This window comes from Thalassobacillus sp. B23F22_16 (genome assembly GCF_043496955.1).
GTDB classification, from domain to species: Bacteria; Bacillota; Bacilli; order Bacillales; family Halobacillaceae; genus Thalassobacillus; species Thalassobacillus devorans_A.
Genome location: NZ_JBIEKD010000001.1, coordinates 56,759 through 112,912, shown reverse-complemented (window position 1 = coordinate 112,912; position 56,154 = coordinate 56,759). Strand labels below are relative to the sequence as shown.

The window sequence follows — 56,154 nt, the reverse complement described above, 5'->3', positions numbered from 1 at the left end:
CTTTGGAAGCAATTTGGACCGCATACGGAACAGTAACATTCGTTAGTCCCACGGTAGCTGTCCGTGGCACAGCGCCAGGGATGTTTGCTACTGCATAATGAAGTACGCCGTGTTTTTCATAGATTGGCTCATCGTGGGTTGTTGGATGGTCGACTGTCTCGAAGTTTCCACCCTGGTCAATGGCTACATCAACAATAACCGATCCCGGCTTCATGGATTGAACCATTTCCTCGGATACCAATTTTGGAGCTTTTCTTCCTGGAATCAATACGGAGCCGATAACCAGGTCAGATTCTTTAACTGCTTCTGCGATATTAAGCGGATTGGACATAACCGTATTGATACTGGAGCCGAAAATATCATCCAGTTCACGCAGACGGGCAGGGTTCAGGTCGATGATGGTAACTTCCGCTCCATATCCAAGAGCTATTTTAGCTGCATTGGTACCTACTACACCGCCACCAATGACGGTGACTTTACCGCGTTTTACTCCCGGAATGCCGCCAAGGAGGATTCCTTTTCCGCCTTGGGACTTTTCTAAATACTGCGCTCCAAGCTGGGAAGCCATCCGACCGGCAACTTCACTCATCGGGGTAAGCAGTGGCAACGTGCGATCAACCGTAATCGTTTCATAAGCGATAGCAGTGACTTCGTTTTCGATTAATGCCTCTGCTAATTCGGCTTCCGCGGCCAGATGCAGGTAGGTGAACAGGATAAGTCCTTTACGGAAATATTGGTATTCTTCCTTTAGTGGTTCTTTTACTTTCATAATCATATCCGCTTTTGCCCATACATCAGAAGCATGGTCGATGATTTCCGCACCAGCCTCTACATATTCTTCATCCTTGAAGTTGCTTCCCAAACCGGCTCCTTTTTCAATATAGACGGTTTGTCCGGCATTTATCAGGTGAACGACTCCTGCTGGGGTCATAGCTACACGGTTTTCATTGTTCTTTATTTCCTTAGGTACACCAATGATCACGATTCATCTCTCCTTCGTTAATTTCTTTTCCTGTTCATCGTAACTTTCTATTAAAGCGGTTTCATCGGGCAAATGGCTAAATAAAAAAAACATGCTTTGTGTATTTGCACAAAGCATGTCAATCCAGCTTATCTGTAATTAAGTCCAGAAACAGGCTCACCTTTTGGTTTGGGTCTTTGAGATCGATTCCGCCGACTTCCCGGATCCGCTTCAGCCGGTAGTTCATGGTGTTCGGATGAATAAACATCTCCTTCGCCGCCTGGTACACGTTGTTGTCATTTTTCAGGTACGTTTCTAACGTATGCAGGAGAAAGGTGTGGTTGGCTTCATCATATCGGCGGAGATTTTCAATTTGACTGTTCTGATAGTGGTTCTTTTTCTGGAACTCATTTAACCGCTCAATAAATTGGTAGACTCCTAAATCTTCATATAAAAATACATCCGCGAGTTCTTCCGGAAACTTGTTCTTTAACCGCAATACTTCCGTCGCCTGATGATAGGAATGGACGATCTTTTGCGAGGATGGATAGGTCATTCCAGCTGAACCATGAACATTCTGTAACTGTAATTGGCCGGTCATCTTCATGATGAATTGCTGAATAAATTCGAGTAAAGTTTGTTTGGGAGACTCGTCTTCTTTTAATCGGACCAGCATAATAAAATCATCATCATCGAACAGTCGTGTAATTACAGAGACTTTCACCTGTGTTTCTGCTAAATAATAGGCGTGTTTCTCCATTTGTTCGGTTACCACATCGGAAAAATTTAGGATTACAATCGCTTTATTACCTTCCAGGTTCATATTGTACTGCTTCGCTTTTTGATGAATTTCATCACTGTCCCGCAAGTCACCTCGAAGCAACTGCCAGAAAAAATCTTTATATCCTTCCTCTGACTTCCTCCGCCGCTTTCTGCGTTGAAGAAGGAACTTTTTTACATAGAGTGATGCTTCCTTGAATAATTGGATTTCTTCATCTGAAAAAGTAGAGTCTGAGACATGTGCCCAAATGAACCCCAGTATTTCATTATTTTTCCGAATCGAGATCGCAACCCGATTGCCAAGCCCCGTTTCTTTCATCTCGGGAATGACAACAGGGTCATCACTGTCCAGCAGCCTAGGCATAATCCCGTTTTTCCATAACCCGTTAATCACTTTATCGGGAACTTTGCGGTTAATAATGGTGGCAACACGTACCTCGTCGAGACTACTTTTGCGTTTGGATTATGATCCAATACATAATGACCGATTGCGTGCATCAAGTGAGTCTTTCCGAGACCTACTCCTCCATAAATAAACAATGGGTTATAGGCTTTGGCCGGTGCTTCCGCCACTGCCAACGACGCCGCGTGTGCAAAACGATTGCCAGATCCGATTACAAAGGTATCGAACGTATATTTAGAATTTCGATATTACTGGAATGCCGGCTGTAAGAGACAAGGCTGTGGTTGGAATCTTCTATGGTAATAGGGCAATTAAAAATATCGGCAATACGATCGGCAAGTTCTTCGATGGATACATGACTTTCATTTAGTCGGTCTTTCAGTATATCTGGATGTAGAGTCATTTGCCCGCTCCTTTAATTTCGTTTGGGTAAATACACAAATCACTGCTTTTTTATTTTAGTATATTTACAAATAAAATTCATCTGCCAGATGTTATATTGTTACCCAAGAGTGGACAGGAGGACATCATATGAAACAAGCACTAATAATTGGAAGCGCTTTTATCGGCGTGATTGTCGGGGCTGGCTTTGCCTCTGGACAAGAAGTACTGCAATATTTTACCAGCTTCGGTATCATGGGAATTATCGGGGCAATTCTTGCCACCGCTTTATTCGCCTATGCAGGGATGGCGCTCGTATGGATTGGAAGTCGAGTGAAAACCACTTCCCATAAGGAAGTCATTTACCAAATAAGTGGTAAAGTATTAGGAACCATCATTGATTATGTACTTATTTTCACTTTGTTTGGTGTCGGGGTAGTCATGATTGCCGGTGCAGGTTCCAATCTTAATCAACAGTTTGGATTACCGGTAGTTGCAGGAACCATCCTTATGACCCTGCTTGTATTGATGGCTGGAATGTTAAAGGTTGACCGTGTTGTCAATATCATCGGAGGAATTACGCCATTCCTCATTTTGTTTGTCTTGCTTATTTCCGTTTTCAGTTTTATGACCGCAGACGGATCATTTGCTGAGTTGGACAGTCAGGCTAACGAGTTAACGACGACATTGCCGAACTGGTTCATCTCTGCTATCAACTATGTATCGTTCAACATCGCCGTAGGGGCATCGATGGCGCTGGTCATGGGCGGAGCAGAGACCAACCGTAAAACAGCGGCGCTGGGAGGCCTGTTCGGTGGTCTTGGTATTGGTATTCTCATTATATTAAGTAACCTGGCTATTTTTACGAAAGTGGAGTACGCTGGACAAGCAGACATGCCGATGCTTGCCATCGTCAATGATGTATCACCGGTACTAGGGGTAATCATGTCGATCGTCGTTTTTGCCATGATTTTCAATACAGCACTCAGTATGTTCTATTCGTTCGCTGCCAGATTTTCTACCGTTGAAACCAAACAGTTCAAGGTGTTTTTCACCGGTACGATGGTCGTTGGTTTTATTGTCAGCTTCTTCGGGTTTACCAAACTGGTTGCCTACTTCTATCCGCTGATCGGCTATCTAGGGTTGACGCTGATTGCCGTGCTAATTGTTACACCGTTTCGGATGAAGAAGGCCTTTAAGGAAGAAGAAAAAAGCCAGCCCCAGTCCGTTGAGCAGAAACAACGAGCAACGAGTTAACCCAGTAATTTTTTCGTTTGGGCGTTATATTACGTCGTTAGGTCAGAATAGTCCTGCGTTAGGGAAGTATATGTCGGAGTTAGGGCAGTATAACCTGGCGTTAGGGCGGTATATACTTCCGTTAAGGCAGTATGGAAACGTTAGATAAAAAATCCCTGAGAGCAGTGGTTCGATCAACCGGCTCTCAGGGATTTCTTATGGTTTTTTGGAAGAGAATTCTTTATAAACATCCTCATGGGCGGTCCTGCCCAATGGTTCATTCCTTCGGCTGGTTAATCGGAGCCTTTTTCGCTTGTTTGTTTTTGATCATGCTGGATGGTAAGTGTCAGCATGATAATACTAAAGATAGACGAAATCACGGTACTCCCGATAATCAGCCAAATGATCGTATTCAATTTATTTTCCAATCGTCACAACTCCCTTGATGTATTGTTATTATTTTTTGCTGATTCCTGAATTTTATTTATCGGAATACGCTATTACTCTCGCTGGTACACACGTAGTATAATTGGTGATGAAAACGGAATTCATAACAATGGAGGGAAAAATATGGACAACCACAGTCGATTGATTTTTTATGGAGCGATCAGTGTCGATGGTTTTCTTGCCCGTGAAAATCATGCCTTGGACTGGCTGATTGGAACAGAAGGCGAGCATGACACCGGGTATGAGGAATTCTACGATTCGATTGATACCATTTTGATGGGAAGGAAAACGTACGACCAAATTCAAGTGATGACGGATGAATTTCCATATCAGGACAAAAAATGTTATGTGTTTTCCCGATCGACTTTCGGCTCCAATCAACATGTGGAGTTTATCGATGAAGATATTGCTGCGTTCACGAAGGCATTGAAAAAAGAAGGGGGCAGGCGAATCTGAATTGTTGGCGGAGGCGAGGTGCTTTATCCGTTGTTACAGGAGCGGATGGTGGATGAGTTTATCATCCAGGTTGCCCCGACGATAATTGGCCGGGGGATTCCGCTATTCATCCCTGGGGAAACCGAAAATCAATTGAAGCTGCTTGATGTGAAACAGTATAAACAGTTTGCTGAACTACATTATGAATTGGCGTAATCTTTCTATCGATGGAATGGCTTTTTTAATTTTTTAAAATGTTGAGTTGACAAAGCTCCTGTTTGCCGAAGATTGGTTTCCCTATATTTACTTGGAAAAGTGATGACTTCCATAGCATCTGGAAGTCCCCTTTTTCGAGCTAGTATGGCAGAGTTCCTTCCTATCTTTCCCCCAAAAATATCCCCCACAATGAAGAGAAACAATAGGTTTGTCTTCGTCCGTGCGACAAAGTTAATTTTCATTGTCATTGAATGCGCCTACATTACTCATCTATGATGAAGTTAGAACGAAATTATGATTATCTTATTGAAAGGAAGAGTATAATGGCGCAATCAAATATTAAAGTTGCGGTACAGAAGTTTGGTAACTTCCTCAGTTCGATGGTTTTGCCGAACATTGGAGCTTTCATTGCGTGGGGATTGATCACGGCATTATTCATTCCAACCGGTTTTTTCCCAAATGAAAAGCTTGCTGAATTAGTAGGCCCGATGGTTACCTACCTGTTGCCGCTGTTAATTGGTTATACAGGAGGTAAGTTAGTTCATGACCAACGTGGTGGTGTAGTAGGTGCGATTGCAACGATGGGTGTGATCGTCGGTGCTCCTGATACACCTATGTTTATGGGTGCCATGGTCATGGGACCGCTTGGAGCATTCGCCATAAAGAAATTCGACCAGGCGATTGATGGAAAAATCAGATCTGGATTTGAGATGCTTGTTAACAACTTCTCTGCTGGTATCATAGGTGGTATTCTTGCGATTCTTGCCTACTTAGGGGTCGGACCGGCTGTTGAAGGTTTTACCGATATCCTTGTGGTTGGTGTCGACTGGTTAATTGGTGCTGGATTACTTCCACTGACCAGCATTCTGATTGAACCTGCAAAAATTCTTTTCTTAAATAATGCAATCAATCATGGGGTCCTATCACCAATCGGTCTGGACCAGGCGCAAGAAACCGGTAAGTCGATCCTATTCCTTCTAGAGGCGAACCCGGGACCAGGCCTTGGTGTATTGCTGGCTTTCATGCTATTTGGAAGAGAAACAGCAAAACAGTCAGCTCCAGGTGCAGCGCTGATTCACTTTCTTGGTGGTATTCACGAGATCTATTTCCCTTATGTACTAATGAGACCTATGCTAATTCTGTCGGTTATTCTTGGTGGCATGAGCGGCGTTTTCACTCTGGTACTTTTAGGCGGAGGTCTTGGTGCACCTGCCTCTCCAGGTAGTATCCTGGCGATTTCAGCTGTTACCCCTCCTCAGGCAATGGTTTATGTAGCAAACTTTGCAGCAGTTATTGTAGCTACAGCTGTTTCCTTTATCGTTTCTGCTGTCGTCCTTAAAACAGGCAAGCAACGGGAAGAGGATATCAATGAAGCGACTCAGAAGATGGAACAAATGAAAGGTAAGAAAAGCTCGGTTGCCGGAAATGTGACCGAAAAAGAAACAACCGTTTCTAACGGAGAGTTCCCACAGGAAGTCAACAAGATTATTTTTGCCTGTGATGCTGGCATGGGATCAAGTGCCATGGGTGCGTCCCTGCTGAAAAAGAAAGTGAAAGAAGCCGATCTTGATGTATCGGTCACTAATACAGCAATCAGTAATATCCCGCAGGATACAGATATCGTCATCACGCAGGAAGAATTAACCCCTCGCGCGAAGGAGAAGATGCCGAATGCTTATCATATTTCTGTAGATAACTTCTTATCAAGCCCTGAGTATGATAAGTTGATCGCGAGTCTGCAAAATAAAATTACAGAAGAGCAGGCAGGACTTGTGGAGGAATCTGAAGAAAATGCGGGAGACGCAACGCCTGACACAAGTGAAAGTGATGATTTATTACTGGAAGAGAACATCTTCATCGGTAAGGAATTTTCTACAAAAGAAGAAGTAATCCGTTTTGCCGGAGAGGCGTTAGTCAAAGCCGGTTATGTTAAAGAAAGTTATGTCGATGCGATGGTGGAAAGAGAAGAAATCACATCCACTTATATGGGCAATAACGTGGCAATTCCTCATGGGACAGAAGAAGCGAAGAAAGCCGTACTCCAATCTGGATTTACGGTTATCCAAGTGCCAAATGGGGTTGATTTCAACGGAGAACAAGCCAAAATGATCTTCGGTATCGCTGGAAAAGATGGCACACATTTAGAAATCCTTTCAGGCATTGCAGTGATTTGTTCCGAACAGGAAAATGTCGACCAGATGGTCCAGGCAACGACTGCAAAAGAGATTAAGGAAATCATTAACAGTAAATAATTGTGGTAAGAAAGGCGGGGTGATTCCTGCCTTTCTGCTGTTGCTTTTCATGCTTTTTTCTCTTGGAAGAGGGACATCAAAAATGAAATGAGTGAGATGCATGTTTATTACCTCAAGGGAAAAATCAATCATTGATTTAATTGTTAGAACGTCGGGGAAGCATACAGTTCACTCTCTTTCTTCGTTCCTGAATGTGAGCGTGAGAACGATTCAAAGAGACCTTAAATCAATTGAAAAGGTCTTACAGCAATTTGACCTGGAATTGAATCGTACTGCGGATGATGGTCTTTTTATCGGTGGTAAAAACGAACAGATTTTCAGGCTCATACAGACATTGACCGGTGTCGATCCTACCGATGAAACACCCGAAGAAAGAAAGCTGAGTTTGCTTATTACTTTGCTGCATGAAGGTCCTTTAATAAAAAAGCAAGTGCTCGCCAACGAGCTTGGTGTAAGTGGTGCGACATTATCCACCTATCTGGATGAACTTTCGGACTGGTTAAAAAAATTTTCGATTATACTTACAAGAAAAAGAGGCGTGGGAGTAAAGCTGATCGCAGAGGAATCGAATAAACGCCATGCACTTGCCAGCTATTTCTTAGTCTATTTTTACGAAGAGTTAATTGAAAATTTGTATTTACTGGAACAAGAAGAGGAGGAGAAGAAGGAAAAAATACTGGGATATTTTTCTCCGGTATATTTAAGAGTGATAGACAAGCTGGTTAACCAAAAAATCAATAAGGGGCAAACAAGATTAGCTGACAGTGATTATATCGGTCTTATTGTTCATATTTGCTTGACAATCCAGCGAACCCAGAATGATTTTTTGCTGCCAGAAGAATATCAGGCAGCAAGTGAGGATACAGACGAATTTCAATTAATTCAAACGATAGGCAGGGAACTTAAAGAAGAACTTTCGATTCCGATCACCACTAGCGATGTTCATTTTTTAACGATTATTTTAAGAGGTTCAAAAGTGCAGGCTGCTGAGGTCGTATATTATGACAGTGTACTGCTTGGAAAGTTGATTAAAGATGTCATCAAGGATGTTTCTTCGATGCTCCATGTGGATTTATCCGACGACTTTTCTTTATTTCAAGGATTATTGGCACACATGGAGCCGTCGATATTTCGCTTGAAACAACAACTGGAATTATTTAACCCATTGACCGAAGAAATAAAAAGGAAATATCCAGTCTTATTCATGGCGGTTAAAAAAGCCCTGGAAAAGGAATTTAAGGATATTGATTTTCCCGATGACGAAATTGCCTTTATCGTCCTGCATTTTGGTTCAGCGTTGCTGATGCAGGAAGAAAAAGTGAAAATTAAAGCAGTAATCGTCTGCCCTACAGGGATCGGTGCTTCTAAGATGCTGGCAAGCCGTATTCAAAAAGAACTGGCAGAGATTACAGATGTTGAGATTTTATCGATTAAAGATTTTCAAACAGCAAATCTCGATGAACATGAGCTTGTAATTTCGACTGTCAGACTCCCTTTTACGAATCTAGACTATATTCTTGTTAGTCCGTTGTTAAGTGAGAAGGACATTGGATTTATTCAGAGTTACCTGGAAAATAATCTGGAAAAGCTGACAAGCAAAAATCAGTATTTAAACTCTGATGCCCAGCAGGATATCCCGCCTAAAACAGAAACAAATCAGCAGGATGTAAAGAGTCTCTTGCAGGATATAAAAGACGTTCAGTCCAGTATGGATGCCATCCTGAACAACCTGAGTGTCTACCGGATGCAGACAGATGGTGATCATTGGGAGGTTTTAGGTGAAATGGTGGAACAGGCGGAACAGGAAGGACTTCTCACCGATGCCCCCAATGTCATGAGCCAGCTTGCAGAAAGAGAGAGGAAAGGCGGACTTGGTATCCCAAATACGAATATGGGTCTTTTTCATTGTCGTGATGAAGGTATCCATGAGCTTATCTTCCGAGTATCTCACTTAGAGCAGCCTTGTGAGATCAAGGGGATGGATGGCCAGCCGATGCATATGAAGAACCTCCTTTTAATGCTGGCTCCTGAAAACTTGAGTAACCGGGAACAGGAAATCTTAAGTCTCATCAGTACCAGCTTGATAGAAAGTGAAGTGGCCATGATGATTTTCTCCTCTTCTAATGAAGCGATGATTCGAAAAAAGCTGGAAGATTTATTTCTGGTCTATCTGAAAAATAATTTGATAAAGGAATGATGAAGGTGAAGCAAACGGTCCATTTTGGAGCAGGAAATATTGGCAGAGGTTTTATTGGCGCGCTTTTTTCCCAGTCTGGTTACCATGTAACCTTTGTAGATATCGCCGACGAAATCATCAATAAATTAAATGAAGAACGAAGCTATCAGGTTAAATTAGCGACCGAACAGCAAGAGACCGTAGCTGTCGAAAACGTTTCTGGATTAAATAATAGCAGTCAGGAAGACGAAGTGGTAGAAGCGATTAAAAATGCAACCTACCTGACGACTGCGATAGGCCCGAACATTTTGCCGAGGATAGCGACGTTGATTGCCAACGGGATTTCTGAGCGAATAGACACAACTGATGAAAAGCTCTATATAATTGCATGTGAAAACCAAATCGGAGCAACAGCATTGTTAAAAGATTATGTATTCGATCATCTGGACGATAAAACGAAAGGAAAGATCGAAGGAAGAGTCTACTTCTTTAATTCAGCTGTTGACCGTATTGTGCCGATGCAGGATCAGGATTCATTAGATGTTCTTGTTGAACCATATTATGAGTGGGTAGTGGAAACAAAAGAATCTATTCCCCCGGTAAAAGGAATGAAGATTGTAGAAGATCTTGCTCCTTTCATCGAACGAAAACTATTTACGGTCAACACAGGACATGCGGTCATTGCTTATCTTGGTTATCTTGCAGGAAAAGAGACAATCGACGAGACTCTCTCAGATGAAGAAGTTGCCAGTCAAGTCAGGGAAACCCTTAAAGAGACCGGAGCCTACCTGATCAATGAATATGGTCTCGATGAAAATGATCATTTAACCTACATCAACAAGAATATTGAACGCTTCAAAAACCCTTATCTCAATGATAATGTGACAAGAGTAGCGCGCGCTCCAATGAGGAAGCTGGGGCCGGAAGATCGCTTAATTCGTCCGGCCACACAGGCACAAAAAGCAGGTTTGTCCTTTACCAACCTGGCTAAAGCCATCGCAGCAGCGTTGCTGTTTGACCATCCCGAGGATGAAGAAGCCATGAATATCCAGCAAATGATCAAAGAGCACGGGGTTGCTTATGTTCTGAAAGAAGTAAGTAAACTGGAAGAAGACAGTGAGATCACCAAAGAAGTAGTCCGTCACTATGAAACATTAAAAAAATAAAACACCAGTTTGGAGCCTGATTTACAAAACATCAGGCTCTTTTTCTTGTTCAAATTTTTAATTTGATTGGTGTGAAAGATAAGTATTTAAATAAAGTTTGCATTTGTGAATTTTCTGATTATGATATGATTAATTTAGTTACATTTTGGAAGGTGTGATGTCTGATGGCATATAAATTAAATGATTCTAACTACGCAGCTTGTATTTTGAAAAACTTATTCATGCAGAGGAGATGTCACATTGCAAACACAAGAACGGAAGGTTCAGTCCGAAACGGAGCGGCTGATATTACGACCATTACAGAATGACGATTACGAAGCGTGGCTGGATGGATTTCGAAACAGGCTTCCTTCCCAGTATAAATATGATGGCGATGGTATCGATGTGAACGCTTGGACACAAAAAAAGTTCGAGGATGTCGTTGCCAGATTTAAATGGTTAGCGGAAAAGGATGAGACATATGTGTTCGGGGTTTTTCGAAAGTCCAATCAAAAGTATATCGGCAGTGTGGAGTTTTCGACGATTATGAGGGATGAATTTCAGTGGGGGATGCTGGGTTACCGGATTCATAACCAATTCTGGAAGCAAGGTTACGGGAAAGAAGCGGTCCAGGAAGGGCTGACTATTGCCTTTCATCATCTGGAGTTTAATCGTATCGAAGCTCATATTAATGTAGATAATGCCCCCTCGATCCGGCTGGCAGAGAGTGCGGGACTGACTTATGAATGCACAAGGAAGCGGTTTATTTATGAAGATAATGAATGGACCGATAATCTGGTGTATTACATAAATGCCAGATAAGCAGTCATCAGGTGCAATTCAGTGAGAACGAATTGCGCCTATTATTTTGTATTGATCTGTGATTGAAGCTAGGGGCGGCTGTGCATGGTGGAATATATTGGGAGGCAGTCTTAATAACCATTACAGGATAGAAAAGCAGGGTTAGTGGACCTTAACAGATGTCTAATGACTATTAGAAGGCAGATAAGTTTGTGGGACGGTCTTTAGAGGCTGGGTAAGGACCGTTAACTTTGATAAATCTGGAAGGGACATTCTTAATCGGCATTAAATTTTTTCTGTGCGTATAATTTTGTTCCGTTTATTCGTTATACATAGTGAGAAACAAACAGAGGAGGATTGGATGAGTTTACAGGAAGAGTTATCTTTAAATGAAAAGTCTCGTGAATTAAAGGCTGAGTTCAACCAGATTATCGAGGGATATGGGGAAGGCCTCTGGGCGTATTGCCGCTATTTGACAGGATCACCATGGGATGGCGAGGACCTTTATCAGGAAACCATGATTAAGGCATACGGAAGTTTTTATCAAAGGTGGCATCCCACGAATCCGAAATCCTATTTATACCGTGTTGCTACCACGACCTGGATCGATCATTGCCGGAGAGAAAAACGGAAGGTGGGCGCGCTTGAGGAAGAGCATCTTCCGGACGAAGAGCAGCCATCCGATAACCTGGAAGTAGAGGAAGCCTTGCAGCATCTCGTCGATTTGTTTAAACCGAGGCAGACGGCAGTGTTTTTGCTGAGTGAAGTATTTTCTTTTACAGCCAAGGAGGTTGCTGGTATGGTGCGCACGACCCCAGGGGCAGTTTATGCTGTGGTTCGTCGTATGCGTGAAAAGTTACAAAAGACACCGATTGAATTGTCCAAACGAGCTAGTGCCAATGGGACAGCTACCCATCCCGTCATTCAAAAGTATTTAAAAGCTCTTAACGAAGGGAATGTTGAGGGAGTCTTAGCCCTCTATAGTGATAGTGTTCATAATGAGGCTGCGCTTGGATTCCAGGAGTTTTCCACGGACGAGAATCGAACCGGTTCCATGAAGTTTGGTTTGCCAGGATTCAGGGCAGAAGAACGAATGCTTTGGGACCGTCCTGTGATTGTAGTGTTTTATGACGGGGAAAACGGACCTGAGATTCACGATATTCAGTATCAGGAAGTAGAGAATAATCAAATTGTATTTCATAGAAGCTTTTATTTCCGAAAAGAGTTTTTGATTGCAGCAGGAGAAGAACTGGGGATACCTGTGCAGCGCGTTAAGCCAGTCGTAAATTGGGAAAACGATTAGGATTACGCATAATGAGGCTGGCTTTAGAACCCCATGTTGCCACTCCGGCATAGCGTATGCGTGAGCAGGCGAAACCGGCCACCACAGTAACATCAGTCAGGATTTTTATTAGCGAGTTTTCTGGAATTGACAGTATGAGTCCTGCATCGCTGTGATAACGGTGCAGGAAATAGCTTATCTGGTTATTTCCAATAATTGAGTGAATTTTATGAAAAAATGAATGAACGCACGTTTCATACAAGGAGATTGACGAATGATATTGGAAAACGAAAATGGTTTGCTGCTTAAGCGAATCGACCACTTAGGTGAACGGGACTGGAGAAGTGATCCGTGTTATAAAATGATATTTTCTCCGTTTGGCAGGGGCGAGTACCAGACGCCTCATGGTGACATCACAATCGATAAGCATGCATTCTTTATCTTTAACCCAATGTATGCTCATAAACAGCTTTTAGCTACAAAGGAAAAATTCCTTATCGAGGTGCAGCCTTCTTTGCTACAAGCTGCTTCCGAACAATTGGGAATAGGAGAAAGAGAACCTGAATTTTCGTTGATTTCTTATCGTCATCCACTGATTTGGAAGTGGATGGCTTTTGTAAGAGACTTTCTTTCTTTAAATGAAGATTCAGATCCATCGACCAATCAGTTTTTCCTTGATAACAGTTTGACTCAACTTTCTATCATGATAATTCAATATGGCACAGGTTCTCATCAAGAGGAGTTTCCTAGCTTTAAAAGTCAGGTCAATATAACTATAGTGATCGATGCTTTAAAAGAGAGCTATAGCGAAGAATGGACGCTGGATGAAATGGCTGCAGTTGCCAGGATGAACAAGTACCAGCTTGCTCATCTTTTCAAAGAAGAAGTCGGTCTGTCTCCATATTCCTGGTTACAACTATACCGCCTGTTTCGTAGTCAACATGCTCTTCTACATACAAACCATTCGATTCTATCCATCGCGCTTCAGCATGGATTTAATAGTGTATCTTCTTATAATCGCTTATTTAAAAAAGTTTATCGGAAGACTCCTTCTGAATTTCGACATTTTCACGGTTCGAAATAGTAGTGCTCCTGCACTTACCAGGAGAATAATCAAGCCACTGCCAAGCATGAGTTTTTGTATGGATATAAAAGTTACTAAAAGACCGTAAAGCCCTAAAGAGATGGTGTTAGAAAAGTATAATAGAACGGCATTGGTGCTGAATGCCCTTCCTAACTTCAGGAACAAGGGTCTGAAGCAGATAGACTCGAGCTAAGCCAGCGATCGGGAGCCCGATTCCTACTATTGCACTTCCAATAAAAAAGTGTGCTATGTCATAGATTGCTCCATAATAGAAAATTCCTGCTCCCCATATGCTTGCTCCGATCAGGTAGTGGCGGAGCGTCATTTTTTTTATGAAATAGGGCAGGGCAATATTCGTTAAAATAACAACTCCACCAAAAACTCCTTGCAAGATGCTATAGAGCTCTTCGCTTTTCGCGCTCAGTTCTGCTAACGCGAGCAATAATCCTACTTCCCAGACCCACGTATTGAAGAAAACAGTAATAAACGTAAAGATAAATAAATGTTTGATGGTGGAATGCGCTTTTGCCCAGGAGGCAAATTCCAGGATTGCTTTATATAAAGTTTTCATTGATTTCTTTTCGGAAGGAGCGGTGGTATCTTTCCATTTAAGCTGAGCTATAAAAAGTGCGCTAAACCCGTAAGTCAGAGCGTCTATCGTAAACAAATGGACTGTTCCAAAGGAATTCAATAACCATACGGTTAATAGGGGACTTAGGACAGTCACCCCTCTTGTCAATGTGTCATTCAAACTGTTAGCACTGGTTCTTTCCTCATTCTTCGTGATTGAAGGCAGGACAGCGCGATGGGTCGGGATGAAGAAACAGCCGATACTTTGGATAAGAAAGCTGATGACTAATAAATACACATAAGTTAATGCATCGAAGTAATACAAAACTACAATCGACAGGACTAAAGGGATGCGAGCTAAATCTAAATAGATTAGTGATTTTTTCTTGGGCAGCCAGTCAGCTATCACACCGCCAATCAATCCAAATAGAAGATACGGCAGGGTTTCTGCCATCGCCATAATGGTAGTATATAAGTTAGATCCTGTTATATCGTAAGCTAAAAACAAAAATGCCATCCCGGATAGGATGTCACCCAGCCGGGAAATCCCACCCGCTAACAGATAATATCGTATATTTTTGTTGAACCATATCTTCTGGTACATCTAATCACCTCTTGAATTGATTATAAGCGGGGAGGAGGTGATGGTCTTTTCCATTATTGGCAAAAAACAGACCAATTTTTGCATAAATAGGAAGATGAATGGCCCCTGGGCACGCTGCATGTAATATTCAACGATTGGAAAATAGCTCTAATTGACCGTTAGAGAATAGGAATGCGAAGCTCATGGTCTTAATAACGAGGATAAAGACTATTAGAAGGCAGGAGTTTTTGTGGGACGGTCTTAAGAGGCTTTATCAAGACCGCGAGCGATCGAAATTTTGAAGTGGGCGGTCTTGATAAGAGGGAAAAAGAGTTTCAAGTGCCCTCGAGTGAAAGAAACAGGAGGCTGGAAATGAAAATATTTCGATTTGATAAAAAAGTAGGTAAGCAGGTAGACGCTTATCATAGCAAGCATTTTACCATTACCCCTATATCAAGGATATTGGAAGCACAAGTCGAGGTGATGCAAATAGCCTATATGCACCTCGCAAAGGATGGAGTCATCGGTGGACATGAGGCGACAGTTTCCCAAATGTTGCTGGTGGTAGAAGGTGAGGGGTGGGTGAAAGGGGAAGACCGGAATCCTGTTCTTATAAAAAAGGGGCAGCTTGCTATGTGGGAACCAGGCGAGTGGCATGAAACATACACGGAAGATGGATTGGCTGCCATCAATATTGAGTCTGATCAATTGGAACCATTCAAGGCACTACCTTTATTGTCAGAATGAAGCTTCTACTAAACCAATTGGAGGGGGTATTTTTGAATAAAAAAATACATATTATCGGCTCTGTCGGGAGTGGAAAAACCACTTTAGCAAAAGAACTATCTTCCATGCTAGCTATCCCACACTACGAATTAGATAACGTCGTTTGGTTGAGGGATAAGACTGGTGACAAAAAAAGGACGGAAGAAGAAAGAGACAGTTATCTGGAAAGTATCATTCAATCGGAAAGTTGGATTATGGAAGGCGTTCATCTTGAAGAATGGGTGAGTAATTGTTTTCATGGCGCAGAGGTGATTATTTTTTTAGATACCAACTATTCCATAAGAACTTACCGAATCATTAAGAGATTCCTTAAACAAAAATTTCGTTTAGAGAGATCCAATTACAAACCAACCTTAAAAATATTATATAAAATGTTTAAATGGAACCGATATTTTGAACAGGTAGGGAAGGATAAATTTTTTAACACCTATGCCATACATAAGAACAAGGTAGCAGTTATGAAAGATAGAAGATCTATTGAGAAATATTTCAATTTACGAGCGCAGTGAAAGGAGTTAGATTATGAGAGGTATAAAAGATCCCCGGCCCAGCCAGCTGCAAGTTATTCCTATTACCACAAAATTTGAAGAAGAAGCCAAACTACTTGTACTAGATGGATTATTAGAACATTTTGGGTTCATTGATCATTCACTGAATCCCGATCTCGACGCTATTATGACGCATTATAATAAAGAGGGAAGTGTCTTTTTAATTGCTATCGTAAACCAGGAGCTGGTCGCAACCGGGGCTATTACGAGAGAAAGTGGTCAGTTGGGAAGAGTGGAACGTATGTCGGTAAAAAGAAACTATAGAAGGCAGGGCGTAGGGAGATTGATGTTACAGTCTATTGAATGGTATGCCAAGGCAATTGGTTATACCAGGCTTGTCTTAGAAACCAATAAAGACTGGGAAAGCGCATTATCATTTTATTCTAGTAATGGTTATAAAATCTATCAGAATGACAGCAGACGCTCCCACTTTGAAAAGAATATCTTTTAGAAAGAGGGTTACGATGAAAACTACTGATTACTCTAAAGTAGCCGATGTTTATGATAAGAATCCATACAGGTTTGAGGAAGTAAGGATGGATGTCGATCTGGATAAATACATAAAGAATAACCCTAAGCTATCTTATAAAATCCTGGACTTGGCGTGTGGCACGGGGATTTACCTCGAGCGCCAGGTTGACTTTTTCAAAGCAACCAATATTCATTGGCACGGCCTGGATGCTTCGCAGGAAATGCTCCATAAGGCAAAAGAAAAAGTGGAAAAGGCAGCATTTGATCATGGACGGGCGGAGAACATGCCTTATGAAGACGAAACCTTTGATATCATTATTAATAATTACGCCTTTCATCATTTTGCAGAAAAAGAAAAAGCTCTGGATGAGGTCCAGCGGGTATTAAAAAAAGGCGGAGTTTTTAAAATGGATAATATAGATAGTTATGGGATGAAAAATTGGTGGGTTTATCATTACTTCCCAGCTGCATTAGGAGAAGATTACAAAAGATTTTGGGGGCGCGACCTCATATTTAGTGAGTTGTCTGAAAGAGGTTTTGCTGTTCGGATTGATTGTAACTATCAAATGGAAAATATAGAAATAGCTGACTATTTAGGTCACGTTGAAAACCGTGATATATCTGTGCTCACACTAATCGATGACAGCGAATATGAGCAGGGGTTGTACAGGATGAAGCAAGATTTAGCAAGCAACCCTGAAAAGCAGATAACTAATGACTTTTCCGAGTTGTTTTGTATAGCACGCAAAAATTAAAGCCTTTCCCCGTTCTAAAAATGGAGAAAAAGGTCAGCAGAAGCTCCTTCATTTAAGACCAATTTGATTGGCACCTGTTCCGCTGGATGGATGAAATATAAAGACATTTTCTTTTACAAATCAGCCTGGTATTTCAAGAGGATTAGCTAAAGAGGAAGACTTTAAAAGGGAATTAATAGCTTTTGGCTTTGATGATGTTTATATCTGCCCACACGATCATAGGGAAGGCTGCTTCTGTAGAAAACCCAATACGGGGATGTTAATGGAAGCTCAGAAGAATTACGATTTAAGTCTTTCGAACACTATAGTGATCGGAGATCGTTGGAGTGATATGGTCGCTGCAGAAAAAGCTGGCTGTATGAAAATTTTAGTCAGGACAGGCGCTGGAGACTCATCCCTTAATAACCATGCCGATAAACTAAGGAATATAACATTAGATTACATAGCAAATGATCTTCAGGATGCAATCGGTTGGTTATATGAGAATAATTTGATAAGCAGTAAATCAGAGCTTTAATGAAAAGAGGGATGTATGATGGGGATTGATTTCCATAATGAGAAAAGTCGTTTTACTTACACAACTCGTACGGCAGACAGCGCATGGAAAGAGAAAATAGCAGAATTTGTATCTGTCGAGCAGATTACGAATGCTTTAGATATCGGTTGCGGAGGAGGAATTTACTCTAAAGCATTATCGGATATGGGGATAGATTCTGTAACTGGGGTGGATTTTTCGGAAGAAATACTTGAAGGGGCAAGGGAAAACTGTAAGGATTATAAAAACCTATCGCTCAGGTATGGGAATGCTTATGATACTGGTTTGAATAGCCACTGTTTCGACTTAGTACTTGAAAGGGCAATAATACATCACCTCGAGGATTTACATCATTGCTTTAAGGAAGCATATCGTGTATTAAAAAACGGCGGGTTTTATATTATCCAGGACCGTACTCCTGATGATTGTTTGTTAGAAGGCAGTGTTAATCATATAAGGGGATATTTATTTGAATTATTTCCAAAATTAATCGACAAAGAGGTTCGTCGCAGGTATACCAGCCAAACCGTATGGGAGACTTTGAAGAAAGTTGGTTTTCGAGAAATTGAGGAAGTTAAGTTATGGGAAACAAGAAGAGAGTATTCTAACAAAGAACAATTACTAGAAGATTTAAGCGAGAGAACCGGAAGAAGTATCTTACATGAATTAAATGATAATGAATTGAAAAAATTAATTACTCATGTCGATGAATCACTTTCCAACGATAATACCGTAATTGAGAAGGATAGATGGACGATTTGGAAAGCTGTTAAATAACCGGACATATTTGGAGGGATGTTTGTAGGTGAGTAATACTAAAGTGATATCCATAGACAGGTTAATGGTAGAGTATATTTAAACTATAAGGAGAAAAGGAAGTGTATCCATATGATTAAAGGTTTGTATGAAGCGCATTTGCCAGTGAGTAATATGGAAAAGTCCATTGAATTTTATCGTAAGTTAGGGTTGGATTTAGCTCACCGTGGAGATGCGGTGACATTCTTTTGGATTGAAAAGGGGAAGAGTTGGCTAGGGCTTTGGGAATCCGATAAGGTTGAAACGCCTTACCATCCTTCCCTCCGCCATATAGCCTTCCAAGTGGAATTGGATGATTTGATGAAGGCGAAAGATTGGCTGGAAGAAAGAGGAGCCAAGGTAAAGAATGCCTTCGGTTTTGAGCCGGAACAGCAGCCATTGGTGCTCCCGAATAATCCGCAAACGCACGCTGCTTTATATTTTCATGACCCGGATGGCAATTCGTTAGAGTTTATTACGCCGCTCAAAATAGATGAGGAGATAGACTTTGAAATGATGGAGCTGAAGGAATACAGGAAAAGTCAGAGTAAGTAGATTAGGAGGTTGCATATGTCGATACAGGGGCTCAATCACTTTTTGTTTTCTGTTTCTGATTTAGAAAAATCGATAGCGTTTTATGAAAATGTCTTTGATGCCAAGCTATTGGTAAAAGGCCGAAGTACTGCCTACTTTGATGTCCATGGGATGTGGTTTGCACTCAATGAAGAAACAGGCATCCCTCGCAATGAAATAAAGCAGTCCTACACCCATATTGCCTTTTCAATTGATGAAAGTGATGTGGACAAAATGTATCAGAAGCTAAATGATCTGGATGTTTCTATTTTGTCGGGCAGACCCAGGGATAAAAGGGACAAGCAATCGATTTATTTTGAAGACCCTGATGGTCATAAGTTTGAATTACATACGGGTACGTTACAGGATCGATTGGATTATTATAAACAAGAAAAAGCCTATATGGAGTTTTATGATTAAAACTCCATATAGGCTTTACTGGCCGCCACTGTTGGAGGCAGAGGCGGCTGTTGTGGCTGTTATCCCTGCCAGGGTCGCAGCCTGCTGGGCTTGCAAAATAGTTTCCAAAGTGGTAAATAATCCGGTTTGGATGGTGTTGGCTTCTCGCAGTTTATGGCTTACTAGAATGTTGACCGCTACCTTGACATTCATTTCCTTTTGCCAGCGGAAGGATGCTTCCTGGTCCAGGGCGTCTTTGAATGCCAGGACGTCGTTTAAAGCGTTTATTTCATCTCCGAGGAATGCGAGCAAGCCGGCTTCCGGATAAAGTAACTTTTTAAAACGGATTTCCGACCTTTTTAATGCTTCAGAAGCGCGGATCGTGCGTTCTACAAGTTCGTCTGGCGTATGCTCCTCATCCAGGGCAAGCATATGGCTTAGGAATTGAAGGTGATTCCCCTTCCAAAACCCATTCTCATCGAGTGCCCGGTAGATATACTCGACCTGGTCGATGAGTTTTTCCATTTCTTCTTCCCGTTGAGTCAACAATGCGGCCAGCGGATAATCATCGTTGGAGGTGAGAAATGGATGTTCTTTTTTCATTAACCGATGAATCGAAACCGCCCGTTCCACTTTTTCCACCAAGTCAGCACCCTCCGTGTGATCCTGCATGAACGCAGCAGCAGCCAAGTAGGTATACTGGGAACGGTTAAAACCGCTTCGAATCATAGCGTCATAAACCTCCATCATGTCAGAAAAGGCGCGGAATGGATCATCGAACCGTGTATCCAGCATGGCGGCCACAGAATAGCGAAGCGGGGAGTTCAAATAGGAAAACATGTTGGCTTCTTTTTTAATAGTTTCCGAAAGATTTACATAACGATCGATAGCAAATTCGCGATCACTGGTCACATAGACGGACGCTACCATCATCACAATCTTTTTATCCGTCCATTTCATCTTTTTTCTCAATTGGTTATAAATATCCAGGTATGTAGCTTTCAATGGAGTAAGTTCTTGCGCTAACGTCATACGTGGTCCCCCTTCTAGTGGTTAGGTTTCTATTAATTTATACGGATGAATGTTAAAAACGTTTCTATTTTATATGATAATATTGGTAGAAAAGCAGGTATAGACTAGCATTGGGGGAGACAATGATGGATGAACGTGATTGGCAACTATTAAAAGTCTTATATGAAAAGAAGAATATTACCAGAACAGCTCAGCAATTATATATCTCCCAACCTTCGTTAACGAAACGGATCCAGCAAATTGAAAAGGAATACGATCGGGCCATTATCAGTAGAGGTGCAAAAGGAGTCCAGTTTACACCGCAGGGGGAATTCCTAGTCACATGTGCCGATGAAATGCTAGGTCGTCTTCGGAAGATAAAAGAGACGGTCCAAAACATGGATGAGGAGGCTAGCGGGACGCTCCGATTAGCGGTTTCCAATTATATAACGAGACATAAGCTGCCGGGGCTGTTAAAACGGTTTCGTGAACAGTTCCCGAAGGTGAATTTTAAAGTTTCCACCGGGTGGAGCCGGGAAGCTTTTGAACAGGTGTATCATCGTAATGCTCATATTGGAATTGTGAGGGGGGATTATCAGTGGGGAGATGCTAAGCAGCTTCTTTTTGAAGAAAATGTCTGTATCGTTTCTAAAGAAGAGATCGACCCTCAAGATCTACCGTACCTGCCCAGAATTCAATATGACACGGACCACACGTTAAAGTCATTGATTGATAATTGGTGGACTCGAACATTTTCTGAAGGTCCGTTGATCGGGATGGAAGTGGACAAAGCAGATACATGCAAAGAAATGGTAGTAAATGGTTTAGGATACGGCATCCTGCCCAGTGTGCTCGTTGAGGAGGATCCTGGTCTTTTTTCTATCCCTTTGCAGGATGATGAAGGAAAACCGATTGTGAGGAAAACCTGGCTGCTCTATCATGAGGAGTCTTTAGAACTGACAGTAGTGAAAGAGTTTATAGAGGTTGTTCGACAATTGGATTTTAAAAACGATATTTGATGAAGCATGGGCTTGCTGCCTGTGCTTTTTATGTATTCCTTTTTTATATGGCTCTCGATAGCTTTTTTGTATTTTATAAGCGTCCTCAGCCTTTCTATAATGAAACGGAAGAGGGGGCGTGGATGGTGATGGGGTTATCGAAATTGCTGGAAACCAGGATGAAGTTGTATGAAGGAAACGATTTTGATGTGGAGCTTATGAGTCCTGAGGACATGACAGGGTTTAGTTGTATGAACAGAATGAAACGGGCAGTCATTCATATGCACACAGAATGTATGTTGATAAGTGAACCTGTGACAGGCAAATATTTTTGTTTGCCAACTATAGGGGTCAAGGAGTTCCATGACCAATCCGCCGGTAAGTTAGACGTGGGCTTCACAGTAACCTATGAGAATGGCTATCAGATCTTCGTTCAGATTTTTTAGCCGTTTAACGCGTGGGAGGGTGTGAGTCATCGAAATATTCATTCAGATTTTAATAAAAGTTATCTTCCCAGTGTTTATGCTAATTGGACTAGGGGCATTTCTTCATCGGAAATTTTCGTTTGATATGGGTACGCTGTCTAAGTTGAATCATTTTTTGCTTATGCCAGCCGTATGTTTTGCGAATTTATACGAGAGTAATATAGCGGGAGACACGCTCTTTTTTATTGTAACCTTTCTTGCCTTGCAATCTCTTTTTTTAATGGGGATCAGTGCCGGGGTATCGAGAATCTTTAATTTTGAGAAAGGGTTATCCGCCACTTTTAAAAACAGTGTCGTATTAGTGAATTCCGGCAACTTCGGGTTACCTGTGAGTCAATTGGTGTTTCAACACAATCCGTTAGGGTTATCTGTTCAGATTGTCGTCCTGGTTTTTCAAAACCTTCTTACGTATACCTATGGCCTATTCAATTCGGTATCCGTTGGGAGAAAGGGGTCCCAGGCGATTCTGGTATTCCTGAAGACACCCGTGTTTTATGCCTTTTTATCCGGTGTGTTTTTTCAGGCAACGTCAATAAATATTCCGGAATTCATTTGGACTCCAATTGAAAACACGTCCAATGCTTTTTTAGCGATTGCGCTTATTACGTTGGGAGCGCAGAGTGCCTTTATAAAAATCTCACGTCTATCAATACCATTGGTACTGACGCTTGTTGGCAGGTTAGTTATGGCCCCTGGTATTGCCCTGGTTACGATTTTACTATTAGGCTTAGAAGGTACGGTCGCCCAGGCGTTATTTATTGCCAGTTCATTTCCTGTCTCACGGAACAGTTCGCTATTTGCCCTGGAGTATGGGAACCATCCCGATTACGCTGCTCAGGCTGTTTTATTAACTACGTTGTGCAGCATCATCACAGTTACTGCCGTGGTATCGTTATCAAACGTAATATTTTTATAGGATAATACAGGTGCCTGAGTCCCTTTAGTATAGCGGAGCTCAGGCACCTGTTTTTAATGGTCTCTTTAAATAGTGATAAAAAAATCGTACAATAAAAAGGTTAGTCGCGCAGGAGGGGAGGCGAACATACATGGATGTAACTGAGAAAAAAATAATTAATCCAGCCTCCGGGGCCATCGTTATGGCTTTGGGTATTTTTTTACATGGGGTCATGAGTCATTTTTTGAGCCAATCAGCAGAACGATGGTTCGCTTTAACTTTTTTGTTCCTGGCTATCGTTATCTACTCCAAATTAGTTCAGCAGTTTTTTCAAAAAGACTTTCTTACTCCTTTTTTAAATAATCCGGTGAATTCTTTTGTGATAGGTTCCTGGATTGCCGGTTTTTCGGTATTGGGAATTGTGCTGGAAAACTATACGCCATTGCTTCATTCATTGGCGGTGGGCGTGGCCGTGATCAACTCATGCTTGTGGGTGTTTTTTATTTATGTAAGCATGAAGAATTTCAAGCGATTGTGGCAGCGGCCAACATTCCATGCGACTCATGGTGTCGTCCTGTTGTCTGCTGTGGCAGCACAATCACTCGTCGTTTTATGGGAAAAAATGTTTCCTGGCCTGCCTGATTTGGTAAGTTTATCTGCGTTTGGGCTGGGTGTCTTTTTTTATGCCAACGGACTTATGTTAATTTTGAAGCGCTATTTGTCAACAGATTGGTCGCTCATTGAAGACTGGACGAATACGAACTGTATCATTCATGGTGGCCTTTCGATTACAGGCCTTGCTATGATTACAACGAATTTGCTGGATGGTTTATTGCTTTATTATTATTGGTTAGTGGTACTGATCGTCTTTTGCTTGGTGGAGGGTGTGGAAGTTTTACGTGCCATCAAACGAATCCAGCAAAAAGGCTGGAGAGAAGGGATCTTTACCTACCATATCAGTCAGTGGTCCCGTAATTTCACATTTGGGATGTTTTTTGCTTTTACGATGGCGATGCGTGGTAACAGCTATGATGGAAATCTACTAAATGAATTCCATCACTTCTTCTTGCCTGTATTGGCATTGATAGTCCTGCTTGCTCTTTTGATTGAAATCACGCTCTGGGCCCGTGAGGTGTTAGTAGATAATAGATTTACTTCATGAAGTGTTCAACAGTTAGGTTAGTTAAAAGCTGGAAGGGGTGTAACAATGGATAGAGTTAGTCTGTTTGGAGGAATAGGTTTAATATCCGTCAGTGCGACATTATTTACCATGGAACGATTTATAACTGCTTTCTTATATGCCAGTAAGAGTGTTCCTGTAAAACTGAACGGCTCTGGTTCTTATCCTAGTGAACCTGCAATGCCAGGACTTTTTGATAATATATTAGTTGGATGGCTATTTATCTTGGGACTGGTTTTTATCTTATTTTCACTGCGGGGATACCTTTATAAGGACGATAAGGACCGTAAGCGCCGCTGAAAATAGCCGGGACGGTCTATAGAGAGAGGATAAGGACCATAAGAATCGATGAAACTGGAATAGACAGTCCTAATAAGTGTTTTAAAGACCGCAAGAAGGAGGATGACCACGTGGGACGTTCATAAAGCCAGCTAAAGCACCCCCAGGTCCTCCAGATAATGGGAATATTTAAAGGGTTAGGGAATGGGTATAGTTTGTTACATAGGTATTTTAACTGGGGGATTGGTTATGAAAATATATACCATTGGACATTCGGACCGTTACGAAGAGCAATTCCTGGAAATGCTTGAGGCTGCTGATATCGATTTCGTAGCAGATATCCGGGCATTCCCTGCCAGCAGGAAGTTTCCTCACTTCAACCAGGAAAAGCTGGATCAGTGGCTGAAGGAAGCGGGTCTGAACTATCAGCATTTCCCGCTTCTCGGTGGTAGGAGGAGCCGGTCCGGGGAAATTGGCGAGAATCTGAATGCGGGGTGGGAAAACCGCTCGTTCCATAATTATGCCGATTACACATTGACGGAGGATTTTCAAAAAGGCCTCGAAGCACTTATGACCGAGGCGAAAGATGCCAACGTAGTCTACATGTGCTCCGAGCGGCACCCGGCGAGATGCCATCGTCTGCTGATCAGCAACTGGTTGCAGGCGAATGGCTGGGAAGTTTATCATATCATTAATGGTTCGAAAGGGCACCCGGAGCTTGTTGGTCATGAGCTGGGAAAATGGGGTGCAATGCCCATAGTGGAATCCGACGGGACTATCGTTTATCCATTGTTAGATGAGTAGTTGGGGGGATTCGATTGTTACCTTTTTTCAAAAATTTTTATAAAGGAAGATGCAGCAATGAGGACAGAAAAAGAGAAGATGCTGGCGGGGGAAGTGTATGATCCAGCTGACCCGGTACTGGCAAAAGATCGGGAAGAAGCAAGGCGCAAGGTGAGGTTATACAATCAAACCCTGGAAACGGAAGGGGAAAAACGGGCGAAGATGTTGAAGGATTTGCTTGGTTCTTCCGGGGAGAATGCGTTTATGGAACCGACGATTCGGTTTGATTACGGCTATAACACCCATGTTGGTGATAATTTTTTTGCTAATTTTGACTGTACGATTCTTGATGTTTGTGAAGTGCGGTTCGGCGATAATTGTATGCTGGCGCCGGGCGTTCAGATCTATACAGCTACTCATCCGCTCGATGCGACGGAGCGTAATTCCGGGAAAGAATATGCGAAGCCGATTACGTTTGGAGACAATGTCTGGATTGGCGGCAGCGCGATCATTAATCCGGGGGTAACGGTCGGGGACAATGCCGTGATCGCTTCTGGTGCCGTGGTGACAAAAGATGTTCCCGCTAATGTGGTGGTCGGCGGCAATCCGGCCAAGGTAATTAAACAGATTTAATCAGAGCCTGAACATCCAGGCTCTTTTTTATTGTAGCGTGATTGTGCTTAGGGCGGTATGTTATCGAGTTAAGGAGGTATAGGTGCCAGTTTGGGCAGTATGTTACTGCGTTAGGGAGGTATCTACCTGAGTTAAGTAAGTATATATCAGCGTTAAGTAAGAATAACCCTCTATTAAAAAAGTGCCTGCTCCCAAAAGGAAAGCAGGCATGTTTTAGGTCAAGAAGTATTCCTGTTGTAAGCGGGCGTGCGGTATTTTTTCATTAAATGTCTTCTGCCGAGCACATTGATGGTGATTACCCCTAACAAGGCGACGGCACCACCGATCAGCGACAACACAGATGGAAGTTCATTCAGCCAGACCCATCCGAAAAAGACAGCGACCGCGGGCTCGAGATACATCATGCTTGTCACCGAGCTGGCATTGCCGAGCGACAGGGCGGTCGACCAGGTGACGTATGCGACGCCCGCCGGGAAAATACCGACATAAATGGCAGCGAGGTTCGCTTCCATGCTTGCCTGCTGGACAGTATCAAACAGACCAGGACTGAAGATGAAAAAGGGAATGGTACCGGACCAGGTGACGTAAGCGGTCAGCTCAATCGGTTTGTAGCGGCGGAAGAACGGTTTTTGGAAAACGAAAAAAATCGACGTGGCAACGGTCGCCATCACTAACAGCAGGGCTCCGGAAGATAAGGTGAAGCTCGATCCAGAAGAGCCGACCGTGATCAGCAGGATGCCGACAAATCCGATGCCGAGGCCGATCCAGCCGAAGGTGCCGAGTTTTTCTTTTAACGCGATGACGGCGATGATCGCTGTAAAAATCGGCGCGGCTCCAATCAGCATGCCGGCGGTTCCGGACGAGACGGTGATTTCACCAAATGTAACACCGGTGTGATAGATACTTATGCCGACAAATCCAAGGGCCAAAAGCGGGAGAACATCTTTTTTAACCGGCAGCTTAAACTTCACGCCTGGCCACAGGGCGTAAATCGCGAACAGGGCGGATGCGATCAGGTAACGGAACAGCACCAGGTGTCCCGCGGTATAGCCGCCGTGGAGGCTCGCGCGGATCGCGGCAAATGTCGAACCCCAGATCAGTACCGTAATAAATGCCAGTGTAAATGCCTGTTTGTTCATTCACAGCAACCTCCTTTTCAAGCACCGAATGATTCCTTTTTTGCTTCCTTGTTCGGGGAAGCAGAGATCTTGTTTGTAAAATAACTGTGCAGCGCCATGCCAGTGATGATGATGAAAAGTCCCGCCAGGGCGATGCCACTAGGGAGCGGGGCTGACAGCAGCCAGGCTTCTCCGAGCAGAACAAATAATACCTGTGTGGACTGGGTCGCTTCGACGGCAGCAAGCTTTCCTTGATTTTTTCTCGCCCGGTCCGTTGCAATGAAAAATAATGTCGTTGCGATAACACCGGAGCTGATCGCGACAATGAACGTCTGCAGCAGCTGGTCATTGGACGGGGCGCCAGCAGTGACCCAACCGGCAGCCGCGATGAGCAGCCAGAACGGAAGGCTTGCGAGGGTCATGCCGAGCACCCGTTGAAAGGTATCGAGCCTTCCGCCGCACACCTCCATCATTTTACGGTTTCCGAGCGGGTACGCAAACGCTGCGACCACGACCGGCAGCACGCCGATCAGCATTTCATAAATCGTCAGCTCGCCTGCTTTTTGCACCTGAATCAAGGCCACCCCGAATAGAATCAACAGGGAAAAACTCAGGGCTCTCACTTCCAGCTTGTTCCGTACTTTTACAGAGCCTTCGGGGGTTTCGACTGTTTTGTGAAAAAGCGGGCCAAGCAGCGCTCCAGCAACAATTGTCATTTGCCAGGTACCGGCAACAAGCCAGCCGGGACCATAGGCAGCCGCGTAGGTTAGCGGAGCATAAAATAAAACAAATCCGACAAAACTCCAGGTGATCCAGGGAAAAGGATTACGTCTTATTTCGGCAATCACTTGCCGGCCATTCTTCCTAACGAGTACAATAAGAATTAAAAACGGTACCATAAAAAGAAAACGCAGCGATGAACTCCATAACCAGCTGCCGCCCGATAACTCCATGGAGCGGTTCAAGATGAAGGTCACCGCAAAGAAGACAGACGCCAAAATCCCAATAAGAATTTCTTTCATATCATCCCCGCTTTTTCAATTTGTAAAGTATACTATATATCCTATAAACTATATTATACATATATTCCTAGTGCCTGCCTAGGAAATTCAGGAAGGAGAAATCCATTGGACGAGTACCAGAAAGAAGTGGAAAAGTTAGCAAAACAAGTAGGTTCCACCCTAAGAAACATCCGAAAAGAAAAAGGCATCAGCCTCCAGCAGCTTAGTGAACAGACGGGGGTTAGTGCGCTGACGCTAGGGAACATCGAACGAGGCGAAGCCAACCCGTCGCTTGCTGTGATTTGGAAGATAGCGAATGGCTTAAGGATTCCGATCTCGATGCTTTTGAATGAACAGCAGGAAGTGAAAATATCCCGGAACCATGAAGGGAATCGGGTTCTCAGTGACGACGAAGCCATCCGGCTTGAGCCGATGTTTGATACGTCGGGCTATGGCTCGATGGAAATTCACCGCGCCTTTTTGAAAGGGAATGAGACGTACGCCCCCGGCGCCCATCAGCCAGGCGTGGTCGAGTATGTGACCGTGATGGAAGGGGAAGTGCAGGTGAAAGTCGAAGATGAGGTCTACCACCTGTATGAGTATGACTCGATTAAGTTCAAAGGCGACAGGGAGCACGCCTACATCAATCCGACCGACCAGGTCGCAGTCCTGCATTTCGTCATGACCTATGCTGATGGCCGGCGGTGAGTTATTTGATGGGGAGAAGCGGACAGTATGGAGTCGGAAAAGGGCAAAGTTGTCCTCGAAGTAGTGAGAAGTGGACAGGATGGAGTCGGAAAAGGATAAAGTTGTCCGCAAATGGGTGTGAAGTGGACAGGATGGAGCCGGAGAAGGATAAAGTTGTCCGCAAAGAGTAGAGAAGCGGACAGGATAGGGCGGAAAAAGGGCAAAGCTGTCCGCAAAGATACCCCGTCCTGTCTCAATAAACTTCTACCCCAACGGAAGAATCTTCTTCCTTAACGATTGCGAGGAGTGTGATGAAGTGATTAATGTCAAAGAAATACCAGTGGAAGATACATATGAGCTCAGGCGTAAGTGTACTGCCCAGTCTGCAGATGCGCCTCAGTATCCGGGGGATGATGAGGAATTCACCTTTCATTTAGGAGCGTTTGAAAACAGGGAGCTGACCGGAATTTCCTCTTTTTATATGGAAGCGACGGACGCTGTGTCCTCTCCGAAACAGATTCGCCTCCGGGGCATGGCGTTCGATGATCCGGATCAGGACCTTCGGGTTGCTACGACGTTACTGCATAAGGCGAACCGGATTCTTTATCATGGCAATGTCGAATACCTTTGGTGCGAGGAGCCGAAGGAAGCGCAGGCTTTTTATGAACGAATCGGATTTATTTCAGCAGAAGAAACGACGCATGGGATTATTTTTTATAAAAAAATAGTAAAACCTTAATAGTCAGAAGCAGGTTTAGGCCTGCTTCTTTGTCTATTGTTTATGACTCTGGTTGTTCACCTTCTGTTCATTTTTGTATTTTATCATGATAGGTCGGAAGGAAAGTCTCCTATAATAGTAGGGAAAGGGTGAACGTATATGACATCGATTGTGGTGGTGGATGATGATCAGGCGATATTGAATCTCGTGGACATCCAGCTGAAGGATGCCGGCTACCGCGTCTGGAAGGCGGCGAATGGAAACGAGGCGCTGGAAATTTTGGAATCTCAGGCGATTGACCTTGCGGTGGTGGATGTCATGATGCCGCACATGGATGGCTATACATTGACGGAAATGGTGAAGTCGGATTTTGAGATCCCGGTGATCCTTTTAACGGCGAAAGGGGAAATCGAGGATAAAGAGAAAGGCTTTCGCTCCGGGTCGGATGATTATGTCGTGAAGCCTTTCCATCCGAAGGAACTGCTGTTCCGTGTTCAGGCGGTGCTGCGGCGCTATGATAAACCGGCAGATACAGTGATAAAAATCGCCGGACTCACAATTAATCGTAAAAATTATGAAGTACAGGCAGGAACCCGGACGATTCTGATGCCGCGAAAAGAATTCGAGCTCCTGTCACTGCTTGCTTCCCGGCCAAACCAGGTGATGACGCGGGATTTTCTGATCGAGCAGATTTGGGGGATTGATTTTGAAGGGGATGAACGGACCGTCAACGTCCATATCAAAAGAATCCGGGAGCGGCTCGCCAAATTGACGGAGGAAATTACGATTCGTACGGTGCGCGGGGTCGGCTACCGGTTAGAGGTCGAGGGGTCATGAAGACGCTCTATTCCAGGTTTCTGATCGTGACGCTTTTAATCATCACAGGCAGCACGATTATAGGATTTTTATTTTCGAATTCCTATTATCATCAAAAAGTGAAGCCGGAGAATGACGAGAAGAATATGGAGATTATCACCGGTATAGCAAGCTTTGCAGAAAATCAGGACGACCTCGACAGTTATCTGGTGCAAATGGGTTCAGCCGGCTACCAGCTCTATCTTGTGGATTCTTCCGGGCGGGGCAAGTTTTACGGGGGAGAATTCAGGGACAAGCAGTTGCCAGAATCCATCGTCGAACAGGTGCTTGCCGGCAACGAATATCACGGCATGAGAAACTTCCCCCGGGAAACGTTCGTGTCGGGATTTTTCGCCGATGAATTAAGAAACACGGTCGGGACTTCATTCGATTATAACGGAGAGAGGTATGCGCTGTTCATGCGTCCCGATATTGAGCTGTTGTTCAGCGAGGTTCATATTCTGCTTGGCTGGATTGTCGTGATTATGCTGGTACTCACGATTGTCGCTGTCCTGATTGCCGCCCGAATGCTTGTTAATCCGATTCGAAAGCTTTCGAATGCTACCCATAAAGTTGTCGATGAAAATTTTGATGTTCAGCTTGATATCCAGCGTACCGACGAAATCGGGCAATTGGCGGATCGGTTCAATCACATGACCAGGAGGCTCGGGGAGCTCGATGCGATGCGCAAATCGTTCATTTCTAACGTTTCTCATGACATCCAATCGCCATTGTTGAATATCCAGGGTTATGCCCGCCTGTTGGAAAACGATTCGTTGACAAGTGAGGAAAAGCAGGACTACATCAACGTCATCAAGGATGAAACGGAACGGATGTCGATGCTCTCTAAACAGCTGCTCGTTCTAACTTCCCTTGATCAAAAAGGAAAGCTGGAGAAAAAAGAAGCGGTAGATGTGACCGCGCAATTGAAGGAAACGATTCACAAATATCGCTGGCTGTTTGAGGAGAAAGATTTGTTTGTGACGTATGATTTGGAGGAAGCGGTCCTTTCGGGAGATGAAGCGATGCTTTATGCTGTCTGGGAAAACCTCCTGACCAACGCCATCAAGTATAACCGCCCCGACGGTTCGATTGAAATCTCGCTCAAAAACAAAGCGGACGAAGTGGCAATCGAGTTCCGCGACACGGGGATTGGCATGACGCCGGAAGAACAGGAGCTTATTTTTGAGCGGTTTTACCGGGCTGATGAAGCAAGAACGACGGAGGGAACAGGACTCGGTCTATCGATTGTCAATCAAGTGATCGATATGCATGGTGGGACCATTACGGTCGAGAGCGAACAAGATGCTGGAACCAGCTTCTTCGTTGTTTTGCCGAAAAAATAATCGGTCTGTTAACCTTCTGTTCACTTTTCTCCTTTATCTTTAATGATGGAAGTGATGATAAAGGAGGAAAAACAATGGAAGCATATAGTAGATTATTAATAAGGGTGTCTGCCGTTTTCGCTTTGCTCGGTGCGCTTATCGGCGCGCACATGGCAGGCGCGGGGTCTTACGCGCTCAGGCCGATTCATGCACATATTCTTGTGGTGGGATGGCTGTCCTTATTTGCCTGGGGTGTTTATTATAAACTATTTACGATAACCTCTGAAAAGCTTGCCACCGCGCAGGTATGGACTGGCATTATCGGGGCGACTGGACTGACAACTGGAATGTGGGTGCATTTTCTTGACCTGCTCAGCATGCCGAAAGCCGTTTCCCTCGGTTTATATATTGGCGGTGGTTCGGTTCTGATCATCAGCTTTGTCCTGTTTTTGATCTCGACATTTTTTATCGCGTCGACGGACGCTGAGGCAGGTGGTGTTTCGTGAGTAAATTATTTCGTTATACGAACAGTAAAAAAGGAATGATCATCAGTTTATCGGTATGGCTCGTTGTCATGCTAGGGTTGAGTTTTCTGGCACCTGGGGCAAGGGATTCGGCCGTCAACACAGCAGGGGAAGGATTGCCGGACGATGCCCCGTCAGTAGTAGCTGATGAAAAAATAAAAGCGCATTTTGAAGATAATGACAGTCTGCCTGCTATCCTCGTCTTCCATGATCGAGAGGGGCTGGGGGAACAAGGGATAACGGAAGTGGCAGATGGGCTGAAGGCGATCGAAGATCTTCCGTCTGAACAGAGGGAAGCCATAAAAGAAGTACTGCCATTGGAGCAGCTGCCTCCCCAGGCACAGCAGTCGTTCTTATCGGAAGATGAAACTACGCTGGTCGTGCCGGCTGAGCTGAAAAAAGGTTTGGAGATGGAAGAAGTCAACGAATCCGTAGTGGCAATGGAAGCGTCGATCCAAGATGCCCTGGGTGAAGGAATCGAGGTCTCCATTACAGGACCGGCGGGGATTTCTTCCGATGCACTGGAATTGTTCTCAAGCGGGGATATGGTGCTGTTGTTCGCGACAGTCGCCCTTATTCTTGTTTTACTGATTGTGATTTACCGTTCGCCGCTCCTCGCTTTGATTCCGCTGATTGCTGCGGCGATCGTTTATGAAGTCGTCAACCGGGCGATTGGAATCGGCGGGGCGAACGGTTGGTTTACGGTAGAGACACAGGCATTATCGATCATGATGATATTGTTGTTTGCCGCTATCACCGATTACTCGCTGTTTGTTTTCTCAAGATTTCGTGAGGAGCTTCAGCGGGTGGAAAGTAAATATGAAGCGATGCAGCGGGCGATGAGTCGTGTCGGAGAGCCGATTTTCTTCAGCGGGGCAACCGTGCTTGTTGCCGTAATCACGCTCATCGTGGCTATTTATGAACCGTACCGCAACTTTGCACCAGTATTTTCCGTCGCGCTGGCCATTATTCTGCTGGCCGGACTGACACTTGTCCCTGCATTGTTCACGTTCTTCGGGAGAAGGGCGTTCTGGCCGTCGATTCCCCGTACAGGTACGGAAAACGTCGCCAAAACGAACAAGGTCTGGAGCAAAATCAGCCATGCGGTGACGAAAAAGCCTCTGGTCAGTGGGGTAGCGGTGCTTGTGCTGCTCGGGCTGTTTTCTGTGAATGCGTTTCAGGTCAACTATTCCTATAACCTGCTGCAGTCGTTCCCGGAGGATATGACCTCCCGGGAAGGTTTTGACTTAATCGAAGAAAAATATAACCCGGGCGAAGTGGCGCCGACGACCGTACTGGTTACTGCTGACTCAGCACTCGATCAGGAAACGGTCGAATCTGTGGCACAGCAGCTGGAGGAGCAGGAACATGTAGCAGATGTTTCTGTAAACGGTCGTGATTTTCTGTCAGACGACGAAACTGCTGCCAAGCTGAGTCTTGTTTTCGCAGGAAATCCTTATCAGCATGAAGCATTCGATGCGATGGAAAAACTGCGGGAAAACAAAGCGAACCTACTCGACGCTAGTGGATTGGACTCAGGTGAACACGAGCTTTACTTTTCTGGGGAAACAGCGACCAATCTGGATATCCGGGAACTGAACAACCGCGATACGCTGCTCGTGATGACACTGGTCACAGTACTGATTACGATTATGCTCGGATTCCAGTCACGCTCTATCATTGCGCCAATTTACATGATGGCTACGATTCTATTGTCGTTCAGCGCTGCACTAGGGATATCCGATTATATCTTTAAAAATGTATTCGGGTATGAGCAGATGAGTTACCGGATTCCGCTGTACGCGTTTGTCTTCCTCGTTGCCCTTGGGGTGGATTACAATATTATGCTTGTATCCAGAATCCAGGAAGCGTACCGGAACCTTTCGCTTAAGGACGCTGTCCAGCAGGGAATTTCCCGCACAGGCGGCGTCATATCTTCAGCTGGTCTCATTCTTGCCGCAACCTTTGCGGTTTTGACGACCCAGCCGATTATGGAATTGTTTATGTTTGGATTTGTCGTTGCTGTCGGTGTGTTGATCGATACGTTTCTAGTCCGGACGATTTTGACGCCGGCGATCATTTTGCTGCTTGGAAAATGGAGTTTTTATCCGTTTGGTAAAAACAAAGAAACCGCTACGCGTGTAGAGGGAAAAGGGTAAACTATTGGCCCTGATTACTCAGAAGTAATCGGGGCCAATGATTCTTCTCTAATCAATATAAGTTGACCTTTCATTGAAACGTTTTGTGTTACAATGGTGAAGTCACTAAAAATTTTTGGTTTTATTTAATCTGCTGGTAAGGATTAAACGCTTTTTTATATTTTTTTAAAAAAAGTTTTATGTAAGCGGTTTAAGCTGGTGAGAATTCGGTTATATGAGGATAATGGAGTGTTTTATGTAAGAGAACCAGAAAGAGAAGGTTTCATCCTGCAACAGGATGAAAAAAGTTATGAGATCTGCAAGTGTAGAAGGAGATGCTTCTCCACACTCAGGTCAGAATTACACGTGGAGAGGAAGAAACGGATGAAACGATTCAACCTCCTAGAAGAGCACATTGAGCAGGTGAGATTGGAAATGTACCGTGCCTATCAGGACAACCCGCACGGAAAAGAAGTCCTGGAGCTGTCGCAAAGGCTGGACAGGCTTTTGAATGAATTGGACAGACGGAGATCACCTGTAAAGAAAGAAAGAAATGAGAAACCGAAAGCGAAGCTGGCTTTTAAATAAGCTGCGCTTTGTATTCACTTCGTATATTTGTTCGCATACCCGCTTGCCACGATGGCATCGGGTTTTATTTTTGCTTCCATGCCGAGCGATTCGATCCGTGCCATCATTTCCTCTACATAGATTCGTGTGCGGTTCCGTTCACCGGCACCGATATCGATATGGCCTTCGATGGTAAAACTGGCTCCTTTATAAATATGGGGCAGCACCACGTCAATCAATTGGGACTTTTTTTCTTCGGTAAACAGGTTGGCAATTTCCTCGGTCAGCGAGGTCTCATAGGAAATCCGTTCGCCCAGGACGTGCATTTGCCGTGGTACGATTTCTTTTCTGAAGCAGGCCCATACACCGGCTCCCAGGCGCTGAATGACGATGCCGGTAATGAAGACGGTCGCATGCGGATGTACCTGGGAGTCTGTGCCGAGCATCAGCTTGTAGTTGCCCATCGTCTGCTTTTTCATAAAGCGGTATATATAATCAAACACCTCATTGAAATCCATCTGGCTTCTGGTGGTATTTTGAAACCGTAAGGGTCTGGTCATTTGTTTTCCTCCTGAAAATGTTTAAATGTGGTAAAAAGAATGGTTCTTATAGCATATGTAAAAAGTTGAGATTAATTGAATAAGAGTGGGAACTGTTTGGGGGGAAGGCTGTCTGATCGCTTTTTCTTATCTTCCTGTAGGCTACCTGCCGTTACCGACCTGCCTCCTGTCCATACGATAGGAATGAAGACAGTTTAAGTAAGGAGGCAGAAGGTATGTTGGATAATTTTGAGAAAAAGACCGGGGTAAAGATGGATGATGTGATGCGGCTTGTGCAATCCCTGCGGGGAGCGGATCTTTCTGATGAAAGAACCGTCCGTCAGGTTATCAAAAAAGTATCACGACTTGCGAATAAACCGGTCTCCCGTAGTACAGAAGACAAGATTGTAAAAGCGATTCTAAGTGGAAATGTTCCGAAAGATATGTCCACTATTGAAAAGATGCTGAATAATAAAAAAAGATAACAGAATTTCACTGATAGACACAACCGAACGTATACTAGGTTGTGTTTATTTTTTACTTATTCTAAAGAATCGGGAAGGGGGAGGTGAAGTGGCGGTCAAAAATACTCGACCCTGGCTGGATGATTTTGTGGAAGCCTGTAAAAAGGAAACAATACACTTACAACAACCTTATCAACAGCAACAGGATTATATATGCAAACCTGTCACAGAGGCAGGGGTTTCTGCTGAGGAGTTGCAATCTATTTTACTGAAAAACGGATTGTTTGAACCGCGGGAGTGGCGGCATGTCGCAAAAGCTGCACGTCATTTGGAACGGAAGGGAACGTGGGGGGTGGCGGCTCGTGAATACCGGCGATTGAAAAGGAAGTGGCAGGGGCCGGAGACAGCCATTTATATTTTTCCTGTCGCCCAGTGCCACCTTCCTGCCCGCAGGCGTGCGATTGTGAAAAGCGGGTTAAGCTTCCGCCGGTGTCTATTCTTATTTCTGGCACCAGATGTCCCTGATATAGAAATCAAGGCTTTACTCGCTCATGAATATAACCATATCTGCCGGCTGGCGCGAATGGGGTTCCGAACAGATGAATTGCCTTTAAAGGAAGCACTCGTGATGGAAGGGCTGGCGGAATACGCAGTGAAATCGCTGTATGGGGAAGAGCAGATGTCACAATGGGTGAAGCATCACAGGGGTGAGGATGTACGTCAGGTTTGGAAAAGAGAGTTTGTTCCTGCTCTGGAGCTGTCAGGACAAGAAAACCATCAGCCGTATCTTTACGGGGAGCGCCGTGGACGCTTGCCCGAATGGATCGGCTACCAGATCGGATATGAAATAATAGATTCCTATCAGCGTAACCACGGAGAAGACATGATGCAGGAACTGTTGAAGAAGCCGGCGAACCAGTTGATTGCCGACTCTGATTTTCCTCTAGAATATAGGAAGAAAAAATAACGCTCCCAATTGGAGCGTTATTTCTTAATACCAGGTCAGCTGTTTTCTTCGGCTTCCTGTTTTTCCTCGGCGGCTTCTTTCTTTTCTTCGGCCGCTTCTTTTTTCTCTTCCTCTGCTTCCTTTTTCTCTTCTTCGGCTTCTTTCACCTGCTTGTAACGCTGTCGCTGGCGGTAACCATAGGTGGAAGACAGGACGACGTCTTCATTTTCAAGTGCCGAGCCAAGCGCACCGATGATGGTAGCGATACTGGTCGCGGTCCAGGCGATATAGAAGTAGTTGATATAACTGACAGGCCCGGTGGTAACTTGCGACTCCAGCATTCCCATTGGGATGATGAGCAGGACGGCAAGCGAAAACAATAGGAACAAAATGACGTAATACATGCAGACGGAGACGAAAAGAGTCAGCACGGTCGCTGAATTATACAATTTCCGAATATAGTCTTTGTATCTGGTATTTTTCTTTTCCCATAAGCTGTGTACAAGAATAATCCATAAGGTCATGGCACCTATCGACACAAAGGTCAGCAGGAACATCCGCCAAATTCCATATTCGCTGCTGAGCATCCATAACGTCGGAAACACGATGGCGTAAGATCCGGTCGCAAATGCTATCATGATCAATTTCAAGAATGCCGGGAACATCGCCCACGGGCGGTTCGCTCGGACCATTCCGGTCAGTACGCGTAAAGCACCACTGAAACGTGATTTTACAGTAAACCGGACATCGATGTTGGATTCGTCATCATCCGGGGTCTCCCGTTGAAGCGGGGACACCCACTCGAACGGACGCTTTCCTACTAATCGTGTCGAGCTCTTATTTTTTAGTTCTTTATATTCTTTCCTGTTTTTTGCCTGGATCTTCTCTTCTGCCTGTCTCCGGTCTTGTTCGGAACTCCCGTAATACATTTCATTGACCAGCTGCAGAACCGATTCGCGTATTCTTTTGAACATGGGAGTCGAGCCAAGCCCGGGAAGGCTAATTAGCGCCACACTTTCCTCTACATATGCTTCTGCGACAATCGGCCGTTTGTTTTTGAAAAACGGGAGGTCGGTAAGTGCGACCGCGAAGTCCCAGCCTTCCTCCGACTTTCGTTCAAGTGCTGCGCCCAGGACTTCCCGGGAGTCTTCCGTAACCCCGGTAAGGGAGTCTGTGACACACTCTACATCCCACTGATCTTCCTCATTGACATAATAACTGAGCAAATCGGGCAACGAACTCTCTAATGCATCTACTAGTTTTTCCGTATAACCCGGTGCTGTAATTAGTCCTAATTTTTTTGTTGATTTGCTCATAGCTAACACCTCTGTTAAATACGATTATTATCCTAATAATGTATAACCTAATTTCATCAATTTAAACAGGGTAAAATACTTTTCTAAAAGGAAATTACTAGGAAACTGTAACTTTTCTGCGAGTGATTCGTAGAAAACTAGCAGGAGGCAGAAAGAAGCCAAGGAGTTTTAGAAGAAAGGGAGTGTTAAAAGTGAAAAAATATGCGGTATTTATCATCAGTTTCTTTCTATTATATAGCTTATTTTCATTCCTGACCGGTTGGATGATGACTGCTGCTTACACGGCTGATTTTTCCGTGAATAATGGGACAGGGAAAGAGACAGATTATGGCCGTCAGACGTTTGTGCCGTTGGTGATGAGTATGCTGGCCGGGACGGCAGCCTATGGCTTTGCAGAAGTTAGGAGTGGGAAGAAGGGTTAGGAAGCTGTGAGGCAGGTACCTCTTCATTATACCAGTCTTTTTTCTGTAATATCAGTCTAGCTTTTTTTCACGATACTGGTAACCTGAATGGTAGACGTTCAGGGGAGGTTGGGTCATGATTGATTACCGGATAACGAGCAAAGAAGGCTATGCAGAAAAGATAGGAGAACTGGTCTCGATGCTGGAACACACGAGGGCAGTAACCTTGGAAGAAATCAAAGGATTGAGCGAGCGGGAACTGGATTTTTTGCCGGACGATCGTTCGAATACGATAGGTTCCCTGCTTCTACATATCGCTTCCATCGAATACGTCCATCAGGTGATTTCTTTTGAAAAAAGGGATATAACCGAAGCGGAGCTTAAAAAGTGGCAGGCGGCATTAGAGCTTGGTCAGACGGGTAGAAACACGATCAGAAAGCATGGGCTTGAGTTTTATCTGGAGGAATTGTCCCAAGTGAGGGAGAACACGTTAGCCAATCTGAAAAACTATCAGGACCAGTGGCTGTTCGAGGAAAAACAGTGGGGGAATGGAATCCCTCATAATAATTATTATCTCTGGTATCATGTGATGGAAGATGAAATCAATCACCGCGGACAGATACGAGTGATCAAGCGCATGCTTGCAGAAAAATAAACAGGTGCCTTCCCTTTATAGTGGGGGAGGCACCTTTCCTTTAACCTTCTTCTGCTGCCAGTGCATCTGCTTTTGTTTCATGGACCGTCCCAAATGGGTGCTCCGGCGGTGCATAGATGACATACAACTTCAATGGTGTCTGGCCGATGTTGGTAATATTATGCCATTTTCCGGCTGGTACCATGATGGCGTAATCATCCTCGACATATGCTTCAAAATCTAAGTTATCTTGACTATCGCCCATTTGTACCCGGCCTTCCCCCTGTTCCAGGCGTAAGAATTGATCTTCATTCGGGTGGACTTCAAGGCCGATATCATCCCCCACATCGATGCTCATGAGGGTGACTTGAAAATGTTCCCCGGTCCATATTGCTGTCCGGAACGTATCATTGTTGACGGTTGCTTCTTCGATGTCGACCACATAGGGCTCCCCGCCAAAGTCTGTTGTTTCTTGACGAATCTCTCCATTTGCTCCAAGCTTCCCCGCTTGTTCCACGTGCCTGATTTCGTCCTGGCATGCGCGTAGGAACGCATGGCCTGTTGAAGATTGAGGCGACCTGTAATAATAAGCTCTCATCGCTTCGTAATTCTCTGCTTCTATCTCGGAAGCTTTTCGTACGCCGTCCTGATACGAATGGAACGTGATTTTTTCCGTTTCATAGTCTGGCAGTTGCCCGCTAAGGCGGGTATACAGTTCAGTGAAGTACTGTAAATGCGTGCGCTCTTCGTTTAATGCCTGTAAAATAACCGCTTGTTCCTGCTGATCTGCTGCTTTTTCAGATAAGCGATGGTATAGGTTGATGGTTTTCGCTTTTCTTTTGATTGCATCAAGGAGCGCGGTCGTCTCGTTACTATCGCTTCTGGTCCATTGGTGTGTCTGAAAGCTGCCATAATAAGGGTTGCCATAGAGATAAGAACCATTGTCCATTGCTCTCATTCCTTTCCAGGGATTCACAACCATATCCTATGCAATGAGTGGGCGAGAAGGGAATAAATTTGGAAAAGGCAGGAATTATGGCCCAGAAGAAGAATTAGTATAAAACTGGTAAGCCATATCCTGTTCAATTCGGAGTTGCCGGTTACTCGCATGTGAAAGGAGAGAGGATGATGAAGTTAATTGATTTAAGTATACCTTTGAGTCCTGCGGTAAAGGAGCCGCTTCCTCCATCGATTACCTATCATTCCCATGAAGAAGGAGCAGCACAAGGCGCACAGATTCTTGGCATAGAGAAAGAAGCTTTTCGCAACGGTAAAGCATGGGCGACTGAAACCGTGAGCGCCAACACCCATGCCGGGACCCACGTTGATGCCCCGTGGCATTATGGCGAAACATCAGAAGGAAAGCCAGCAAGGACGATAGATGAAATGCCGCTGGAATGGTTTTATGGAGATGCCGTCCTGTTTGACTTCAGCAGCCATCCACCAGGCTATGAAATTTCATCAAAGGACTTGAAACAGCAACTGAAGGAAATGGATTACACCTTAAAGCCTTATGATATCGTGCTTGTGAGAAGCGATGCCGATAAAAAAATCTATGATGAGTCGTATGCCTTCCTCCATGCAGGTGTTTCAGCGGAAGCTACCCGCTGGCTGCTTGATCAGGGGATCAAAGTCGTAGGAACCGATGGCTGGGGCTGGGATATCCCATTGAATATCCAGGCGAAGCAGCACATGGCTGAACCGGATAAAGGGGTGATGTGGGAAGCGCATTATGTCGGGATTGAAAAAGAATACTGTCAGATAGAGAAGCTCGCCAATCTCGACCAAATCCCGGTACGACACGGGTTCCAGGTTTCCTGTTTTCCAGTGAATATTGAAAAAGCAAGCGGTGCCTGGACAAGACCGGTTGCCTATATAGAATAAATGCCTGAAGAGTAAAGATTGATATAAGTAGAGCAGTGTATATGTTTACGGAAAAGAAAGAGTGTTTATTAGGGTTTTAATGATATATTATAAATTAATTAATTTAGAAATTTTCCCCCTATTTTTGATGGAGCCATTAAAATTCGGGTTAAATTACTTCTTTCCGGGGTAGGAATAAGAAGAATTTAAATCTCTGAAGAATAGAATGGTGATCAACATGGGGTTTTTTTATTATATAAAGAAATATTTTAAAATGTCGAGACGGCAGCGCAAAAGTGAATTGAAGTCAACGCTTTGGTTTATGCCGTTTTGGTATATCGTCGGAGCGGCTGGTTTATCTGTATTTACCTTTTATCTGGATTATGTGGTGGATGTCAGTTTATATTTACCGGCGGCCATCGGTTTCAGCGGGCAGACCCTGCAGGTGCTGTTGAGTGCACTCGTCGGAGGGGTGCTGACGTTAAGTGCGTTTACGATTAACTCCCTGCTTGTCGCTCTGACGACATTCAGCGGGCAGTTTTCTTCCAAAATGCTGGTGAACTTTGTCAGTGACCGGGCAACGCAGCATGTGCTCGGAATTTTTAACGGCAGTTTTATTTATGTACTCTTAAACTTCTTATACGTGACCCATGAAGAAGAGGAGTTTATTGTGGCGACGCCGGTCTTATCGATTCTGACTGCGATTACGGCTGCCGTGACATTCATTTACTTTATCAATCATACAACCACGTGGATGCAGGTCCATAATATCAGCTCTAATATGAATACCAAGTCTAAATCGGTGCAGGCTTCTGTCGAAAAAGAATTAACGGCTTACCGCCTGGATAAGGAAGTGGATACGGAATCCCTTCCCCCTGAGGCAGAGGGGAAGGTGATCACAACGAGCGAATCCGGATACCTTCAAGTCGCTGACTTCACAAGACTGATGAAGCAGGCGAAAAGTGACGACATCCTCCTGCGGTTCCATGTCAGGATTGGAGAATTTGTAGTAGAAGGGACTCCGCTGCTTACTTACTGGGAAAACGGAAAAACCATTCAGACTGACCCTTACCTCAAGTCGATGGAGATCGGGGTCAAACAAACGGAAATCCAGGACCTGGAGTATGGGCTGATTAAGCTTGCCGAAGTAGCTATCAAGGCGTTCGGCCATAATGACCCGCTTACGGTTACAAATACGATTCACCAGATTGCCGATTTGTTGAAAAGCATCGGCCAGTCGTCAAATTTTTCTCCTTACCTTTTCGATGAGGAAGAGGAGCTTCGCATCATCTTGAATCAAAAGGATTTTCGCTATTACCTTCATAAGGGATTTGCTTCGATTCGCGAGTATGCGAACCAGAACTCGACCGTGATCACCGAGCTGATTACGATGGTATCCCTGCTGAGTAAAACGATGGATAAGGAAGTACACCAAGATCTATGGGAATTTGCACGCCAGACTATTTTAGGATTTGATAACTATAGCCTGTATGAAAATGACTGCCTGTATATTTTAGAGCAATTAGCTGAGCTTGCAAAACACACAGGAAATCAGAAGGATTATCTGTTCCTTTTAGAATATATGCTGCAGCGTGTCAGTTCGAAGAGTGCCGCCGAGGTGCCTTCTTCTCTATAAGCTAGAACGATTCCGGGGCGAACTCCTATATGGAGTTCGCCTCCTGTTATATTTTGGGGGAATGATATAATGGGAGAAAACGAAAGGGTGGAGGTATCATGGCCAAACATAAGATCTATACGATGAGCTTCTCGAGTGTCTATCCCCATTATGTTACGAAGGCGGAGAGAAAAGGACGGACGAAAGAAGAAGTCGATGAAATCACCCGCTGGCTGACAGGCTATAGCCAGGAAGCGTTAGAAGCGCAGCTGGAAAAGCAAACAAACTTTGAGGACTTTTTTGCGGAAGCTCCCCACATGAATCCTTCCCGGAACTTGATCAAAGGTGTGGTTTGCGGTGTCCGGGTGGAAGAGATCGAAGAACCAACGATGCAGGAAATTCGCTATTTGGATAAGCTGATCGATGAGTTGGCAAAAGGAAAAGCGATGGAGAAGATTCTGCGGAAATCATAATGGAGTTTTCATTAATAAAAAAAGAACTTCCGAAAATTTGGAAGTTCTTTTTCTGCTAATACATATTTAATTGGAAGCTTCCACATGTACAGGTGTTTTTTCCAGACGCTTCGCGACAAAGCGTTTCATCCGTTCCATCGCTTCGTCGAGCTGCTTTAATGATGTAGCATAAGAACAGCGGATGTAACCTTCACCGTTGGCTCCAAATACATCACCGGGAACGACGGCGACTTGTTCTTCCTGAAGCAGCTCTTCCGCAAATTCCGCCGAGGTCAGGCCGGTTGCCTGAATGGACGGGAAGGCGTAGAACGCTCCGCCTGGATTCGGGCACTCGAGCCCGATTTCATTCAGGCTGCTTACGATGAAGTTACGGCGCTGTTTATAGCTATCGACCATGTCCTGCAGGCTCTGGCGTCCATTTTTCAACGCCTCTAAGGCAGCGTGCTGCGCCATCGTAGGAGCACACATCATCGTGTACTGATGGATTTTCACCATGGCAGAAATGAGTTCTGCTGGCCCGGTTGCATATCCGAGCCGCCAGCCGGTCATGGCGAATGCTTTGGAAAAACCGCTGATCAAAATCGTCCGCTCTTTCATCCGGGCGATGGATGGAAAGCTCGTGTAGTTCTCGTCATAGGTGAGCTCAGCATAGATTTCATCGGATAAAACGATGAGGTCGTGCTTTTCAATCACTTCTGCCAGAGGCTCCAATTCTTCTTTTGTTAAAAAGGTCCCGGTCGGATTGTTCGGATTGCACAGCATGATCGCTTTCGTCTTCGGTGTAATCGCTTCTTCAATCTGTTCCGGCTTCAGCTTGAATGCATCTTCTGCTTTCGTCTGAATCGTGACAGGTGTACCGCCGGCTAATGAGATGGCTGGTACATAGGCGACGAAACTCGGTTCAACAACAATGACCTCGTCTCCCGGATTGACGATCGTACGGAGCGCAAGGTCGATTGCCTGGCTCGCCCCTACGGTTACAATCACCTGATTGTCGGGTTGATAATCGAGCGCATAGTTATTCTGCAAATAACCACTGATTTGTTCGCGCAGCTCAATCATGCCCGCGTTTTCAGTATAAGATGTGTAGCCCTGCTCCAGAGCATGGAAGCTTTGCTCGATAAACGTCCATGGCGTGACAAAATCGGGCTCGCCGACACCAAGGGAGATGACGTCATCCATCTGGGCTGCTAAATCAAAAAATTTCCGGATGCCGGATGGTTTCAGGTCTGCTACTTGTTTGGAAAGATACTGATTCATGGTGATACCACAATTCTTTTATCGTCATCATCTTCATCTTCGAGGATGATGCCGTCATGCTTATATTTTTTCAAAACAAAATGGGTGGTGGTCGAAAGCACGGATTCGAGTGTGGACAGTTTTTCTGAAATGAAATGCCCGATCTCCATCATCGTACTTCCCCGCACCGAAACCGAGAGGTCATAAGCTCCCGACATCAGGTAGACGGCTTTCACCTCTGGAAAACGGTAAATGCGTTCCGCTACTTTATCAAAACCTACCCCACGGGCGGGTGTCACTTTGACATCGACCATCGCTGTCACTTCTTCTTCATTGGCTACTTTTGCCCAGTCAATGAGCGTCGAATAGCCGAGAATGGCTTTCTTTTCTTCCAGGTGTGCGATCATTTCTTCGATTTCTGCTGGCTTCTTGCCCATCAGTTTTGCCAGTTTATTTACGCTTAAGTTGGCGTTCTTTTCGATTAACTTCAATAATTCTACTTCATGTTCCATCATTGGGACCCTCACTTTTCAAAGATACATATGCTTCATTCTATCAAAATTTTCTGTTAACTCAAATGTTTCTTTAATGATTAAGGAGAGGGGGTGCCTGATTGATGACCAGGACCCCCGGTTCAAGTTGTCTCATAAACGCTCTTGATGTCTCTCTTATTTTTGATTTTGTCTAATATAATTCCGGATTTGTCTCATAAAATTTCAAAACTGTCTATTTTACGTGCACGCTTGTCGCAAATCCGGCAGGTGGTGTCTCGTATACAGGCAGATTGTCTCTCTTATGCTCACGCACCCAGCCTATAACTATTGGTAGTTGACGATAGCCGGGCCTGGGTCGAGTTTGACGACATCTTCCGGATTCATGACTGGCTCATCTTTGTTGTAAAATATCTTGAAGCCGCCATACTGGGACGTATCGTCACGGACGAATTTCCGATAGAGTGTCTGCTTGTCCACGGAATTGCCCCAGCCATCAAAGTTCAGCGCGACTTGTACGTTGTCGGTCGGCTGGACGGCATCTTTATTGGTCAGTACGCCATCAGTGAACTGGTGGAGGAGGACGAATTTATCCGGCAGGTTATTTTCCTCGACGATTTTGGATAAATACTCCACGGCTTCCTGGACTTCTTCACCGTCGACCTGGCCGAGGTCTTCACCCGGAACTTCTCCCTCACCGACACGGAATTCGGTATCGATGGCAAGGTGGACATGCGGCTCTTTCAAATATTTTTCAATCAGTTTCACCTGGTTCATGACAGAGTCGGTGCCGAGCTGGATGTCGAGCAGAAGCAGGGCGTTGTTTTCTTTGGCGAGCTCTGAATATTTCTCAATTTCCTCTTCCGGCGTCATCCGGTAGTACTTACCATCCGGACCGGGTTCCCGCTGGGCTGCCGTTGTAATCAGTTCGATCGTCGGGATGGCCGGACGCTCTGGATCAGCATTGGAATAGGCCTGCGTTTGTTCTTTCAATTTCTTCATAAACGCCTCTGGTTCCATTTCTCCGAGGATGCCCATGTTTTCCGAGTTGGGATGTCCGTAAAAAGCGACGAGCCGGTTGTTTTTCAACGGGCCGTCTGTATTATCCTCGGCATCTTTTACTAGCATATCACCGGCTGGAACGGCCCGTTTCGGATTATCGACGCCGTTTCGCTGGGATTTGGGCATGTTTTTCAGTTCGTCTTCTGATAGTTTTTCTTTCAAGGGTTTGGCGTCTTCAGAAGGTTCCAGCGCTTCATAAGGCTGGGAAGGTTCTTGTTCTTTCTTCTCCTCCTCGGACTTGTCTGGCTTTTCCTCTTTTTCTGTTTCTTTCGTGTTATTTTCCTCTTCTTCTGCATCCTGGGAGGTTGAATCCGTGCAGGCGGCGAGAAGCAGGATTGTGGTGAAAATCGTTAGTAAGAAAACTAATCGGTTCAAGGTGTTCACATCCTTATTTTCATGGTGATAATGAGAAAAGCAGCCTGTATTTTAACATATTGTAACGGCTTCAGGCAGGATTTAATGTATTTGAAATCAAATTATTAAGACGAGGCAACTTTCCTTTCGTTACAATGAGGGTATACCCTAATTTTTCCGAATAAAGCCTAAATATGAGAAGGAGATAAAAATGAATTCAAATAAAACGTTAACTTTTGAAAAGTCAGAGATAGAGGCGTTGACAGCGCGGGATCCCGCTATGGGAAAACTGGTTGCGCTCATCGGGGACATTTCCATGACGAAACGAGAGGACCATTTTCAAAGTCTTGTCCGGTCATGCATTGGCCAGCAGCTTTCGGTAAAAGCGGCACAGACCATTTATGCCAGATTCCAGGAGCTGGTCGGCGAAATTACACCGGAAGCAATCCTGCAATTTTCCGATGAAGAGCTGAGAAGCGTTGGTCTTTCGAAGCAAAAAATTGCTTACTTACGGGATCTTAGTGAAAAAGTGCAGACGAAAGAAGTCGATCTGGACCAGCTTGAATCGATGGATAACGATCAAATAAGAAAAGTGCTGACCAGTGTCAAAGGAATTGGGCCTTGGACGGCTGAGATGTTTTTGATTTTTTCGCTGGGGCGGACGAATGTGTTGCCAGTGGGGGACCTCGGGATTCAGCGCGCATGCCAGTGGTTGTATGGAAGAGAACGGGATTCCAATGGTAAAAAGCTCATTCAGAGTCATGCAGAAAAATGGCATCCCCATTATACAGCCGCTTCACTCTATCTTTGGGAAGCGATCAATCGAGGTTTGGTAGCCGAGTACAGGAATCTCGACGAGGCGTGGATCCAGCTGAATAACGTTAAAAAGCCATGAACCTAGGTTAATCAGGTTCATGGCTTTTTTTGTCTTTAAGAAACATTACTCTTCTACGACAAATTCAAAGTTGCCTTCGAATTTAACGTCTTTCCCAAGCAGGACGCCGCCTGTTTCGATTGCTGCATTCCAAGTCATGCCGTAAGCTTCCCGGTTCACTTTACCGGTTACGTCGAAGCCTGCAATCGTGCTGCCGTCCATTGGGCTTTTGGAAACGCCATTGTATTCGACAGTAAAGGTTTCTTCGCGGGTTACATCTTTGATGGTGAAGTCACCAGTAACTTCAAATTCATCATCGGATACCTTTTTGATGGACTTGCTTTCGAACACCATGTTCGGGTATTTTTCTGCTTCAAAAAAGTCACCGGAACGAAGGTGGCCATCGCGGTCTTCGTTTCCTGTATCAATGGAAGTGACAGGAATGGTTACGGTCACGTTTGCCTGGTCCAGGTTATCGAGATCCCCGTTGAAATCGACGTTGAAGTCCGTGAATTCTCCTTTTGCCTTGGATACCATCATATGTTTGATTTGAAAATTCAAGCTGCTGTGCACGTTGTCTAATTTTAATGTAGCCATTAATAATTCCTCCTGAATCGATAATTTTTATCTCGAATTAAAGATACTATAATTTTATCTCAAAGTCAAGATGTTTTTATTTAAAATAATTAATATCGAGGTTTATCAGGAGTTCATTCGAATTAGAAAAATTTATGTAAAAGTAACACAAGCTGGTAATTTCTTGTTATTATAGTTTTATAGTTCGAAAGTTTTAGGTAATACGAATCTGAAAGGTTTGCAGGAATAGGTCTTTATGAAGGCTGCTTTAGGAGAGGAGGAGAAAGGGATGAAAACGAAGCCGGTGTATTTTGATGGCAGCAAGCTTGATCTGTCCTGGAATAAAAGCGGGACGGCAAGAAAAGAGACATTCCGGGTAACGGATGAAATGAGGAAGAAGATAAGCGGTAATCCATATCGGAGTAACAACATCATAATTACATAATAAAAAGGCGCCGTTCCCTGGCGTCTTTCTGGTTTGAATAGGCAGAAAAACCGGACTTCGCCACCAATAGCTGGCGAAGTCCGGTTTTTCAGTTAGATGTCTGTCGACGCTTTGCTGGCTGGCAAGGTGCCTGGGTTCAGGCAGGAGGCAAGCAGCAGCCAAACTCAATTTTAATAGTAGAAAGTTGCTCCTACGATGATTAGCAGGATGAACAAAACGACGATCAATACGAATGTGTCACCATAACCGCGTCCGTAACCCATATTTCACACTCCTAACTTTAGATTCTTGAGGTATTTCACTAATACTATATGTAGCGGGACCATGATGTGGATAGGCGCAAGCCTATATTAGAAGAAATGGATGTTTTCATTAGTTAGGTTTGCTATTACATAGTTTTTACACATTTGCTCAGGAAGACAGTTAGACAGCCTGCAAAACAAGGGCTGAACGTTGTAATCACTCTGACATAACGGGGATATTTTCCATCCACGGGTTTACAGTCGGCTCAAACATGATACAATGACGGAAACTCTTATTTGGAAAAGGGGAATGGAAATTGAGTAAAAAATGGATTATGGGGCTGCTTTTTGCAGCATTATTAGCATTGGCTGCATGCGGCAACGATGAAGAAGCAAAAAAAGAGGGACAAGATAAAGACCAAAAGCAGGAACAAAAAGCTGAACAAGGTAAAGAAGGTGGAGAAGGCGAGCAGGCGAAAATGCCGGAGCCGGATCTCAAAGATACACCTGAGGTCGTAGCAGAAGTCAATGGAGAAGAAATTAAGAAGGAAGAATTCGAGAGCGCTTATAAACAGCAGTTCCAACAAGCTGCTCTACAGGCACAAATGTCTGGCCAGGAACTGAATCAGGATCAACTGAAAAAGCAAATGGTTGAGAGCCTTGTCGGTCAGGAATTGCTGATCCAGGAAGCGAACAACCGAGGCTATGAAGCGACACAGGAAGAAAAGGACAAAATCCTGGAAGATTTAGCTGAGCAGAATCAGCTTGGATCGAAAGATGAATTCATGGCTGCCCTTGAAGAACAAGGCATGAGTAAAGAGGAAATCGATTCTCAATTGGAACTACAAGTTAAAATGGATCAGTTGATTGCTGAAGAAGCAGGCGATCTTGAGCCATCCGAGGAAGAACTGAAACAAGCCTATGAACAAATGAAAGCCCAGCAGGAACAAATGGGCGGTGAAGGCCAAGGTGAAGTACCACCATATGAAGAAGTGAAGCCTCAGCTTGAAGAACAAGTCAAGATGCAAAAAGAAGGCGAAGAAGCTCAGAAGCTGATGAAGAGCCTTCGTGAAGACGCCGACGTGAAAGTTCATATTTAAGGAACAAATAAGCCAGGTCCCATCAGGACCTGGCTTTTGTTATGATTATCAGCGGTTCTTTTGAAAAAAGTCAAGAAACGCATGGTACAGTTCAATTCCCTGAAAAGAGAACAAGGATACTGCCGTTAGTGAAAACGCTGCGATCATGATCATTCGAAACCATATCATTTGCATTCTCCTCCTTTGATAAAAATAGTAGCTGTTCTTTATCAAAGGCGTACAATCACATAATTCGACTGATAAAAGATGGTAACGAGGAAAACCTTTGGAATGTATGCTATTGCCAATTGGCTAGCACACCAGGTCACGAGCAGCAGACTGATGGTGATCATGATCGTTCCTTGTAATAAGCTAAACTTCTTGTCCCCCGGATCGCTGCCTCCAGAGGTAGATTGATCTATGATTGGATTATCCGCTACATAGTTCTCAGGTGAGGACTGTGTGTCATTCATACTTGCCGTAGTCGAACTGATAACAAGGAAAAGCAGTAAGAAAACAAATAATTGCTTCATCGCCCCACCCTCTCGTTATCGTAGTAATCCAATTTTACACTATGGTAATGTTGTTTTATATAGTAATAAAGCCCGAAATAATAACGAATGGAGCCTATAGTTATTGCTTTTCAGCGCCTCCGTGTTAGGATAAAACCATCCTGAAAAAGAAGGTGAAGCTTATGAAGAAGATAACGTTAGGAAACAGTGACTTACAGGTAGGAGAAATTTCGCTTGGCTGCATGCGGATGAGTGAGCTCAGCACAAAGGATGCAGCCCATGTCATTGAAAATGCGATGGAAGCAGGCGTTGATCTGTTCGACCATGCTGATATTTATGGGAAAGGGAAGTCGGAAGAAGTGTTCGCCGATGCCATTGGCATGAACGATGATGTGCGCGAGCGGATGAAAATCCAGACGAAATGCGGAATCCGCAACGGCTTTTTTGATTTTTCCAAAGAACATATTCTCGAGTCAGTAGAAGCCAGCCTTCGCCGCCTGAAGACAGACTATGTCGACAGTCTGCTGCTGCACCGTCCGGATACTTTGATGGAACCGGAGGAAGTGGCAGAAGCATTCGCCACATTGAAGGAAAGCGGTAAAGTCCGTTATTTTGGTGTCAGCAACCAGAATCCGATGCAAATGGAATTGCTGCGAAAATACCTGAACGACGATTTGATTGTGAACCAGATGCAGCTGAGCCTTGTACATACACCGATGATCGATTCTGGCTTTAACGTGAACATGCAAAATGATCCTGCCGTCGTGCGCGACAGCAGTGTACTGGAGTATTGCCGTTTGAATGACATTACCATCCAGGCGTGGTCCCCATTTCAGCATGGCATGATCGAAGGGCCGTTCATTGGCAACGATGCGTTCCCAGAAGTGAACGCTAAACTACAGGAACTCGCCGGGAAAAAAGGCGTTACTGATTCTGCGATCGCAATTGCCTGGATTCTACGTCATCCCGCTAACATTCAACCGGTCGTTGGCTCGATGAATCCGAAGCGGCTGAACGCTATCGCAAAAGCTACAGACATCGAATTGACAAGACAGGAATGGTACGAACTGTACCGCGCAGCAGGCAATGACCTGCCTTAAAGCATAGAGAATGGACGCAGTCATGCGATTGCGTTCATTTTTTTAAATTTTCTTCATCGTGTTACAATGACACCAATGATTCAGGAGGTGGAACCTTATGTTGAGTGATCCGTTTGTTATATCCGTTTTAGCGATGGCAGCTATCGTATCGATCCTCTTTGTCATTTTTATTCTTATCCTTCTTAAAAAAAACAAGCGAAAATGAACGTCCGTGAAATCAGGATTCATGCAGCCAGTCGTAGTACAGGTTGGATGGATCTTCCATGATTTCTTTTCGTCCTACTTGTGTGAAGCTATTTTTCATTCCACCGTAAAAATAACCGAGAAAGGTTTTTTTGATCGCCCCTTGTTTCTGAAGGAAAATCGCCTGCTTGAAGGTTTTGGTGATAACTTCTATGTAATGGTCGACCGGATAATTCAGCTTCATCTGCCGGTAGGCACGCGCGACGCTTCCCCACGCAGCATAAATATCCGTGATTTGTAAGTAAGGTTTGGTCAGCTCAATAAAAGCTTTTGGTATAAAAGCAGGGAGGTAGTCTGTATCCATCATGGGTTTGGATGCAGCTTTTTTTATGTCTTCCTTTTGAACGGGTGCCGGTTTGGGGGTGCTCACTTCCGGTTGTTCGACTTCCTGGTCTTTTTCCCAAGGGCATGCAGGTGTTGCTTCAGGAAGGATGACTAGAAAATTCACGCCGCGTTTACCATTGGGGCGGACAGCCGGAACCCGCTTCATGAGTCCTTTGGCTACGAATAAGTTAATGGCGCGAATGACCGTGCTCCGGCTGCGGCTTGTTTTATCAATGATTGTGTCAATTTTGGCAAACGAAACACCTGGAAACTTCACCGAATGACGCCAGATGAATTTCAACACTTGGAGGGCACCAGGGGATAGCGTGGCTTTATGATGGTATAGAAAAGCACGGACGCGGAGGTCCATCGCAATTTTGTTGGGAAACGATTGTAGTTGACGGATTTCTTGCAGCATGTTCATCATCCTATCACAGTCTTTTACTTATATAATCGTAATTTCGATAAAAATGGTGTGATGAAATTTGAAATTATTTTCTGGGATGTTCGTTTTTCTCATGCTTTTCTATTATTAAATTTACGTTTTTGCTTCGTTTCCAGTGGGAATGAGGGCGACTGGGTCCTTGTGGTGCCTGATGTTCAGCCCTGGGGGTACGGTGTCATATACCGTGGCATTCCTGGGGTGTCATCCGCGGGTGAAAAAAATAAAAAAAATGCGTTATTCTCACGCACAGTATTCTTAAAGGATTTATCAAGCAATTGCTATCGCTTGCGTTGATTAGTTGGATGACAATGGTTGGTGATTCATGTTTACTAGGAATATAGCTGGGTATATAATTAATGAGCCTACAGAGAAAAAAGGTGATAAAAGTGAAACATCAAGAGTTAGACTTTATGCTTGATTCGCTTCTCGATACCAAAGAGGAGTTCGAGATCAAGGAGTATCCAAAGTACCGTTTTGGGAAAAAGATTGTAGATGATAACGGGGACTACATGATTATCTATTACCATCCAGAGATAGAAAAAGTAGTATATACGTTTAAAGGTGTGGAAGATATCTACTTCACCTTGTATATGCCAAAGCAGAATACTAAAGTAACCTAGCGCCTTTCTTCTGAAAGTGAAACATTCAGGAGGAAGGCTTTTTTGTTATCTAAATAGGCATTACGGTTACGATTTGCTGGATACGGACAAATACAGTGGAATCGCCTGCTTTTAAAGCGATATGATCGGGCTGGACTTCGATTAAATCTCCTCTGATCGTATCTTTCGTTGTTTCAACAATCAGCGTGGCGCCAACGATCGACTGAAGGCGATTTACAACAAAAGGATCGATCAAGGTCTTATATCGGTGATTGGTTTCCTGGTTCCTGTCTCCTGCGTGTACATCATGATGCATGTATCATTCCTCCATTCTTCTACTGCATTCAATTTATGCAAGGTCACTGAAAAGGTGCTGTCAATCAAAAAAACCTTCCTTTCGGGAAGGAAGGGTTAGTCATTACCTTAGGTCAGCGGCTCATACCTGCTTTGGTATTGAGGGTGATAGAGATAATAAATAGGATAACCTTTCATATAAAAATACTGTATGAGAGGACCGGCACCGAACGTTCCTATAATGGTACCGATTCCCACTGGGCCACCAATCAACAATGCGGATGTCGAGGTGGTGACTGCGATGGCTGTCTGGCTTGCTAGCAGGCTGATGTTGAACTTGTCAGCGATGACTAAGAATAATTGATCCACTGGTGCTCGCGGCAGTTGGGGTAAAATGTAAATCGCTACCCCTAAAGCAGTGAAACTGACACCGGCTATAACGGTGAGAAGCTGAATGAAAAATGGTGCGGAAGCTAAGGTCATATGTTTGAACACAACTTCCAGCCAGAAGTCCAATACCAGGCTTTCTAAAATAAGTGGCAGTAAAGCACGAAATTCCGGCTTTTGCTTCATTAACCACCCATTGAGGAAAATGAAAGCGAGCTGAAACATTCCGTACCAAATGCCGACGGTAAAACCGAAACGATCCGATAATCCTACAAATAGTGCCGTCCAGAATCCTGCGCCTAAAGCGGCTTTAATGATAAGGGCTACACCAAAAAAATTTACAACTATTCCAAGCATGTACACAGCGGTACGATAAAGCATTACGATAACCCTCGTCTTTCTACACAATCAATTTTATTGGGCCATTCTATTAGGCGATTTTTTTCGTGTCAATAGGGTGCTGAAATTTTCCTGTTATCTATCTTTTTTCCACAATAAGTCCCGTGAAGTGAAAGACATAATAGGACAAGGTTCAGGTGAATAGCATGGTATATAGAGACTACCTGAGAGGGTGAGGGATCGTGCGAATTCATGTGGTTGCTTCAGGAGATACGTTATGGGCTGTGGCCCGGCGTTATGGAACGGATATGAACCAGATTATTTTGGCGAATCAGATAGAAAATCCTGATGTACTCGTGGTGGGTCAGGCGCTTGTCATCCCCGAACCGGGACGGGAGTATGTAGTCCAGCCGGGAGATACGTTGTGGGCGATCGCGCAACGCTTTGGAGTACCGGTGCAAGAGCTGGCACAGGTCAACCAAATCACGAATCCGGCATTGATATTTGTGGGAGATATGCTGGTACTGCCGTACTTTCCATATCGTGTTCGATCTGGGGACACGTTATGGCAGATTGCCAGACGGTTTGGGACGACTGTGGACCGGATCGTACAGGTGAATCCGATCAGTAATCCGGCGATGCTGTCAGTCGGCCAGGTTTTGTATATTCCCCGTGAGCCGCGGCCTGTTACGGAAATCAATGCTTATATTACGAATACCGGGGAGGAAGGGCGCAGCGAGGTGCTGGCGCTCGGGAGGAATTTTACTTACTTATCGCCATTCACGTATTCCATCAGAGAAGATGGTTCTATTACGGATATGCGGGAGACCCCCGTTCTGGAAGCAGCGCAAGCGACAGCAGTTGCGCCCTTGTTAGTGCTGACCAATTTCAGGGATCGGTCGTTCGATTCTGATGTGGCGGCGACTATTTTGCGAAGTCCTGAGTTGCAGGAAACACTGATTACAAACCTCATGGAAACGATGGAAGCAAAAGGGTATTCGGGGCTGAATGTTGATTTCGAGTATGTCTATCCGGAGGACCGGGAAAATTATAATGATTTTCTCAGGCGTGCTGTAGCCAGGATGCGACCGGCAGGCTATACAGTCTCGACGGCATTGGCACCGAAAGAATCGGCCGATCAGGCGGGGCTTTTGTATGAAGCCCATGACTATGCCGCACACGGGGAGATTCTTGATTTTGTAGTGATTATGACGTATGAGTGGGGTTGGGCCGGAGGTGAGCCGTGGGCGATCGCGCCGATCAATAAAGTCCGTGATGTGCTTGACTATGCGGTTAGAGAGATACCTCCCGAGAAAATATTGATGGGCATCCCGTTGTATGGGCGGGACTGGAAAATTCCATGGCAGCAAGGCACGTACGGTCAGTCCAAAAGAAGCCGTGCAGCTTGCCGCCCGGTATGGGGTCGATATTCAGTATGATGACGAGTACCAATCACCGTTTTTCCGTTACGTCGACGCGAGCGGCCAGGAGCATGAGGTGTGGTTCGAGGATGCCCGGAGCATGCAGGCGAAATACGACACCATCAAGGAATATGGCCTGCGCGGCGGCAGTTATTGGGTGCTCGGAAGCCCGTTCCCGCAAAACTGGCCGGTACTGCGTAATAATTTTACGATTGAAAAATATTAAACCAGAAGCGTGCTTAGCCGGCACGCTTTTTTCTATGAATAGATACAAGAATCTTCTATAAATGTTAAAATGGAGGAAATTGTCTGAAAATAGTATTTCATGGAAAGGAGAATAGGGGTGAACAGAAAAAGGGTCTCCTATGCCGTTCTCCTTTTGATCACAGGGCTGCTGCTAAGTTTTTCATTGGAGTTACCGGTATTAGGATATAAAAAATTGGATTACAACCAAGATACCGACACCACACAAATCACGGAATATTACTGGTATGGCGGGATAAAAAGCCGGGAACCATTTGATGAGAATCCGGATGAGGAGCTGGCCATTTTTCAAAAACAGACCCGGCTGCAAAACATTCAAATTAGTACCGTTATATTCTTCCTGATGTCTATAGCTGGGAAATGGGCACGGGAAAGGCGGATCGTGGTGATCGGTTCCCTGGCATTGGCGGTCATTTTCAGTGTAGTTGATATACTGATCGTTACGAATTTTATTTAAAATTGAAAAAGGGGGAACCCAGATGGGCCTGACGAATATTCTGCTTGGTGTCGGTGTAACATTCTTCGTATTATTCATTATCGCTATATCTTCTGCTTTAAAAAGATAAGGGAGGAACGGAATCGGATGCTCCCTCCCTAAAAAGTCATTGCTCCAAATATCTTCTGTCTTTCAAAAACAACTTCCAGAATAGATAGAAAGCCGGAACTAAGATGGCCATTCCGATGACGGTTGCAATCAAAAGGGCATAAAACATCGAAGGATTGGTGAACGCTTCCTCGATGGTCAGGTGCGGATAGACCATGTACGGCAGGTGTGAAGAACCGTACGCATAGATGGCAAAAC

63 protein-coding genes and 3 pseudogenes (2 of these 66 only partly in view) are annotated in these 56,154 nt (G+C 44.4%); 44 read left to right on the top strand and 22 right to left on the bottom strand.

The window, feature by feature from the left end:
- The 4 genes and pseudogenes from ald to ACGTNI_RS00620 all read right to left on the bottom strand — a co-directional run.
- On the bottom strand, positions 1-982 hold the 5' portion of the coding sequence (gene ald, locus ACGTNI_RS00635; protein ID WP_394459138.1) for an alanine dehydrogenase. Its footprint begins 152 nt before the window's first position; only the first 982 of its 1,134 coding nucleotides appear in the window; it begins with the start codon at positions 980-982; its stop codon lies off the left edge, out of view.
- 118 nt (positions 983-1,100) lie between these two features.
- The gene (locus ACGTNI_RS00630) at positions 1,101-2,105 is read right to left on the bottom strand and encodes a PucR family transcriptional regulator (protein ID WP_394459136.1); all 1,005 of its coding nucleotides are present in this window, start codon (positions 2,103-2,105) and stop codon (positions 1,101-1,103) included.
- Between the two features lie 80 nt (positions 2,106-2,185).
- Positions 2,186-2,386 (bottom strand): annotated as a pseudogene (locus tag ACGTNI_RS00625) (DnaA ATPase domain-containing protein); the annotation flags it as partial.
- Complete coding sequence (locus ACGTNI_RS00620) at positions 2,356-2,547, bottom strand: hypothetical protein (RefSeq protein WP_394459134.1); 192 nt, start codon at positions 2,545-2,547, stop codon at positions 2,356-2,358. The pseudogene ACGTNI_RS00625 and the gene ACGTNI_RS00620, both read right to left, overlap by 31 nt.
- A 128-nt stretch (positions 2,548-2,675) precedes the next feature.
- Between ACGTNI_RS00620 and ACGTNI_RS00615 the strand changes: the two genes are divergently transcribed.
- Positions 2,676-3,782, top strand: coding sequence for a YkvI family membrane protein (locus tag ACGTNI_RS00615; protein WP_394459132.1), 1,107 nt, complete (start codon positions 2,676-2,678; stop codon positions 3,780-3,782).
- Positions 3,783-4,054: 272 nt separating this feature from the next.
- Here ACGTNI_RS00615 and ACGTNI_RS00610 read toward each other — a convergent pair whose 3' ends face one another.
- Complete coding sequence (locus ACGTNI_RS00610; protein ID WP_394459130.1) at positions 4,055-4,189, bottom strand: hypothetical protein; 135 nt, start codon at positions 4,187-4,189, stop codon at positions 4,055-4,057.
- 142 nt (positions 4,190-4,331) lie between these two features.
- On the opposite strand from ACGTNI_RS00610, the pseudogene ACGTNI_RS00605 reads away from it, so the two are divergent.
- From ACGTNI_RS00605 to ACGTNI_RS00575, 7 genes and pseudogenes are all read left to right on the top strand, one after another.
- A pseudogene (locus ACGTNI_RS00605) lies at positions 4,332-4,859 on the top strand (dihydrofolate reductase family protein).
- Positions 4,860-5,182: 323 nt separating this feature from the next.
- Positions 5,183-7,111, top strand: a complete 1,929-nt coding sequence (locus tag ACGTNI_RS00600) for a PTS mannitol transporter subunit IICBA (RefSeq protein ID WP_394459128.1) — start codon at positions 5,183-5,185, stop codon at positions 7,109-7,111.
- A 100-nt stretch (positions 7,112-7,211) separates the two neighbouring features.
- Complete coding sequence (locus ACGTNI_RS00595) at positions 7,212-9,308, top strand: BglG family transcription antiterminator (protein WP_394459126.1); 2,097 nt, start codon at positions 7,212-7,214, stop codon at positions 9,306-9,308.
- Positions 9,309-9,313: 5 nt separating this feature from the next.
- The gene (locus ACGTNI_RS00590) at positions 9,314-10,453 is read left to right on the top strand and encodes a mannitol-1-phosphate 5-dehydrogenase (RefSeq protein WP_507232735.1); all 1,140 of its coding nucleotides are present in this window, start codon (positions 9,314-9,316) and stop codon (positions 10,451-10,453) included.
- A 240-nt stretch (positions 10,454-10,693) separates the two neighbouring features.
- Positions 10,694-11,254: a GNAT family N-acetyltransferase gene (locus tag ACGTNI_RS00585; RefSeq protein WP_394459122.1), complete on the top strand. Its 561-nt coding sequence runs from the start codon at positions 10,694-10,696 to the stop codon at positions 11,252-11,254.
- Between the two features lie 340 nt (positions 11,255-11,594).
- Positions 11,595-12,536, top strand: coding sequence for an RNA polymerase sigma factor (locus tag ACGTNI_RS00580; RefSeq protein ID WP_394459120.1), 942 nt, complete (start codon positions 11,595-11,597; stop codon positions 12,534-12,536).
- Positions 12,537-12,789: 253 nt separating this feature from the next.
- Positions 12,790-13,599, top strand: a complete 810-nt coding sequence (locus ACGTNI_RS00575; RefSeq protein WP_394459118.1) for a helix-turn-helix transcriptional regulator — start codon at positions 12,790-12,792, stop codon at positions 13,597-13,599.
- Positions 13,600-13,705: 106 nt separating this feature from the next.
- On the opposite strand, the gene ACGTNI_RS00570 is transcribed toward ACGTNI_RS00575, so the two are convergent.
- Positions 13,706-14,773 carry an MFS transporter gene (locus ACGTNI_RS00570; RefSeq protein WP_394459116.1) on the bottom strand — a complete coding sequence of 356 codons (1,068 nt, stop codon included), beginning with the start codon at positions 14,771-14,773 and terminating at the stop codon, positions 13,706-13,708.
- A gap of 351 nt (positions 14,774-15,124) precedes the next feature.
- Between ACGTNI_RS00570 and ACGTNI_RS00565 the strand changes: the two genes are divergently transcribed.
- From ACGTNI_RS00565 to fosM, 8 genes are all read left to right on the top strand, one after another.
- Positions 15,125-15,499, top strand: coding sequence for a cupin domain-containing protein (locus ACGTNI_RS00565; protein ID WP_394459114.1), 375 nt, complete (start codon positions 15,125-15,127; stop codon positions 15,497-15,499).
- Positions 15,500-15,531: 32 nt separating this feature from the next.
- Entirely contained in the window at positions 15,532-16,047 is a 516-nt protein-coding gene (locus ACGTNI_RS00560; RefSeq protein WP_394459112.1) for an AAA family ATPase, read from the top strand.
- 13 nt (positions 16,048-16,060) lie between these two features.
- Entirely contained in the window at positions 16,061-16,537 is a 477-nt protein-coding gene (locus tag ACGTNI_RS00555) for a GNAT family N-acetyltransferase (RefSeq protein ID WP_394459110.1), read from the top strand.
- 13 nt (positions 16,538-16,550) lie between these two features.
- Positions 16,551-17,312, top strand: coding sequence for a class I SAM-dependent methyltransferase (locus ACGTNI_RS00550; RefSeq protein ID WP_394459108.1), 762 nt, complete (start codon positions 16,551-16,553; stop codon positions 17,310-17,312).
- Between the two features lie 97 nt (positions 17,313-17,409).
- Entirely contained in the window at positions 17,410-17,829 is a 420-nt protein-coding gene (locus ACGTNI_RS00545) for an HAD-IIIA family hydrolase (protein ID WP_394459826.1), read from the top strand.
- An 18-nt stretch (positions 17,830-17,847) separates the two neighbouring features.
- Positions 17,848-18,624, top strand: a complete 777-nt coding sequence (locus ACGTNI_RS00540) for a class I SAM-dependent methyltransferase (RefSeq protein ID WP_394459824.1) — start codon at positions 17,848-17,850, stop codon at positions 18,622-18,624.
- 111 nt (positions 18,625-18,735) lie between these two features.
- Entirely contained in the window at positions 18,736-19,197 is a 462-nt protein-coding gene (locus ACGTNI_RS00535; protein WP_085507416.1) for a VOC family protein, read from the top strand.
- 15 nt (positions 19,198-19,212) lie between these two features.
- Entirely contained in the window at positions 19,213-19,635 is a 423-nt protein-coding gene (gene fosM / locus ACGTNI_RS00530) for a FosM family fosfomycin resistance protein (RefSeq protein ID WP_085507418.1), read from the top strand.
- A gap of 15 nt (positions 19,636-19,650) precedes the next feature.
- Here fosM and ACGTNI_RS00525 read toward each other — a convergent pair whose 3' ends face one another.
- Complete coding sequence (locus ACGTNI_RS00525) at positions 19,651-20,646, bottom strand: DUF4003 family protein (RefSeq protein ID WP_085507421.1); 996 nt, start codon at positions 20,644-20,646, stop codon at positions 19,651-19,653.
- 125 nt (positions 20,647-20,771) lie between these two features.
- Between ACGTNI_RS00525 and ACGTNI_RS00520 the strand changes: the two genes are divergently transcribed.
- The 7 genes from ACGTNI_RS00520 (at position 20,772) to ACGTNI_RS00490 (ending at position 25,878) form a co-directional block, all read left to right on the top strand.
- The gene (locus tag ACGTNI_RS00520; protein WP_085507423.1) at positions 20,772-21,644 is read left to right on the top strand and encodes a LysR family transcriptional regulator; all 873 of its coding nucleotides are present in this window, start codon (positions 20,772-20,774) and stop codon (positions 21,642-21,644) included.
- A 125-nt stretch (positions 21,645-21,769) separates the two neighbouring features.
- Entirely contained in the window at positions 21,770-22,069 is a 300-nt protein-coding gene (locus tag ACGTNI_RS00515; RefSeq protein WP_394459105.1) for a hypothetical protein, read from the top strand.
- Positions 22,070-22,097: 28 nt separating this feature from the next.
- Complete coding sequence (locus ACGTNI_RS00510) at positions 22,098-23,024, top strand: AEC family transporter (RefSeq protein WP_085507428.1); 927 nt, start codon at positions 22,098-22,100, stop codon at positions 23,022-23,024.
- A 130-nt stretch (positions 23,025-23,154) separates the two neighbouring features.
- On the top strand, positions 23,155-24,165 hold the full coding sequence (locus ACGTNI_RS00505; RefSeq protein WP_394459103.1) for a TDT family transporter: 1,011 nt from the start codon (positions 23,155-23,157) through the stop codon (positions 24,163-24,165).
- A gap of 45 nt (positions 24,166-24,210) precedes the next feature.
- The gene (locus tag ACGTNI_RS00500; RefSeq protein ID WP_394459101.1) at positions 24,211-24,483 is read left to right on the top strand and encodes a hypothetical protein; all 273 of its coding nucleotides are present in this window, start codon (positions 24,211-24,213) and stop codon (positions 24,481-24,483) included.
- Between the two features lie 228 nt (positions 24,484-24,711).
- The gene (locus ACGTNI_RS00495) at positions 24,712-25,266 is read left to right on the top strand and encodes a DUF488 domain-containing protein (protein ID WP_394459099.1); all 555 of its coding nucleotides are present in this window, start codon (positions 24,712-24,714) and stop codon (positions 25,264-25,266) included.
- A gap of 57 nt (positions 25,267-25,323) precedes the next feature.
- Complete coding sequence (locus ACGTNI_RS00490) at positions 25,324-25,878, top strand: sugar O-acetyltransferase (protein WP_394459097.1); 555 nt, start codon at positions 25,324-25,326, stop codon at positions 25,876-25,878.
- A gap of 218 nt (positions 25,879-26,096) precedes the next feature.
- Here the strand turns inward: ACGTNI_RS00490 and ACGTNI_RS00485 are convergent, their stop codons facing one another.
- Both ACGTNI_RS00485 and ACGTNI_RS00480 read right to left on the bottom strand, forming a co-directional pair.
- Positions 26,097-27,017, bottom strand: coding sequence for a DMT family transporter (locus tag ACGTNI_RS00485; RefSeq protein WP_394459095.1), 921 nt, complete (start codon positions 27,015-27,017; stop codon positions 26,097-26,099).
- Between the two features lie 17 nt (positions 27,018-27,034).
- A complete protein-coding gene (locus ACGTNI_RS00480) occupies positions 27,035-28,018 on the bottom strand; it encodes a DMT family transporter (protein WP_394459093.1) in 984 nt (327 codons plus the stop codon).
- A 105-nt stretch (positions 28,019-28,123) separates the two neighbouring features.
- Between ACGTNI_RS00480 and ACGTNI_RS00475 the strand changes: the two genes are divergently transcribed.
- The 7 genes from ACGTNI_RS00475 (at position 28,124) to ACGTNI_RS00445 (ending at position 34,832) form a co-directional block, all read left to right on the top strand.
- Entirely contained in the window at positions 28,124-28,705 is a 582-nt protein-coding gene (locus ACGTNI_RS00475) for a helix-turn-helix domain-containing protein (RefSeq protein WP_394459091.1), read from the top strand.
- A gap of 295 nt (positions 28,706-29,000) precedes the next feature.
- Positions 29,001-29,423, top strand: coding sequence for a GNAT family N-acetyltransferase (locus tag ACGTNI_RS00470; protein WP_394459089.1), 423 nt, complete (start codon positions 29,001-29,003; stop codon positions 29,421-29,423).
- A gap of 138 nt (positions 29,424-29,561) precedes the next feature.
- The gene (locus tag ACGTNI_RS00465; protein ID WP_394459087.1) at positions 29,562-30,239 is read left to right on the top strand and encodes a response regulator transcription factor; all 678 of its coding nucleotides are present in this window, start codon (positions 29,562-29,564) and stop codon (positions 30,237-30,239) included.
- On the top strand, positions 30,236-31,603 hold the full coding sequence (locus ACGTNI_RS00460) for a sensor histidine kinase (protein WP_394459085.1): 1,368 nt from the start codon (positions 30,236-30,238) through the stop codon (positions 31,601-31,603). Before ACGTNI_RS00465 ends, ACGTNI_RS00460 begins: the two co-directional genes overlap by 4 nt.
- Before the next feature lie 74 nt (positions 31,604-31,677).
- Positions 31,678-32,088 (top strand): hypothetical protein, encoded by a 411-nt coding sequence (locus ACGTNI_RS00455; protein WP_394459083.1) that lies wholly within the window; start codon positions 31,678-31,680, stop codon positions 32,086-32,088.
- Positions 32,085-34,265: an MMPL family transporter gene (locus tag ACGTNI_RS00450; RefSeq protein ID WP_394459080.1), complete on the top strand. Its 2,181-nt coding sequence runs from the start codon at positions 32,085-32,087 to the stop codon at positions 34,263-34,265. The genes ACGTNI_RS00455 and ACGTNI_RS00450 overlap by 4 nt, the downstream gene beginning before the upstream one ends.
- 363 nt (positions 34,266-34,628) lie before the next feature.
- The gene (locus ACGTNI_RS00445; protein WP_394459078.1) at positions 34,629-34,832 is read left to right on the top strand and encodes a Spo0E family sporulation regulatory protein-aspartic acid phosphatase; all 204 of its coding nucleotides are present in this window, start codon (positions 34,629-34,631) and stop codon (positions 34,830-34,832) included.
- A gap of 14 nt (positions 34,833-34,846) precedes the next feature.
- Here the strand turns inward: ACGTNI_RS00445 and ACGTNI_RS00440 are convergent, their stop codons facing one another.
- The gene (locus ACGTNI_RS00440; protein ID WP_394459076.1) at positions 34,847-35,371 is read right to left on the bottom strand and encodes a ribonuclease H-like YkuK family protein; all 525 of its coding nucleotides are present in this window, start codon (positions 35,369-35,371) and stop codon (positions 34,847-34,849) included.
- A 215-nt stretch (positions 35,372-35,586) separates the two neighbouring features.
- On the opposite strand from ACGTNI_RS00440, the gene ACGTNI_RS00435 reads away from it, so the two are divergent.
- Positions 35,587-35,835 (top strand): stage VI sporulation protein F, encoded by a 249-nt coding sequence (locus ACGTNI_RS00435; RefSeq protein ID WP_085507459.1) that lies wholly within the window; start codon positions 35,587-35,589, stop codon positions 35,833-35,835.
- A gap of 88 nt (positions 35,836-35,923) precedes the next feature.
- Complete coding sequence (locus tag ACGTNI_RS00430; protein WP_394459074.1) at positions 35,924-36,781, top strand: DUF2268 domain-containing putative Zn-dependent protease; 858 nt, start codon at positions 35,924-35,926, stop codon at positions 36,779-36,781.
- 35 nt (positions 36,782-36,816) lie between these two features.
- On the opposite strand, the gene ACGTNI_RS00425 is transcribed toward ACGTNI_RS00430, so the two are convergent.
- Positions 36,817-38,076 carry an MFS transporter gene (locus tag ACGTNI_RS00425; RefSeq protein ID WP_394459073.1) on the bottom strand — a complete coding sequence of 420 codons (1,260 nt, stop codon included), beginning with the start codon at positions 38,074-38,076 and terminating at the stop codon, positions 36,817-36,819.
- Between the two features lie 191 nt (positions 38,077-38,267).
- Between ACGTNI_RS00425 and ACGTNI_RS00420 the strand changes: the two genes are divergently transcribed.
- Together ACGTNI_RS00420 and ACGTNI_RS00415 are read left to right on the top strand one after the other, a co-directional pair.
- The gene (locus tag ACGTNI_RS00420; RefSeq protein WP_394459071.1) at positions 38,268-38,498 is read left to right on the top strand and encodes a hypothetical protein; all 231 of its coding nucleotides are present in this window, start codon (positions 38,268-38,270) and stop codon (positions 38,496-38,498) included.
- 115 nt (positions 38,499-38,613) lie between these two features.
- Positions 38,614-39,132 (top strand): DinB family protein, encoded by a 519-nt coding sequence (locus ACGTNI_RS00415; RefSeq protein WP_394459069.1) that lies wholly within the window; start codon positions 38,614-38,616, stop codon positions 39,130-39,132.
- Positions 39,133-39,172: 40 nt separating this feature from the next.
- Here the strand turns inward: ACGTNI_RS00415 and ACGTNI_RS00410 are convergent, their stop codons facing one another.
- On the bottom strand, positions 39,173-40,060 hold the full coding sequence (locus tag ACGTNI_RS00410; protein WP_394459067.1) for a cupin domain-containing protein: 888 nt from the start codon (positions 40,058-40,060) through the stop codon (positions 39,173-39,175).
- 179 nt (positions 40,061-40,239) lie between these two features.
- On the opposite strand from ACGTNI_RS00410, the gene ACGTNI_RS00405 reads away from it, so the two are divergent.
- The 3 genes from ACGTNI_RS00405 to ACGTNI_RS00395 all read left to right on the top strand — a co-directional run bounded on the left by ACGTNI_RS00405 (position 40,240) and on the right by ACGTNI_RS00395 (position 43,062).
- Entirely contained in the window at positions 40,240-40,995 is a 756-nt protein-coding gene (locus ACGTNI_RS00405; RefSeq protein WP_394459065.1) for a cyclase family protein, read from the top strand.
- Positions 40,996-41,248: 253 nt separating this feature from the next.
- Positions 41,249-42,610, top strand: a complete 1,362-nt coding sequence (locus tag ACGTNI_RS00400; RefSeq protein ID WP_394459063.1) for a DUF2254 domain-containing protein — start codon at positions 41,249-41,251, stop codon at positions 42,608-42,610.
- Between the two features lie 98 nt (positions 42,611-42,708).
- Positions 42,709-43,062, top strand: coding sequence for a DUF2200 domain-containing protein (locus ACGTNI_RS00395; protein WP_394459061.1), 354 nt, complete (start codon positions 42,709-42,711; stop codon positions 43,060-43,062).
- Between the two features lie 66 nt (positions 43,063-43,128).
- On the opposite strand, the gene ACGTNI_RS00390 is transcribed toward ACGTNI_RS00395, so the two are convergent.
- The 3 genes from ACGTNI_RS00390 to ACGTNI_RS00380 all read right to left on the bottom strand — a co-directional run bounded on the left by ACGTNI_RS00390 (position 43,129) and on the right by ACGTNI_RS00380 (position 46,238).
- On the bottom strand, positions 43,129-44,322 hold the full coding sequence (locus tag ACGTNI_RS00390; RefSeq protein ID WP_394459059.1) for an aminotransferase: 1,194 nt from the start codon (positions 44,320-44,322) through the stop codon (positions 43,129-43,131).
- Complete coding sequence (locus ACGTNI_RS00385; RefSeq protein ID WP_085507484.1) at positions 44,319-44,816, bottom strand: Lrp/AsnC family transcriptional regulator; 498 nt, start codon at positions 44,814-44,816, stop codon at positions 44,319-44,321. The genes ACGTNI_RS00390 and ACGTNI_RS00385 overlap by 4 nt, the downstream gene beginning before the upstream one ends.
- Before the next feature lie 303 nt (positions 44,817-45,119).
- Complete coding sequence (locus tag ACGTNI_RS00380; RefSeq protein ID WP_394459057.1) at positions 45,120-46,238, bottom strand: hypothetical protein; 1,119 nt, start codon at positions 46,236-46,238, stop codon at positions 45,120-45,122.
- Positions 46,239-46,419: 181 nt separating this feature from the next.
- Here ACGTNI_RS00380 and ACGTNI_RS00375 point away from each other — a divergent pair, with 181 nt between their 5' ends.
- Positions 46,420-47,103 (top strand): DNA-3-methyladenine glycosylase family protein, encoded by a 684-nt coding sequence (locus tag ACGTNI_RS00375; protein ID WP_394459055.1) that lies wholly within the window; start codon positions 46,420-46,422, stop codon positions 47,101-47,103.
- Between the two features lie 45 nt (positions 47,104-47,148).
- Here ACGTNI_RS00375 and ACGTNI_RS00370 read toward each other — a convergent pair whose 3' ends face one another.
- Complete coding sequence (locus tag ACGTNI_RS00370) at positions 47,149-47,679, bottom strand: YceI family protein (RefSeq protein ID WP_394459053.1); 531 nt, start codon at positions 47,677-47,679, stop codon at positions 47,149-47,151.
- A gap of 268 nt (positions 47,680-47,947) precedes the next feature.
- Here ACGTNI_RS00370 and ACGTNI_RS00365 point away from each other — a divergent pair, with 268 nt between their 5' ends.
- Positions 47,948-48,103 carry a hypothetical protein gene (locus tag ACGTNI_RS00365; protein WP_394459051.1) on the top strand — a complete coding sequence of 52 codons (156 nt, stop codon included), beginning with the start codon at positions 47,948-47,950 and terminating at the stop codon, positions 48,101-48,103.
- Positions 48,104-48,273: 170 nt separating this feature from the next.
- Here the strand turns inward: ACGTNI_RS00365 and ACGTNI_RS00360 are convergent, their stop codons facing one another.
- Positions 48,274-48,366, bottom strand: coding sequence for a YjcZ family sporulation protein (locus ACGTNI_RS00360; RefSeq protein WP_082412024.1), 93 nt, complete (start codon positions 48,364-48,366; stop codon positions 48,274-48,276).
- Between the two features lie 296 nt (positions 48,367-48,662).
- On the opposite strand from ACGTNI_RS00360, the gene ACGTNI_RS00355 reads away from it, so the two are divergent.
- Entirely contained in the window at positions 48,663-49,445 is a 783-nt protein-coding gene (locus ACGTNI_RS00355) for a SurA N-terminal domain-containing protein (RefSeq protein ID WP_254901814.1), read from the top strand.
- 209 nt (positions 49,446-49,654) lie between these two features.
- Here the strand turns inward: ACGTNI_RS00355 and ACGTNI_RS00350 are convergent, their stop codons facing one another.
- Positions 49,655-49,957, bottom strand: coding sequence for a hypothetical protein (locus ACGTNI_RS00350; protein ID WP_394459049.1), 303 nt, complete (start codon positions 49,955-49,957; stop codon positions 49,655-49,657).
- Positions 49,958-50,118: 161 nt separating this feature from the next.
- Between ACGTNI_RS00350 and ACGTNI_RS00345 the strand changes: the two genes are divergently transcribed.
- Complete coding sequence (locus tag ACGTNI_RS00345; protein ID WP_394459047.1) at positions 50,119-51,036, top strand: aldo/keto reductase; 918 nt, start codon at positions 50,119-50,121, stop codon at positions 51,034-51,036.
- A 217-nt stretch (positions 51,037-51,253) separates the two neighbouring features.
- Here ACGTNI_RS00345 and ACGTNI_RS00340 read toward each other — a convergent pair whose 3' ends face one another.
- Positions 51,254-52,021 (bottom strand): helix-turn-helix domain-containing protein, encoded by a 768-nt coding sequence (locus ACGTNI_RS00340; RefSeq protein ID WP_394459045.1) that lies wholly within the window; start codon positions 52,019-52,021, stop codon positions 51,254-51,256.
- A 413-nt stretch (positions 52,022-52,434) separates the two neighbouring features.
- Between ACGTNI_RS00340 and ACGTNI_RS00335 the strand changes: the two genes are divergently transcribed.
- Positions 52,435-52,668: a hypothetical protein gene (locus ACGTNI_RS00335; RefSeq protein WP_394459043.1), complete on the top strand. Its 234-nt coding sequence runs from the start codon at positions 52,435-52,437 to the stop codon at positions 52,666-52,668.
- A 49-nt stretch (positions 52,669-52,717) separates the two neighbouring features.
- Here the strand turns inward: ACGTNI_RS00335 and ACGTNI_RS00330 are convergent, their stop codons facing one another.
- On the bottom strand, positions 52,718-52,963 hold the full coding sequence (locus tag ACGTNI_RS00330; protein WP_394459041.1) for a DUF2642 domain-containing protein: 246 nt from the start codon (positions 52,961-52,963) through the stop codon (positions 52,718-52,720).
- Between the two features lie 107 nt (positions 52,964-53,070).
- The gene (locus tag ACGTNI_RS00325; protein WP_394459039.1) at positions 53,071-53,709 is read right to left on the bottom strand and encodes a YczE/YyaS/YitT family protein; all 639 of its coding nucleotides are present in this window, start codon (positions 53,707-53,709) and stop codon (positions 53,071-53,073) included.
- Between the two features lie 200 nt (positions 53,710-53,909).
- On the opposite strand from ACGTNI_RS00325, the pseudogene ACGTNI_RS00320 reads away from it, so the two are divergent.
- Both ACGTNI_RS00320 and ACGTNI_RS00315 read left to right on the top strand, forming a co-directional pair.
- A pseudogene (locus ACGTNI_RS00320) lies at positions 53,910-55,314 on the top strand (glycoside hydrolase family 18 protein).
- 117 nt (positions 55,315-55,431) lie between these two features.
- Positions 55,432-55,809 carry a hypothetical protein gene (locus ACGTNI_RS00315; RefSeq protein WP_394459037.1) on the top strand — a complete coding sequence of 126 codons (378 nt, stop codon included), beginning with the start codon at positions 55,432-55,434 and terminating at the stop codon, positions 55,807-55,809.
- 145 nt (positions 55,810-55,954) lie between these two features.
- Here the strand turns inward: ACGTNI_RS00315 and ACGTNI_RS00310 are convergent, their stop codons facing one another.
- Positions 55,955-56,154, bottom strand: the end of a protein-coding gene (locus ACGTNI_RS00310) for a cytochrome d ubiquinol oxidase subunit II (protein ID WP_394459035.1). It continues 823 nt past the right edge of the window; the window shows 200 of its 1,023 coding nt (coding positions 824-1,023); the start codon falls outside the window, past its right edge; it ends in the stop codon at positions 55,955-55,957.

Excerpts from the sequence above, each read along its gene's own strand:
- ACGTNI_RS00630 (WP_394459136.1), bottom strand. The coding sequence starts at position 2,105 with ATGCCTAGGCTGCTGGACAGTGATGACCCTGTTGTCATTCCCGAGATG.
- ACGTNI_RS00620 (WP_394459134.1), bottom strand. The coding sequence starts at position 2,547 with ATGACTCTACATCCAGATATACTGAAAGACCGACTAAATGAAAGTCAT.
- ACGTNI_RS00615 (WP_394459132.1), top strand. The coding sequence starts at position 2,676 with ATGAAACAAGCACTAATAATTGGAAGCGCTTTTATCGGCGTGATTGTC.
- ACGTNI_RS00600 (WP_394459128.1), top strand. The coding sequence starts at position 5,183 with ATGGCGCAATCAAATATTAAAGTTGCGGTACAGAAGTTTGGTAACTTC.
- ACGTNI_RS00595 (WP_394459126.1), top strand. The coding sequence starts at position 7,212 with ATGTTTATTACCTCAAGGGAAAAATCAATCATTGATTTAATTGTTAGA.
- ACGTNI_RS00580 (WP_394459120.1), top strand. The coding sequence starts at position 11,595 with ATGAGTTTACAGGAAGAGTTATCTTTAAATGAAAAGTCTCGTGAATTA.
- ACGTNI_RS00575 (WP_394459118.1), top strand. The coding sequence starts at position 12,790 with ATGATATTGGAAAACGAAAATGGTTTGCTGCTTAAGCGAATCGACCAC.
- ACGTNI_RS00570 (WP_394459116.1), bottom strand. The coding sequence starts at position 14,773 with ATGTACCAGAAGATATGGTTCAACAAAAATATACGATATTATCTGTTA.
- ACGTNI_RS00565 (WP_394459114.1), top strand. The coding sequence starts at position 15,125 with ATGAAAATATTTCGATTTGATAAAAAAGTAGGTAAGCAGGTAGACGCT.
- ACGTNI_RS00555 (WP_394459110.1), top strand. The coding sequence starts at position 16,061 with ATGAGAGGTATAAAAGATCCCCGGCCCAGCCAGCTGCAAGTTATTCCT.
- ACGTNI_RS00550 (WP_394459108.1), top strand. The coding sequence starts at position 16,551 with ATGAAAACTACTGATTACTCTAAAGTAGCCGATGTTTATGATAAGAAT.
- ACGTNI_RS00540 (WP_394459824.1), top strand. The coding sequence starts at position 17,848 with ATGGGGATTGATTTCCATAATGAGAAAAGTCGTTTTACTTACACAACT.
- ACGTNI_RS00535 (WP_085507416.1), top strand. The coding sequence starts at position 18,736 with ATGATTAAAGGTTTGTATGAAGCGCATTTGCCAGTGAGTAATATGGAA.
- fosM (WP_085507418.1), top strand. The coding sequence starts at position 19,213 with ATGTCGATACAGGGGCTCAATCACTTTTTGTTTTCTGTTTCTGATTTA.
- ACGTNI_RS00525 (WP_085507421.1), bottom strand. The coding sequence starts at position 20,646 with ATGACGTTAGCGCAAGAACTTACTCCATTGAAAGCTACATACCTGGAT.
- ACGTNI_RS00520 (WP_085507423.1), top strand. The coding sequence starts at position 20,772 with ATGGATGAACGTGATTGGCAACTATTAAAAGTCTTATATGAAAAGAAG.
- ACGTNI_RS00505 (WP_394459103.1), top strand. The coding sequence starts at position 23,155 with ATGGATGTAACTGAGAAAAAAATAATTAATCCAGCCTCCGGGGCCATC.
- ACGTNI_RS00500 (WP_394459101.1), top strand. The coding sequence starts at position 24,211 with ATGGATAGAGTTAGTCTGTTTGGAGGAATAGGTTTAATATCCGTCAGT.
- ACGTNI_RS00495 (WP_394459099.1), top strand. The coding sequence starts at position 24,712 with ATGAAAATATATACCATTGGACATTCGGACCGTTACGAAGAGCAATTC.
- ACGTNI_RS00490 (WP_394459097.1), top strand. The coding sequence starts at position 25,324 with ATGAGGACAGAAAAAGAGAAGATGCTGGCGGGGGAAGTGTATGATCCA.
- ACGTNI_RS00485 (WP_394459095.1), bottom strand. The coding sequence starts at position 27,017 with ATGAACAAACAGGCATTTACACTGGCATTTATTACGGTACTGATCTGG.
- ACGTNI_RS00480 (WP_394459093.1), bottom strand. The coding sequence starts at position 28,018 with ATGAAAGAAATTCTTATTGGGATTTTGGCGTCTGTCTTCTTTGCGGTG.
- ACGTNI_RS00465 (WP_394459087.1), top strand. The coding sequence starts at position 29,562 with ATGACATCGATTGTGGTGGTGGATGATGATCAGGCGATATTGAATCTC.
- ACGTNI_RS00460 (WP_394459085.1), top strand. The coding sequence starts at position 30,236 with ATGAAGACGCTCTATTCCAGGTTTCTGATCGTGACGCTTTTAATCATC.
- ACGTNI_RS00455 (WP_394459083.1), top strand. The coding sequence starts at position 31,678 with ATGGAAGCATATAGTAGATTATTAATAAGGGTGTCTGCCGTTTTCGCT.
- ACGTNI_RS00445 (WP_394459078.1), top strand. The coding sequence starts at position 34,629 with ATGAAACGATTCAACCTCCTAGAAGAGCACATTGAGCAGGTGAGATTG.
- ACGTNI_RS00440 (WP_394459076.1), bottom strand. The coding sequence starts at position 35,371 with ATGACCAGACCCTTACGGTTTCAAAATACCACCAGAAGCCAGATGGAT.
- ACGTNI_RS00435 (WP_085507459.1), top strand. The coding sequence starts at position 35,587 with ATGTTGGATAATTTTGAGAAAAAGACCGGGGTAAAGATGGATGATGTG.
- ACGTNI_RS00425 (WP_394459073.1), bottom strand. The coding sequence starts at position 38,076 with ATGAGCAAATCAACAAAAAAATTAGGACTAATTACAGCACCGGGTTAT.
- ACGTNI_RS00415 (WP_394459069.1), top strand. The coding sequence starts at position 38,614 with ATGATTGATTACCGGATAACGAGCAAAGAAGGCTATGCAGAAAAGATA.
- ACGTNI_RS00410 (WP_394459067.1), bottom strand. The coding sequence starts at position 40,060 with ATGGACAATGGTTCTTATCTCTATGGCAACCCTTATTATGGCAGCTTT.
- ACGTNI_RS00405 (WP_394459065.1), top strand. The coding sequence starts at position 40,240 with ATGAAGTTAATTGATTTAAGTATACCTTTGAGTCCTGCGGTAAAGGAG.
- ACGTNI_RS00400 (WP_394459063.1), top strand. The coding sequence starts at position 41,249 with ATGTCGAGACGGCAGCGCAAAAGTGAATTGAAGTCAACGCTTTGGTTT.
- ACGTNI_RS00395 (WP_394459061.1), top strand. The coding sequence starts at position 42,709 with ATGGCCAAACATAAGATCTATACGATGAGCTTCTCGAGTGTCTATCCC.
- ACGTNI_RS00390 (WP_394459059.1), bottom strand. The coding sequence starts at position 44,322 with ATGAATCAGTATCTTTCCAAACAAGTAGCAGACCTGAAACCATCCGGC.
- ACGTNI_RS00385 (WP_085507484.1), bottom strand. The coding sequence starts at position 44,816 with ATGATGGAACATGAAGTAGAATTATTGAAGTTAATCGAAAAGAACGCC.
- ACGTNI_RS00375 (WP_394459055.1), top strand. The coding sequence starts at position 46,420 with ATGAATTCAAATAAAACGTTAACTTTTGAAAAGTCAGAGATAGAGGCG.
- ACGTNI_RS00370 (WP_394459053.1), bottom strand. The coding sequence starts at position 47,679 with ATGGCTACATTAAAATTAGACAACGTGCACAGCAGCTTGAATTTTCAA.
- ACGTNI_RS00365 (WP_394459051.1), top strand. The coding sequence starts at position 47,948 with ATGAAAACGAAGCCGGTGTATTTTGATGGCAGCAAGCTTGATCTGTCC.
- ACGTNI_RS00360 (WP_082412024.1), bottom strand. The coding sequence starts at position 48,366 with ATGGGTTACGGACGCGGTTATGGTGACACATTCGTATTGATCGTCGTT.
- ACGTNI_RS00350 (WP_394459049.1), bottom strand. The coding sequence starts at position 49,957 with ATGAAGCAATTATTTGTTTTCTTACTGCTTTTCCTTGTTATCAGTTCG.
- ACGTNI_RS00345 (WP_394459047.1), top strand. The coding sequence starts at position 50,119 with ATGAAGAAGATAACGTTAGGAAACAGTGACTTACAGGTAGGAGAAATT.
- ACGTNI_RS00340 (WP_394459045.1), bottom strand. The coding sequence starts at position 52,021 with ATGCTGCAAGAAATCCGTCAACTACAATCGTTTCCCAACAAAATTGCG.
- ACGTNI_RS00330 (WP_394459041.1), bottom strand. The coding sequence starts at position 52,963 with ATGCATCATGATGTACACGCAGGAGACAGGAACCAGGAAACCAATCAC.
- ACGTNI_RS00325 (WP_394459039.1), bottom strand. The coding sequence starts at position 53,709 with ATGCTTTATCGTACCGCTGTGTACATGCTTGGAATAGTTGTAAATTTT.